Source organism: Candidatus Bathyarchaeota archaeon, assembly GCA_026014465.1.
Classification (GTDB): domain Archaea; phylum Thermoproteota; class Bathyarchaeia; order Bathyarchaeales; family Bathycorpusculaceae; genus JADGNF01.
In genome coordinates, this window is record JAOZID010000010.1 from 273,959 (window position 1) to 331,629 (window position 57,671).

At 47.7% G+C, this 57,671-nt stretch carries 58 protein-coding genes and 3 tRNA genes (2 of these 61 running past the window's edge); 26 read left to right on the plus strand and 35 right to left on the minus strand.

The window, feature by feature from the left end; all coding sequences use genetic code 11:
- The 3 genes from NWF04_03505 to NWF04_03515 all read left to right on the plus strand — a co-directional run.
- A protein-coding gene (locus NWF04_03505) for a phenylalanine--tRNA ligase subunit alpha (GenBank protein ID MCW4005650.1) crosses the window boundary here: on the plus strand, positions 1-405 show its 3' portion. 1,119 nt of this gene lie to the left of the window's left edge; only the last 405 of its 1,524 coding nucleotides appear in the window; its start codon lies off the left edge, out of view; it ends in the stop codon at positions 403-405.
- Positions 406-408: 3 nt separating this feature from the next.
- Positions 409-2,097, plus strand: a complete 1,689-nt coding sequence (gene pheT / locus NWF04_03510) for a phenylalanine--tRNA ligase subunit beta (GenBank protein ID MCW4005651.1) — start codon at positions 409-411, stop codon at positions 2,095-2,097.
- A gap of 279 nt (positions 2,098-2,376) precedes the next feature.
- Positions 2,377-2,676 carry a hypothetical protein gene (locus NWF04_03515; protein ID MCW4005652.1) on the plus strand — a complete coding sequence of 100 codons (300 nt, stop codon included), beginning with the start codon at positions 2,377-2,379 and terminating at the stop codon, positions 2,674-2,676.
- A 219-nt stretch (positions 2,677-2,895) separates the two neighbouring features.
- Here the strand turns inward: NWF04_03515 and NWF04_03520 are convergent, their stop codons facing one another.
- From NWF04_03520 to NWF04_03530, 3 genes are all read right to left on the minus strand, one after another.
- Positions 2,896-3,477, minus strand: a complete 582-nt coding sequence (locus NWF04_03520; GenBank protein MCW4005653.1) for a hypothetical protein — start codon at positions 3,475-3,477, stop codon at positions 2,896-2,898.
- Between the two features lie 225 nt (positions 3,478-3,702).
- A complete protein-coding gene (locus tag NWF04_03525) occupies positions 3,703-3,837 on the minus strand; it encodes a hypothetical protein (GenBank protein ID MCW4005654.1) in 135 nt (44 codons plus the stop codon).
- A gap of 115 nt (positions 3,838-3,952) precedes the next feature.
- On the minus strand, positions 3,953-4,162 hold the full coding sequence (locus NWF04_03530) for a hypothetical protein (protein ID MCW4005655.1): 210 nt from the start codon (positions 4,160-4,162) through the stop codon (positions 3,953-3,955).
- Between the two features lie 147 nt (positions 4,163-4,309).
- On the opposite strand from NWF04_03530, the gene NWF04_03535 reads away from it, so the two are divergent.
- Positions 4,310-5,551: a glycosyltransferase family 4 protein gene (locus tag NWF04_03535; protein MCW4005656.1), complete on the plus strand. Its 1,242-nt coding sequence runs from the start codon at positions 4,310-4,312 to the stop codon at positions 5,549-5,551.
- 33 nt (positions 5,552-5,584) lie between these two features.
- On the opposite strand, the gene NWF04_03540 is transcribed toward NWF04_03535, so the two are convergent.
- Entirely contained in the window at positions 5,585-6,547 is a 963-nt protein-coding gene (locus tag NWF04_03540) for a 6-phosphofructokinase (GenBank protein ID MCW4005657.1), read from the minus strand.
- A 111-nt stretch (positions 6,548-6,658) separates the two neighbouring features.
- On the opposite strand from NWF04_03540, the gene NWF04_03545 reads away from it, so the two are divergent.
- The 5 genes from NWF04_03545 to NWF04_03565 all read left to right on the plus strand — a co-directional run bounded on the left by NWF04_03545 (position 6,659) and on the right by NWF04_03565 (position 13,269).
- Positions 6,659-6,979, plus strand: a complete 321-nt coding sequence (locus NWF04_03545; protein MCW4005658.1) for a divalent-cation tolerance protein CutA — start codon at positions 6,659-6,661, stop codon at positions 6,977-6,979.
- Between the two features lie 195 nt (positions 6,980-7,174).
- The gene (locus NWF04_03550; GenBank protein ID MCW4005659.1) at positions 7,175-7,483 is read left to right on the plus strand and encodes a hypothetical protein; all 309 of its coding nucleotides are present in this window, start codon (positions 7,175-7,177) and stop codon (positions 7,481-7,483) included.
- A 187-nt stretch (positions 7,484-7,670) separates the two neighbouring features.
- Positions 7,671-12,029: an AAA domain-containing protein gene (locus NWF04_03555; GenBank protein MCW4005660.1), complete on the plus strand. Its 4,359-nt coding sequence runs from the start codon at positions 7,671-7,673 to the stop codon at positions 12,027-12,029.
- Between the two features lie 174 nt (positions 12,030-12,203).
- Positions 12,204-12,279: transfer RNA gene (locus NWF04_03560), tRNA-His, on the plus strand.
- Between the two features lie 468 nt (positions 12,280-12,747).
- Positions 12,748-13,269 carry a hypothetical protein gene (locus tag NWF04_03565; protein MCW4005661.1) on the plus strand — a complete coding sequence of 174 codons (522 nt, stop codon included), beginning with the start codon at positions 12,748-12,750 and terminating at the stop codon, positions 13,267-13,269.
- A 227-nt stretch (positions 13,270-13,496) separates the two neighbouring features.
- Here NWF04_03565 and NWF04_03570 read toward each other — a convergent pair whose 3' ends face one another.
- The 10 genes from NWF04_03570 to NWF04_03615 form a co-directional block, all read right to left on the minus strand.
- The gene (locus tag NWF04_03570; GenBank protein MCW4005662.1) at positions 13,497-14,177 is read right to left on the minus strand and encodes a PAC2 family protein; all 681 of its coding nucleotides are present in this window, start codon (positions 14,175-14,177) and stop codon (positions 13,497-13,499) included.
- 15 nt (positions 14,178-14,192) lie between these two features.
- Complete coding sequence (locus NWF04_03575; protein ID MCW4005663.1) at positions 14,193-14,969, minus strand: proteasome assembly chaperone family protein; 777 nt, start codon at positions 14,967-14,969, stop codon at positions 14,193-14,195.
- Between the two features lie 89 nt (positions 14,970-15,058).
- The gene (gene trpA, locus NWF04_03580; GenBank protein ID MCW4005664.1) at positions 15,059-15,871 is read right to left on the minus strand and encodes a tryptophan synthase subunit alpha; all 813 of its coding nucleotides are present in this window, start codon (positions 15,869-15,871) and stop codon (positions 15,059-15,061) included.
- Complete coding sequence (gene trpB / locus NWF04_03585; GenBank protein MCW4005665.1) at positions 15,868-17,043, minus strand: tryptophan synthase subunit beta; 1,176 nt, start codon at positions 17,041-17,043, stop codon at positions 15,868-15,870. Before trpB ends, trpA begins: the two co-directional genes overlap by 4 nt.
- A gap of 56 nt (positions 17,044-17,099) precedes the next feature.
- The gene (locus tag NWF04_03590; protein MCW4005666.1) at positions 17,100-17,891 is read right to left on the minus strand and encodes an indole-3-glycerol-phosphate synthase; all 792 of its coding nucleotides are present in this window, start codon (positions 17,889-17,891) and stop codon (positions 17,100-17,102) included.
- On the minus strand, positions 17,884-18,945 hold the full coding sequence (gene trpD / locus NWF04_03595) for an anthranilate phosphoribosyltransferase (protein ID MCW4005667.1): 1,062 nt from the start codon (positions 18,943-18,945) through the stop codon (positions 17,884-17,886). The genes NWF04_03590 and trpD overlap by 8 nt, the downstream gene beginning before the upstream one ends.
- The gene (locus tag NWF04_03600) at positions 18,942-19,532 is read right to left on the minus strand and encodes an aminodeoxychorismate/anthranilate synthase component II (GenBank protein ID MCW4005668.1); all 591 of its coding nucleotides are present in this window, start codon (positions 19,530-19,532) and stop codon (positions 18,942-18,944) included. Before NWF04_03600 ends, trpD begins: the two co-directional genes overlap by 4 nt.
- Positions 19,532-20,893 carry an anthranilate synthase component I gene (gene trpE, locus NWF04_03605; GenBank protein ID MCW4005669.1) on the minus strand — a complete coding sequence of 454 codons (1,362 nt, stop codon included), beginning with the start codon at positions 20,891-20,893 and terminating at the stop codon, positions 19,532-19,534. The genes NWF04_03600 and trpE overlap by 1 nt, the downstream gene beginning before the upstream one ends.
- A gap of 164 nt (positions 20,894-21,057) precedes the next feature.
- Positions 21,058-21,624, minus strand: coding sequence for a DUF488 domain-containing protein (locus NWF04_03610; protein MCW4005670.1), 567 nt, complete (start codon positions 21,622-21,624; stop codon positions 21,058-21,060).
- Between the two features lie 107 nt (positions 21,625-21,731).
- On the minus strand, positions 21,732-23,090 hold the full coding sequence (locus NWF04_03615) for a hypothetical protein (protein MCW4005671.1): 1,359 nt from the start codon (positions 23,088-23,090) through the stop codon (positions 21,732-21,734).
- 249 nt (positions 23,091-23,339) lie between these two features.
- Here NWF04_03615 and alaS point away from each other — a divergent pair, with 249 nt between their 5' ends.
- Positions 23,340-26,141 (plus strand): alanine--tRNA ligase, encoded by a 2,802-nt coding sequence (gene alaS, locus NWF04_03620; GenBank protein MCW4005672.1) that lies wholly within the window; start codon positions 23,340-23,342, stop codon positions 26,139-26,141.
- 17 nt (positions 26,142-26,158) lie between these two features.
- On the opposite strand, the gene NWF04_03625 is transcribed toward alaS, so the two are convergent.
- Both NWF04_03625 and NWF04_03630 read right to left on the minus strand, forming a co-directional pair.
- The gene (locus tag NWF04_03625) at positions 26,159-26,581 is read right to left on the minus strand and encodes a toprim domain-containing protein (GenBank protein MCW4005673.1); all 423 of its coding nucleotides are present in this window, start codon (positions 26,579-26,581) and stop codon (positions 26,159-26,161) included.
- An 8-nt stretch (positions 26,582-26,589) separates the two neighbouring features.
- Positions 26,590-27,678 carry a tyrosine--tRNA ligase gene (locus NWF04_03630; protein ID MCW4005674.1) on the minus strand — a complete coding sequence of 363 codons (1,089 nt, stop codon included), beginning with the start codon at positions 27,676-27,678 and terminating at the stop codon, positions 26,590-26,592.
- A gap of 251 nt (positions 27,679-27,929) precedes the next feature.
- On the opposite strand from NWF04_03630, the gene NWF04_03635 reads away from it, so the two are divergent.
- On the plus strand, positions 27,930-28,586 hold the full coding sequence (locus tag NWF04_03635; GenBank protein MCW4005675.1) for a Type 1 glutamine amidotransferase-like domain-containing protein: 657 nt from the start codon (positions 27,930-27,932) through the stop codon (positions 28,584-28,586).
- Between the two features lie 15 nt (positions 28,587-28,601).
- Here NWF04_03635 and NWF04_03640 read toward each other — a convergent pair whose 3' ends face one another.
- The 6 genes from NWF04_03640 to NWF04_03665 all read right to left on the minus strand — a co-directional run bounded on the left by NWF04_03640 (position 28,602) and on the right by NWF04_03665 (position 33,224).
- Positions 28,602-29,861 carry an MBL fold metallo-hydrolase gene (locus NWF04_03640; protein MCW4005676.1) on the minus strand — a complete coding sequence of 420 codons (1,260 nt, stop codon included), beginning with the start codon at positions 29,859-29,861 and terminating at the stop codon, positions 28,602-28,604.
- Between the two features lie 147 nt (positions 29,862-30,008).
- Positions 30,009-30,500 (minus strand): hypothetical protein, encoded by a 492-nt coding sequence (locus tag NWF04_03645; protein ID MCW4005677.1) that lies wholly within the window; start codon positions 30,498-30,500, stop codon positions 30,009-30,011.
- Positions 30,501-30,511: 11 nt separating this feature from the next.
- The gene (locus NWF04_03650; protein MCW4005678.1) at positions 30,512-31,270 is read right to left on the minus strand and encodes a DUF4332 domain-containing protein; all 759 of its coding nucleotides are present in this window, start codon (positions 31,268-31,270) and stop codon (positions 30,512-30,514) included.
- 5 nt (positions 31,271-31,275) lie between these two features.
- Positions 31,276-31,536, minus strand: a complete 261-nt coding sequence (locus NWF04_03655) for a hypothetical protein (GenBank protein MCW4005679.1) — start codon at positions 31,534-31,536, stop codon at positions 31,276-31,278.
- Between the two features lie 6 nt (positions 31,537-31,542).
- A complete protein-coding gene (locus NWF04_03660; protein MCW4005680.1) occupies positions 31,543-32,055 on the minus strand; it encodes a DUF2589 domain-containing protein in 513 nt (170 codons plus the stop codon).
- A 173-nt stretch (positions 32,056-32,228) separates the two neighbouring features.
- Positions 32,229-33,224 (minus strand): hypothetical protein, encoded by a 996-nt coding sequence (locus NWF04_03665; GenBank protein ID MCW4005681.1) that lies wholly within the window; start codon positions 33,222-33,224, stop codon positions 32,229-32,231.
- Between the two features lie 447 nt (positions 33,225-33,671).
- Here NWF04_03665 and NWF04_03670 point away from each other — a divergent pair, with 447 nt between their 5' ends.
- Complete coding sequence (locus NWF04_03670) at positions 33,672-34,796, plus strand: EVE domain-containing protein (GenBank protein ID MCW4005682.1); 1,125 nt, start codon at positions 33,672-33,674, stop codon at positions 34,794-34,796.
- Positions 34,797-34,826: 30 nt separating this feature from the next.
- On the opposite strand, the gene NWF04_03675 is transcribed toward NWF04_03670, so the two are convergent.
- A tRNA-Arg gene (locus NWF04_03675) sits at positions 34,827-34,905 on the minus strand.
- A gap of 93 nt (positions 34,906-34,998) precedes the next feature.
- On the opposite strand from NWF04_03675, the gene NWF04_03680 reads away from it, so the two are divergent.
- Together NWF04_03680 and NWF04_03685 are read left to right on the plus strand one after the other, a co-directional pair.
- Positions 34,999-35,076 (plus strand) — tRNA-Ile (locus tag NWF04_03680).
- A gap of 78 nt (positions 35,077-35,154) precedes the next feature.
- Positions 35,155-35,544 carry an MscL family protein gene (locus NWF04_03685; GenBank protein ID MCW4005683.1) on the plus strand — a complete coding sequence of 130 codons (390 nt, stop codon included), beginning with the start codon at positions 35,155-35,157 and terminating at the stop codon, positions 35,542-35,544.
- On the opposite strand, the gene NWF04_03690 is transcribed toward NWF04_03685, so the two are convergent.
- Positions 35,537-35,752 carry a hypothetical protein gene (locus NWF04_03690; protein ID MCW4005684.1) on the minus strand — a complete coding sequence of 72 codons (216 nt, stop codon included), beginning with the start codon at positions 35,750-35,752 and terminating at the stop codon, positions 35,537-35,539. The two genes, NWF04_03685 and NWF04_03690, sit on opposite strands and share 8 nt — an antisense overlap.
- 85 nt (positions 35,753-35,837) lie before the next feature.
- On the opposite strand from NWF04_03690, the gene NWF04_03695 reads away from it, so the two are divergent.
- The 5 genes from NWF04_03695 to NWF04_03715 all read left to right on the plus strand — a co-directional run bounded on the left by NWF04_03695 (position 35,838) and on the right by NWF04_03715 (position 38,768).
- Complete coding sequence (locus NWF04_03695; protein ID MCW4005685.1) at positions 35,838-36,266, plus strand: hypothetical protein; 429 nt, start codon at positions 35,838-35,840, stop codon at positions 36,264-36,266.
- A gap of 67 nt (positions 36,267-36,333) precedes the next feature.
- Positions 36,334-37,557, plus strand: a complete 1,224-nt coding sequence (locus NWF04_03700) for a redox-regulated ATPase YchF (GenBank protein MCW4005686.1) — start codon at positions 36,334-36,336, stop codon at positions 37,555-37,557.
- Positions 37,558-37,822: 265 nt separating this feature from the next.
- Complete coding sequence (locus NWF04_03705) at positions 37,823-38,359, plus strand: hypothetical protein (protein MCW4005687.1); 537 nt, start codon at positions 37,823-37,825, stop codon at positions 38,357-38,359.
- A gap of 37 nt (positions 38,360-38,396) precedes the next feature.
- Entirely contained in the window at positions 38,397-38,543 is a 147-nt protein-coding gene (locus tag NWF04_03710) for a hypothetical protein (GenBank protein MCW4005688.1), read from the plus strand.
- A 21-nt stretch (positions 38,544-38,564) separates the two neighbouring features.
- The gene (locus NWF04_03715; GenBank protein ID MCW4005689.1) at positions 38,565-38,768 is read left to right on the plus strand and encodes a hypothetical protein; all 204 of its coding nucleotides are present in this window, start codon (positions 38,565-38,567) and stop codon (positions 38,766-38,768) included.
- 924 nt (positions 38,769-39,692) lie between these two features.
- On the opposite strand, the gene NWF04_03720 is transcribed toward NWF04_03715, so the two are convergent.
- From NWF04_03720 to NWF04_03740, 5 genes are all read right to left on the minus strand, one after another.
- Entirely contained in the window at positions 39,693-39,914 is a 222-nt protein-coding gene (locus tag NWF04_03720; GenBank protein MCW4005690.1) for a CopG family transcriptional regulator, read from the minus strand.
- A gap of 422 nt (positions 39,915-40,336) precedes the next feature.
- Positions 40,337-41,122, minus strand: a complete 786-nt coding sequence (uppS, locus tag NWF04_03725; GenBank protein ID MCW4005691.1) for a polyprenyl diphosphate synthase — start codon at positions 41,120-41,122, stop codon at positions 40,337-40,339.
- 216 nt (positions 41,123-41,338) lie between these two features.
- On the minus strand, positions 41,339-42,532 hold the full coding sequence (locus NWF04_03730) for a DUF373 family protein (GenBank protein MCW4005692.1): 1,194 nt from the start codon (positions 42,530-42,532) through the stop codon (positions 41,339-41,341).
- 37 nt (positions 42,533-42,569) lie between these two features.
- Positions 42,570-43,466 (minus strand): hypothetical protein, encoded by an 897-nt coding sequence (locus NWF04_03735; protein ID MCW4005693.1) that lies wholly within the window; start codon positions 43,464-43,466, stop codon positions 42,570-42,572.
- Between the two features lie 267 nt (positions 43,467-43,733).
- Entirely contained in the window at positions 43,734-45,191 is a 1,458-nt protein-coding gene (locus NWF04_03740; protein ID MCW4005694.1) for a mechanosensitive ion channel family protein, read from the minus strand.
- A gap of 142 nt (positions 45,192-45,333) precedes the next feature.
- On the opposite strand from NWF04_03740, the gene NWF04_03745 reads away from it, so the two are divergent.
- The 3 genes from NWF04_03745 (at position 45,334) to NWF04_03755 (ending at position 47,495) form a co-directional block, all read left to right on the plus strand.
- Positions 45,334-45,744, plus strand: coding sequence for a translation initiation factor IF-2 subunit beta (locus tag NWF04_03745; GenBank protein MCW4005695.1), 411 nt, complete (start codon positions 45,334-45,336; stop codon positions 45,742-45,744).
- Positions 45,745-45,799: 55 nt separating this feature from the next.
- A complete protein-coding gene (locus tag NWF04_03750; protein ID MCW4005696.1) occupies positions 45,800-46,054 on the plus strand; it encodes a DUF424 family protein in 255 nt (84 codons plus the stop codon).
- 211 nt (positions 46,055-46,265) lie between these two features.
- Positions 46,266-47,495, plus strand: a complete 1,230-nt coding sequence (locus tag NWF04_03755) for a hypothetical protein (protein MCW4005697.1) — start codon at positions 46,266-46,268, stop codon at positions 47,493-47,495.
- Between the two features lie 25 nt (positions 47,496-47,520).
- Here NWF04_03755 and NWF04_03760 read toward each other — a convergent pair whose 3' ends face one another.
- The gene (locus NWF04_03760) at positions 47,521-48,462 is read right to left on the minus strand and encodes a TIGR00269 family protein (protein MCW4005698.1); all 942 of its coding nucleotides are present in this window, start codon (positions 48,460-48,462) and stop codon (positions 47,521-47,523) included.
- Positions 48,463-48,545: 83 nt separating this feature from the next.
- Here NWF04_03760 and NWF04_03765 point away from each other — a divergent pair, with 83 nt between their 5' ends.
- Positions 48,546-49,247 carry a nucleotidyltransferase domain-containing protein gene (locus tag NWF04_03765; GenBank protein ID MCW4005699.1) on the plus strand — a complete coding sequence of 234 codons (702 nt, stop codon included), beginning with the start codon at positions 48,546-48,548 and terminating at the stop codon, positions 49,245-49,247.
- A gap of 34 nt (positions 49,248-49,281) precedes the next feature.
- Here the strand turns inward: NWF04_03765 and NWF04_03770 are convergent, their stop codons facing one another.
- Both NWF04_03770 and NWF04_03775 read right to left on the minus strand, forming a co-directional pair.
- On the minus strand, positions 49,282-49,848 hold the full coding sequence (locus NWF04_03770) for a TATA-box-binding protein (GenBank protein MCW4005700.1): 567 nt from the start codon (positions 49,846-49,848) through the stop codon (positions 49,282-49,284).
- A gap of 104 nt (positions 49,849-49,952) precedes the next feature.
- Positions 49,953-51,041, minus strand: coding sequence for an mRNA surveillance protein pelota (locus NWF04_03775; protein MCW4005701.1), 1,089 nt, complete (start codon positions 51,039-51,041; stop codon positions 49,953-49,955).
- A gap of 119 nt (positions 51,042-51,160) precedes the next feature.
- Between NWF04_03775 and NWF04_03780 the strand changes: the two genes are divergently transcribed.
- The 3 genes from NWF04_03780 to NWF04_03790 all read left to right on the plus strand — a co-directional run bounded on the left by NWF04_03780 (position 51,161) and on the right by NWF04_03790 (position 53,155).
- Positions 51,161-51,958: a GNAT family N-acetyltransferase gene (locus NWF04_03780; GenBank protein MCW4005702.1), complete on the plus strand. Its 798-nt coding sequence runs from the start codon at positions 51,161-51,163 to the stop codon at positions 51,956-51,958.
- Between the two features lie 24 nt (positions 51,959-51,982).
- Positions 51,983-52,852 carry a DMT family transporter gene (locus NWF04_03785; GenBank protein MCW4005703.1) on the plus strand — a complete coding sequence of 290 codons (870 nt, stop codon included), beginning with the start codon at positions 51,983-51,985 and terminating at the stop codon, positions 52,850-52,852.
- 135 nt (positions 52,853-52,987) lie between these two features.
- Positions 52,988-53,155, plus strand: a complete 168-nt coding sequence (locus NWF04_03790) for a hypothetical protein (GenBank protein ID MCW4005704.1) — start codon at positions 52,988-52,990, stop codon at positions 53,153-53,155.
- A 13-nt stretch (positions 53,156-53,168) separates the two neighbouring features.
- Here NWF04_03790 and NWF04_03795 read toward each other — a convergent pair whose 3' ends face one another.
- The 3 genes in view from NWF04_03795 to NWF04_03805 are tightly spaced (at most 14 nt apart) and all read right to left on the minus strand, a layout consistent with a single transcriptional unit that may run on beyond the window.
- Complete coding sequence (locus NWF04_03795; GenBank protein MCW4005705.1) at positions 53,169-55,037, minus strand: ABC transporter ATP-binding protein; 1,869 nt, start codon at positions 55,035-55,037, stop codon at positions 53,169-53,171.
- Entirely contained in the window at positions 55,004-55,759 is a 756-nt protein-coding gene (locus tag NWF04_03800; GenBank protein ID MCW4005706.1) for an ABC transporter ATP-binding protein, read from the minus strand. The genes NWF04_03795 and NWF04_03800 overlap by 34 nt, the downstream gene beginning before the upstream one ends.
- A 14-nt stretch (positions 55,760-55,773) precedes the next feature.
- Positions 55,774-57,671 carry the 3' portion of an FtsX-like permease family protein gene (locus NWF04_03805; protein ID MCW4005707.1) on the minus strand. The gene runs 1,501 nt beyond the window's last position, so only the last 1,898 of its 3,399 coding nucleotides appear in the window; the start codon falls outside the window, past its right edge — the gene reads right to left on this strand; its stop codon occupies positions 55,774-55,776.

Sequence of the window (57,671 nt, forward strand, 5' to 3'; positions counted from 1 at the left end):
GTTTACCGCCCAGAAGTTGTCGACAAGACCCATCTAAGCGAATTCAACCAAGTCGAAGGCATAGTCATCGACGAAAACCTAACGCTTAAAGACCTGCTGGGCGTGCTGGGCAAATTCGCCAAGGAAATCGCGGGCGCAGACAAAATCCGCTTCAGACCCGACTATTTCCCGTTCACTGAACCCAGCGTGGAGCTAAGCGCCTACAAAAAAGGGTACGGCTGGATAGAATTTGGCGGCTCAGGCATCTTTCGCCCCGAAGTAACCCAACCGCTGGGCATCAAAACGCCCGTAATTGCATGGGGTCTAGGCGTGGACCGTTTGTTTATGATGCGTGCGGGTGTGGAGGATATTCGCAGTATATTTAGCCAAGATTTGGATTGGCTTAGGAAAAAACAGGTGGCTTAACGTATGCCGACAATTGATGTAGACTTGAACGAGTTTGAAAGGCTTCTTGGGAAAGCATACAATGGCGATTTGGAAGAAATCGATGAGTTGCTGTCTTTGGTGAAAAGCGAAATCAAAGGCTACAACAAACAAGACAACACCCTAAACATCGAAGTCAAAGACACCAACCGCCCCGACCTATGGAGCGTAGAAGGACTAACCCGAGCCCTACGCGGCTTCCTAGACCTCACAAAAGGCGCCAAAACATACAACCTTGCAAAAGCCCTTATCGACGTTAACGTTGACCCAAAACTTGAGGCAATTCGCCCCTTCATCGGATGCGCCATAATCAAAAACGTAGCACTTACAGACACGATTATCCGCGGGCTCATGCAGCTTCAAGACAAACTGCACAAAACCTACGGACGCAACAGGCAAAAAACCTCAATTGGACTCTACGATTTTGACCTGATTACGCCGCCTCTAAGCTACCAAGCAGTTAACCCCGACAAAATCAGTTTCGTGCCGTTGGGTTTCACCGAAAAACTCAGTTTAAACCAGATTCTCGATGAGCACCCAAAAGGGCAAGAATACGCCCACATAATCAACAAGCACAGCAGCTACCCCATATTGATGGACGCAAACAAAAACGTGCTCTCCTTCCCGCCTATCATCAACTCGAATGACATAGGCAAAGTCACCGAGCAAACCAAGAACCTGCTCGTAGAAGTCACGGGAACCCAACAGCAAATCGTGCTTAACACTTTGAACTTAGTAGTGCTCTCTGTTCTCGACGAAAACGGACAAGCCTACGCAGCCAACATACACTACCCCAACAAAGACAAACAGGTTACGCCCGACTTTGCAGGCAGACAAGTAGAGCTAAACGTGGAGTACACGAACAAGATTTTGGGGATGCAGTTTACGGGCAAACAAATTGCTCAGTTGCTGCAGACCGCGGGGTTTGACATTAAACAGGTGGATGACCGTGTCGTCATGGTTTTGGTGCCCTGTTATCGTGTTGATATTATGCATCAAATTGACTTGGTGGAGGATGTTGCAGTGGCTTATGGATATAACAACATCGAAGCTGTTTGGAAGGAGCTTGCGACAACGGGTTCTGCTGCGCCCCAACAACACCTGATAAACACCGCCCGCGACTTGATGGCGGGGTCAGGCTACCAAGAAGTCCTCAACTACACCCTAACCAACCCCGACAACCTATTCACCAAAATGAACCATCCAAAAACCGCCACCGTTGACCTGCTCAACCCAAAAATCGTAACCATGACTTGCCTGCGAAACTGGCTCCTGCCCAGCCTCATGGAGTTCTTAAGCAACAACCAATCCGTCGAGTTCCCCCACAAAATCTTTGAACTAGGAAAAATCACCCTACCTGACCCAACCGCCGAAACCAAAACCCACGACAAAAACAGTCTTGCCGCCGCAACCTGCCACCCCACCGCAGGATTTAGCGAAATCAAAGCTTGCTTAGATGCTTTCTTTTTGAATCTGGGCGTGACCTGGCAAATCAAACCCGCCAAGCACCCAAGCTTCATCGAAGGACGCGTGGGAACGGTTCTGGTAGACGGAAAAGAAGTCGGCGTAGTAGGTGAAATCCATCCGCAGGTGTTAACCGCGTGGAAGCTGGAGAATCCTGTTGCCGCTTTTGAAGTGGACATGGAGCAGATTGAGAGGTTGAAGACGGCTTAGTCGGATGCTGAGTTGGATTTTGTTATGCAGCTTTGCAGTGTTTAGTAACACTTCTACCGTAAAAATGGACGACATGTTTGAGTTGGTGTGTACAGAATACACATTATTCTTGTAAAACTTTTTGTGTGTTTGTACGAAAGTGTACATTTTAACGTAATAACTACTCTTTCCAGACGCACAGCAAACGTCAAGCGCATTTGTTTCGCATATACCCACATGTTATGAACCCTTAAAATCCACCATTGATAGGGATATTTTGATGGGGTAGGACGCGAGAACATGGTACAAGTAAAGTATAGTGAAGAGAAGTTACGGGAATTGCATAAACGGGTTGTTGAAGACCCAAACAAGACTGTTCTCGAGAAGAGCCGCATTGTTTGTCCAGTTTGTGGCAAGAAAATTTTGATGATTCCGACTTTGCGCGTTATGAATGTTGCAATTGAAAACCACGTGGGTTTTCATAAAAAACAGTTAACTACTGACCCCATAAAAGTTCGCCAAACCGCCATCTTTGTCAGGCTTTGCCTAATGGAACAAGTCCTACAGCAAACCAACAAAACACACTTTTTCTACTCATAAATTTTTTCTGCTTGGTTAGTGTATGTGAGAGGGTGAGTCATTGTTTGTTGGCTACCACGGGCCAATCCGTCATCGAGGAGAAAGGAGAAGGCTTCGAGAACGGAAAAATATTGCATTGGCTCTGGTTTGCCCTCAACCTCAACACCCTCCATATCACATCACAAGACTTAAGATAACAATATATAAAAGGATTGCGCATTTTTAATAATGATGCGCCGTTTAGGAGCGGGTTAGTTGTCCTTCTATGATTTTTTGTTCGGAGATTTCGAGTTGTTTGCTTATCCAGGCTTTTAGGAGTGTTGCGGTTTTTGGTGTGTCGCCGTTGAAGGTGATTAGTTGGCTGTTTTTTATGGCTTCTGCTTGGAATGTTTGTTCGGTTTTGTCGTATGTGAAAGAGACGGTTTGAGCTTGGGCTGCTATGCCTTGGAAGTCTTCCCATTGTTTGCATCTTACGAGCAACGGCATGTTAGCGGGCAAGCTGGGACAGCTTGTTTGAGCTGAAACTGGCGCCACGTTTGACTGGGCGCTAGCAAAAACTGGATTTGAAGACGAAACCTGCTGCAGAGGAGGTCTTGCTGCAAAATGCGTAATGATATTGCTCATGTCACCTTGAAGCCCCGTTATTTTTGCTTCAATTTTCTCGACTTTATCATTTAGTTCTCCGGCTTCACCGATCTGGTTTGCAACTGAGCCCAATTCACCAACAAGTTTGTCTAGGTCTTTTTCGTGCTCTTTAAGAACATTAATGATGAAGTCAATGGCCTCCAAGGCTTCATCTTTTGGTGGTGTTTTCTCCGTCATTATTGTTCAGTCCTCACAACGCCTACTATAAAGCCAAGTCTAAATAAAGCTAACGAATCCAAACAATATATCAACACACAGTTGCCTATGTCAGTATTTAGAATCTGGCTTGTCCCTTCATAAACAACAGCATCTGCACTACCAAAACAAAGCTTCCCGTCCCACATAAAGGCTTGTCTGTACAACACAAATACACACAAAAAACACCGTCAAAAAACTTGGCGTTTAGAAACTGGCTACGCCTTTTTTCTCGCTAAAATCATACCATGACCATGCTGCATCAATTATGCTCTCTGCATAACCACACTTCGAAAGAAGCTCCTTGAATTCTTTCTTAGCCTCCGTATACAGCACATCCACTACGCAAAACTCAAAAATCAAACTTAAACGTTACGAACCCAAAATACATAGAAAATATATGTTGTCTTTTGACGCTTAAAACGTCAAAAACGGTTTTTAATCTGGCGGTTCTGCTTTACGATTGGGGGTTGGGTTTGTTTTGGTTTGAGGCGAGGTCGCGCAGGTTTTGCACGGGTGAATCTGCTGTGTAGCCTTGTTGGGCTTGGGTTTTTTCGCGGTATTTTGTTTCAGAGATTTTGGCTTTGCATTCTTTGGGGCTAAATTCTACGCTGGCTTCTAGTTTGCGTATGGCTCTGCCGATTCTGCGTTGACCTTTCGTAACCATAATTGAGCACTTAGTAACTGTATACGCTTGCTTGCCTTATACGTTTAGCCCAAAACTTCCCGCAAAACCTTTTTTGGCTAAAAAGTGGGCTGGAGCGAATCTATAAAAGCATTAAGCAACACCTGAATACGTGGAGACGTTTGCGTTTTGAGGATTGCTTTTTTTGTCTGGGAGTACCCACCTGCGTTGGTAGGCGGTTTAGGAACTTATGCAGAATACATAACACAAGAGTACGTTGAAATCGGGCATGACGTATCAGTTTTCACCTTAAACCCAGGGGGTTTGAAAACCCGCGAAATCCTGCGGGGCGTGGAAGTTCACCGTCCCGTGATTGCTGATGCAAGCAGCGTTTTCCCGTTTTTTGTTGTAGACGACCTTAAGAAATGGGGAACCAACATCAAACTTTTCAACGACATATTCATCTACAACGTCCTGAGCGCAACCAAATTCCTCAATAACCTGATAAAAAAAGAGAGATACCATTTTGATGTAGTCTGCGTACATGACTGGCTAAGCAGCATCGCAGGTCTTGTCATCAAGAATGACTCCAAAATCCCCGTGGTTTTCCACACTCACAGCACCGAATGGGGAAGAAGCGGCGGACACGGCTCCGAAGTAGTAAGCCACTTCGAAAACGCCATGGCGCAAAAAGCCAACCGCGTAATAACCGTTAGCCACGCAATGCAACAAGACCTCATACAGCATGGCTGGCCGTCCTCAAAAATCAGTGTAGTCTGGAACGGCGTTGACACTAACCGTTATGACCCAAACAAAGTCAGCAAAAACGCCGTGGCAGCTCTGCGTGAAAGCTACGGCATACCAGAAGACTGGAACATGATACTTTTCGTTGGCAGACTCACATGGGTAAAGGGAGTACGAAATATCCTGCAAGCCATGCCCGCCGTACTCAAAGAGCACCCCAAAACCAAACTTGTCATACTAGGAAAAGGCGAAGAACAAAGTGACATAACAGAAACCGCCGAACGCCTAAACATCAAAGACAACGTAGTCTACCGCTTCGACTTCGTCCTCGAGCAGCAACGCATCTTGCACTACGCCGCCTGCGACCTATGCGTCTTCCCCAGCTTGTATGAACCCTTTGGCATAGTTAGCCTAGAAGCTATGGCTATGGAAAAACCCGTAGTCGTAGGAGCAAGAGGCGTCGTGGGTTTCAAAGAGCAAGTCGTAAATTCAGGCGAAGACCAAAACGGCGTCCACGTCAACGGCGAAGACCCAGTCGACATTGCATGGGGCATTGGAGAGGTTCTGCGTGACCCCGATCAAGCCAAAGAATGGGGCAAAAACGGACGCAAACGAGTCTTGGAAATCTTTACGTGGAGAAAAGTAGCCGACGAAACCCTGAAAATCTACGAATCCCTGCTCCGCTAAACCCTCAACCAAAAAAAGAAGCAAGGTGTTGGGTTATGTGGATAGCATTTCTGCGAGTTTTATCAAATCAGGGTTGAGTTGCTTGGAGTTGCCAGCGGATTCCTCTAAGGGGATGTTTGAGACTTTGCCGTTTTGCATGCCCACCACTTTGTTTGCTTTTCCCTGCAACAGCAAATCAACTGCTTTTTCTGCAAACAAACTGGCTAAGAGCCTGCTTCGTGCAGTTGGGCTGCCGCCTCTTTGGACGTAACCCAGTATGGTCAGTCTCACTTCGGAGCCTGTTTGTTTTTCGATATCATGAGCGACTTTGTTGACTTTGCCGCATCCCTCTGCAGCCACCACTATGCCCGCTCTTTTTCCTTTAAGCGCGTTGGCTTTTAGGGTGCTAACCACAGCTTCGATGTTGCAGCGGTGCTCAGGAACCAGTATAACTTCAGCGCCTACGCTTATCCCCACCGTCAACGCCAAGAATCCACGTTGACGACCCATGACTTCTACTATGAATATGCGTTCGTGAGAGATCGCGGTGTCGCGGATTTTGTCAATTTCTGCCACGCCAGTGTTGACTGCGGTGTCAAATCCTATGGTTTCGTCTGTGCCGTAGACGTCGTTGTCTATGGTTGCTGGAAGCGCGACCATTTGTGTGCTACAGTACTTGGTTAAGTCTAATGCACCACGAATTGAGCCGTCTCCGCCAATCACGACTAAGCCTTCTACGCCGTTTTGCTCCAAAGTCTGGGCTGCCTTCTTGAGTCCCGCCTCGGTTTTGAATGGGGGACAACGCGCCGTATGCAAAATAGTGCCGCCCAACTGCACAATTCCTCCAACGTTGCGCGGATTCAACTGCCTGAAATTGTTTTCGAGGAGTCCTCCCCAGCCGCGTTCAAAACCTAAAACCTGCAAGTCCTTTGAGTGCGCAATACGGGTAACTGCACGAATAGCAGCATTCATACCTGGCGCATCCCCACCAGTCGTAACAATACCAATAGTCTTCAACAGCTCAACGCCTCCAATAGAAGTACACAACATACTATTAAAAAACAAACCGCACAAAAACCCGCCACAAATCTTTTCTTCTTTGCTAACTGTCAATAGTTGGTGGAAACAGTGCAAACAGCCTACATAGTTGTGCTTGTTACAACAAACAGTAAATCTGAAGCGAAAAACATAGCCCAAAAGCTGCTTGAGGAAAAGCTGATTGCCTGCGCTAATGTGGTTGGTCCTGTTTCGTCTTATTTCCGCTGGAACGGCAAAATTGACCATGAAGAGGAGTTCTTGGTTTTAATGAAGTCGCGCCAAGACTTGTTTGAATCCATATCGGCAAGGGTTAAAGCTTTGCATAGTTATAAGGTCCCTGAGGTTATTGCTTTGCCTGTTGTTGCGGGCGAAAAAGCATACCTTGCATGGCTGAATGAGTCGCTGGATTAGCGATTTAGGCGATTGCATTTTGTGGAAACGGTTTCTAGCTACTAAAATTACGTGGTTTTTTATGCGTAATAGTGAAAATTGACGTGTGTTTCTGGCTTGTTTGTTGCCTGTTGTGGCAGGTATGTGTTTACAAACCTTTTAAGATACATACCCCTCTAAATTAAGAATCACTACTTCAGAGGGAGGTGAAAAAGATTGGTTAATGTCACCAGCTATCACATTCTCATTTACGGAAGCGAAAAAGGTTACCAAACAAACCGTGCTCAGATACAGCTCAAAAGCGGCAGTAAAGTCGTAGCTTGGATACGATTCAACGACCCAGGCATGGCTTTTGAAGCAGACAGCAACACAAACGGCATAATCAGGATGCACCTACCTTCATCTATGTTCCACAGCATAGTTGACATCCTGCGCAACGAAAAACCCATAAACATCTACTTCGCCCAAGGACGCGGCTTCTTTGGAACTGGAACCTCCGAGCCAGTAGGCGAAGGAGAACAGTAAAAACCGCGCCCAAACAAGGGAACATGATACGTTCCTTTCCCCTTTTTACAAAAACCCCTTCAGATTGTAAGCGGTTTTCATGTGGGCGGCGGATTTGGTAATGTCTTTAAAGCTTGGTTGGAGTAAATAGGGGTAAATTGTTGTCTAACTTAATTGGTGCTGCTTTGTAAGATGGGGGAATCACAGTTTGAGGGATGAGGATTACTTGAAGGATTCAGTTACGCCTAAAACCATAGGCGAGTTGCCTACGTTGGCTGCTTCAGGCATAGCAGAGTACATCAGGTTTAATTGTTGCCCGCGTTTTTTCAAGTTAAAACTTGACAAGACCGACGAGCACAGCCGCAACTGGCAAAAAGCCTTCAAACCCGTAAGCCCCCTGCTGTTTAGCACAGGAAAAGCCCTTGAAGAACAAAAAATCGCCGAACTAAAAGACAAAGCCACCCAATACTACGATTTCAGCAAGAAATACGACCCGCGCCACATCGGCTGGAGAAGCGCATGGAAAAACTCGTTACGTGAGTTAACCGCGGTCATCGAAAACCAGCTCGCAAACGCTGACCCCAACGGCGCGCCTGTACTGCTGTATCAAGTTCCCATGATAGGACGCATAGGCGTTTGGGAGGTTCCAGGCATCGCCGATTTAATTGGCGTCTGGCCTTGCGGGGATGGAAAAGTTCGAGTTAGGATTTTTGAGTTAAAATCGTCTTGGAAGGAGCAAACTGCCCACCGCATCCAAGTTGCAATTTACGTGATGCTTCTTTCAGGAGAGCTTGCCGATTTAGCTTCCAAAATCGAGTTTGAGGGCGGCGTCATAAACAAGGAAACGGATTTGACGAATCTGTCTGCTTCGTGCCTGCCACGGTTTAAGCTGGACCCGTTGATTCAGGACGTGGAGAGGCTTTTGTGCGAAAACGGCGAGCTAAACCGCATTCACCAGACCCCGCTTTCAGAGGTGGAGTATCAGCTTTGCTGGAGATGCGACAACTGCGGTTTTAACGAGTTTTGCATAATTGACGCCGTAGAAGCCGAAAGCATCGCATTGCTAAACCTAAGCAGGGGCGAACAAAACACGCTCAAAAACTACGGGATAAAGCAGCTAGAAGATTTGGCGCGGTTAAAAGCTGTGCCCAACGCCAGTGCCCTGCGCCCGTACGATTTCAAAGGAACCCGCGCTGTAGACAAAGAAAAAGTCAGCTTGCTAACTACTGACCCTGTGGTGGGCTCCAAAATCGACGGCATAATCGAACGCTCACAGTTTATGCTGGGAGGAATCCGCCCCAACAGCCCCTTTGCCCTCAAAAGCCGCTGTATGCCCTGGATTCCAGGAACAGGCTACGGAAGCTTGCCTGAAGATAGCCCCGCCACGGCGGATTGGCAGCTCTCGTTTATGCCTGATGGCATGATTAGAGTGTACTTGTTTGTTGAATGGGACTACATGCTTGATGTTATCTCGTTAATCAGTGCACGGGTAAGCTGCACCAAGTACCGTGGCGAAACCGTGAGCGTCTCCAAAATCATCAAACGCCTGCCCGACGAGCACAAAGAAGGCTTAGACGAAGAAAAAAATCTGCTCGAAGCATTCTTCAAAGACCTAACCGACGCCATAACCAAAATAGCCGTCGACATCGAAAGCCCCGAAGAAGCACCAATTCACCTGTACTTTTTTAGCCGCTATGAACGCGATATTTTGATGGAGGCAGTTCGCAGGCAACCTTCGCTGATAAGCGCAAAAGCCGTTAGGGACTTGCTGGGGCTTAGGCAAGCTATAGACCAGCCGATGTTTTCTATAATCCAAGACGAAGTGCAGCACCGAAAAGCTCTCAAATACCACAGCTCAGGACTCCTACCCATACTCGAGCAAACCCCTTATTTTGACAGACAAAAATGGAGAGCCAAACGCAAAGACGACTCATCCGCTGACCTCAACTTGATCTTCCACGACGGCTTCTTCAACTACATCCGCCCCTACAGCCGCAACCCAAACGGAACAATTCATTTCATCGAAGGCATCGACAGATTAAACCAAAAAGAAGGGTTTTATCCTGCGCGGGCACGTTTTGGAAACCAGATTCCAATCGAGTACGTTTGGGGCGCCAAGGGGCGACTGGATACTTATGATGAGGGGGGCAAACATGCGAATGCTTTGCTTGAGAGACGCAAATGGTGTGACTATGCCAAGACGCGGCGCATAACCGACGAAGAGCTCACGTTAATGGGTGAGAAGCTCTGTCTTGTTTTGGAGCATATTGAACGGTTCTTGTCCATACGTAACAGGCGTCTAGGAAAAAAACCCATAAACATCCCCAAAATCGCCGAGTTCTCATTAGGACCTGCAACGTTGGAGCGCAGCTGCAGGGAATTTTTGGACCTGGAGTACTTTGCTAAACGCCAAGACCTCTACCAGCATTACGCCCTGATGCCTAACCAACGCGTAGCCTCAGGCAGATCAGTTATTTTCGAATGCACCAACGTCTTTGAATCCGAACGTGACTTCACGGTGCAAGGCAAACTGCTCTACGAGGGCATCGGGTTGCCCAAAGCAGACTGCGTAGCCAACGCCTGCCGAGTTAAAGGCTCTGACGGTTCAAGCTCAGGCGACTGGATGGTCATCACCGAACTGCGCCGCAACGAACACGGACTCTTCGAAGAAGCCCACGAACGCGCTCCCTCAAAAGTCGCAAACTCCGCACGTGTAATCATAAACAAAGTCGACTTGAAAAAGTCCAAAATCACCGTCAAAGTCGTCACATGGCCCAGCGGCAGAGGCAGCAAATATCTTCCATGGCATAACCTGCCAACAACTGACCCGCAGAAAGCCCAAACCAAACGAGGCATGCAACTCTTTGAGGCGGGACGATTCTACATTGTGGATGAGTTAGCTGATGATATTTTGTCTGAACGTGCAGCTAGGTGTTTGGATTACGCTAAAACAAATGCGTTGTACTGTTTGCTTGAAGAGTTTTTGACTGGAAAACCCTGTACCGGCACGCACAAACCATTGCCCAAGCAGGCTGCTGAATGCTTCCTAAGCTGGATTGATACAGGAGAGTTCCCGCCAAATCCCGAGCAGCGACGCTTCATCGACAAAGTTTTTGACGAAGAACCCATCGTTATGCTGCAAGGACCCCCAGGAACAGGCAAAACCCAAACATTGCAGCTAACGCTCTTAGCGCATGTTGCGGCACACAGGGCAGTTTCCAACTGCAGAGTCCTAATGGTCGCGCCCACACACAAAGCAATCCAAGAATTCGTCAGCAAACTCTCCCTGTCATGGAGGCAATACCACAACGCAGGCGGACACGACCTTGACGACCTCAAAATCTACCGCGTCCTAAGCAACGACGTCTCCATGGTCAACGCCCTCGAAGGCGTAACGTATGTCAACTACAACGAAGACGAAAAAGCCGTAGAAGAACTAACCCGCTGCCTCATGAACCAAACAACGCTGTCGTCAGAAGCAGCCGATAACCCACGGTTCCCATTAGTGCTATGCGTGACGCCGCCGGGTTTGTATGGGTTGATGAAGAAAATTGGCGGTTTGGAGCCTCCTTGGAGTGAGGGCTTTTTCGATTTGCTCATAGTTGATGAAGCCAGCATGATGCGCGTACCCGAACTCATTCTCTCGGGTTCTTTCCTAAGCAAAAGCAGCCAAATTCTCGTAGCAGGCGACCACCGACAACTCCCACCCATCCAAACACATAACTGGGAAAAAGAAGACCGCCGAACCCTCGAAGAAATGGCTTCGTTCTTATCCGCTATGGATTTTCTGCGGCTGCTACGAAATGAGGATTTGGGAAACGACCGCATAACACGTCCACCTAACGCCAACATACCCGCTGAGCGCCTATGCGAGAGCCACCGTTGCCACAGAGTAGTTGCCGAGTTCTTACGTGAGTGGGTTTACGAGAAAGACAAAATCGAGTTTCATTCGTGGCAGGAGCAGACCTTGGAGGCGTTGGAGCCGCAGACAGAAGGGTTGCAGGCGGTTTTGGAGCCAGAGAACGTTTTTGTTTTGATTGTGCATGATGAAGCGCAGAGTTTTCAGTCCAACTTGGTGGAAGCGTTAATCGCCGACTCGTTGGTTCGCCACGTAAACCCCGACTCGGTTGGGGTAATTACGCCGCATAACGCCCAAAAAGGACTGCTAAAAAACATGCTCGCAGACGGCTACGCAGACGTCCGAGTTGACACCGTTGAACGCTACCAAGGCGGCGAAGCAGACTTTATCATCATATCCACCACCGTCAGCGACCCCGACTACATCCGAACCGAAAGCGACTTCCTACTCAACCTAAACCGCATAAACGTCGCCATCTCACGCATGAAAAAGAAAATCGTCATCATAGCCAGCCGCAGCATCTTCGAATTCATGCCTGGAGACGCCAAAGACTACGACAAAGCCATCCTATGGCGCGGCATCGCCCAAACCGTCGGCTTCACAGCCAAATCAGCCCCCACATGGAAAGGCACCCTACAAGATTTCCTTGGACATGAAACTAATTCCGACCCAAACATTGAAGTCTACACCAAAAACAGCAACCCCTAACCCCAACCCTGCGGCAACTTATATTAAGCAACAAAAGCAGAATTCAAAAGCATCCACCGCCATTGCAGAGGACAACTTTATAATCTGCGCCGTTAACACGGATAGAAGAAGCAACCAACTTTCAGTCACGCTTTAACCCTCTAAACGGTAAAAGCTCATGTGACCTAACGCGTGGCCGGGGTGATGTAGCTTGGCAGCATAGAGGCCTGTGGAGCCTTTTGCCTGGGTTCAAATCCCAGCCCCGGCCCCATCTTTGTTGCAGTTTTGTTGTGTGTTTGGTTTGTTATGGCATGAGCTTTAAATCGGTCTGTTTGCTTTGTTTTGTTGTCGACCGTAGAGCAAGCACGTAAGACGGAACCAACAGAGGAGTAAGTTTGGCTTGCACCTGTGACGCTTGGTTTTTACCAAATCGTGTAACAGGCTCGACATCCCGTGCCAGAGAGAGCTTAACTTAGAGAGGCGTGCCGCCTCACAGTGAAGTTGAGTGTTAGGTTACACGGGATACAAACAAACAATCAAACAAACAATCCGCCACCTCTTTTGGCCAGTTCAAAAAAGCTTCACTTTTGGTAGACCCCCTCCCCCTATCGTTTCTGCATACAATTAAAAATAGCAACCAAATAGATGGCAAATAGGCTGTGTTGGGGTTGGTTGGTGGGTTTTGTGATGTTAATGTTTTTAAATTGTAGTTTTGCTATGTATGCGAGGAAGAACAGCTGTGCAGAAGACGTATAGGTTGTTTATTGTTGCGTTGTTTGGGTCTGTTATGGCTGTTACTAGGTTTTTTGTGCCTCCGCCTATTGATAAGATTTTGATTGCGGTGGATGCGATTTTGCTTGCGTTGAGTGCGTTGTTTGTTAAGAGGGCGGGTGCGACGTATGTGGGTTTGGTTGGGGGAACGCTTACGAGCCTGTTTCGCCCCAGCTTCATTCCGTTTACCATAATTTACACGTGCTTGTATGGTGTTATGGTGGATGTGTTTACGGTGGTTTTCAAAGTTGACGCGACAAATAAGGGTGTTAACCGCAACCGTTTGATGGCAGCTATGGCATGCAGCACGTTGATTATCGGGTTTGTAAGCTACTACGCCAGCACCGTTTTTCCTCAAATCATTACCGCCTCGCCGTTTTTGGACCTGATGGTTGCGTTCATGGGACCTGCTACAGGAGCCACTGCAGGCTACGCGGCTGCGTATCTTTGGAACAAATACCTCAAGGGCATCCCCCTAAACAGCCAATGATACACGCGTTGGCATATTGTGTCTTTGGAAATACGACTTTTAAATTTAGACGCCTAAGGTGAATTGAGGAGAAAGGAGAAAGGTGTCGTCACCAGCCCTTCACAAGCAAAGACAAGCAATCTTCGAGCAAGCTGCCAAAATAGAAAACAAAAGCCGCTACGTCTCTATGTTTGTGAAGGGTTGGTCTTACGTTTTCCGCTATAACGTTAGGCAGACCCGTTGTGGTTTTACTGTATCATCTGGTTTAGTTTGTCTATGATGATTTTTGCTGCGTCGTTGTCTGGGGCTTCTAGGTCGGTTTCTGTGGGTTGAGTGCTGGCGAAAAGGCACAGCGCTTGGATTCCGCGTAGTTTTGATAAACCAAAAACAAGCCCTGAAAAACCCATAAACGGTCCCTTGTAGCCGATGTCCACGCCGTATTTGGTTTTTAATTCCTCAAGAACACTGGCGTCCGTACCGGCGCAGCACAGCTTCTTCTCTGGCTCTTGTTTTGCGCCATAACCCGCCACTACAATTACCCTTTTAACCTGCAATTCGAAAAGAAAATCTGCAACCTTCGACGCTACATCATACTGGCCCTCAAAATTGGCGTGATAACCCCTGACAAAAACTGTTTTGGGTGCTTCGTTTGCGTAGAATTGGACTTTGGGCAAATCGGGTGTGCCCTGTTCGATGATGACGCCTCCAAGACCTGGCATGGCGGGGTGGGCTGCGTATGCGGGTTTGGTTTCGTAGATAGAGGGCATGTGTGTTGAGTATAAGTCGGCGAGGGGCTCCGCGTTTTTTTGTTTGACCAGCTCGTCAACGACTAATTTGCCTATGGAACGCAAACCTGGGGCGCCAACTATAGCGGTGGCGTCTTTGAGGTCGGCTTTTTTGTGCTGTTTTATCCAAATGCCCTTTTCCATGTGGGTGTCCTTCTTTTAGGTGACGTAGCTGGGTCGTTTGCTGGATTGCGTCATTTCTTCGCGTACGCGGCGTTCTATCTCGGTCATTTTAGCTACGACTTCATCCATCTGCTTGGCTTGTTTGTCCATAGGGTCCATGTCCAGTTTGAGCTGCAAAACTGCTTCGACAACGTGCAGTGCGGCTTTGGCTGCTTTTGCGTCCGTGACGTACTCGCCCGTGGATAGCTGGTACCCGTGGGTTTCTGCCAGCAAACAGGCACCTTCTAGTCCTTTCTTTCGGGCAAGACCCAAAATCAAGCCGTTTTCTCCACCGATAACGCCGCTGTCCAAGGGTTTAACATCGTGTTTTTTGAGTTCTTCAAGAAGTTCGGGGCTGGTTGCGGTGCAGTAAACCTGCGGGGTCTCAAACGGTTTGTCGGTAACTAAAGCTGCCACCGAGAAAACCCGTTTCACGCCGTTTTGGCTTGCCCAATCCAAGATTTTATCCGCAATTTCGTATTGTCCTTCAGGAGAAAACGCCTGTGCATTGCCTGTGAAGAACACAAAATCCTGTCCTTTTTCGTCCTTGTAGTGGTACAGCTCATTTTTCAACAGCTCCACCAACCCGTCCTCTTTAATCACAACGTAAGGCGGGAAATACCGCGAGTAAACCTCTCCAATCAACTCAGCTTTAAGCTGCTTCACCAAATAGTCAACAGATAACTTGCCAATATACGCAATACCCGGAAGCCCAACAACAAGCACTAAATCCTTGGGCATTTGCTCCTTCACAATTTTGATGTCAACATCCAAAGTTAAGACCTCTAACAAGTGTATAAAGCTGTACATCTACCAAAATGAACCTTTTGGAAAACCTTTAAGGCACCCAAAAAACGGGAGGGTTAAGGGTTTAGGGTTGCGGTTTTTAGTTCGCGTGCGGTTGCTTCAAGTTCTTTTTGCATGGCATCGTGGTCGTTGAGGTTTTTGCTGATTATGTTGATGAATGCGCTACCGACTATGACGCCGTCTGCCCCTGCCGCAAGTATACGACGTACATGCTCAGGTTTGGAGACTCCAAAACCCACCGCCAACGCAATATGCTCACGCGTAAAAGGCAAAACCCGCTGCACCAACTCTATTGTTGACTCCGAAACATCCGCTTTGGCACCCGTGACGCCAAAATGTGAAACCAAGTATAGGAAACCTGAAGAGCAAGCCACGATGTTGCGTAGGCGTTCGTTGCCTGTGGATGGGGCAGCTAGGAAAATTGTGTCTACGCCTTTGCATCTTGCGGCTTGTTTGCAGTCTTTGGCTTCCTCAGCGGGCAAGTCGGGAACGATTATGCCGTCGACAAGGCAGTTTTTGGCTTGGCAAAAAAAGTTGTCTAAGCCCATTTTGAAGACGGGGTTGTAGTAGGTCATGATGACTAAGGGGACGCTGCTTTGTTGGCGTATCTGCTTTGCCACATCCAGCACTTTGGCGGGGGTGGTTCCTGCGTTCAGGGCGCGTATGCTTGCGGCTTGTATGGTTGGTCCGTCCGCGATGGGATCAGAAAAAGGCAGTCCCAACTCGAGTATGTCGACGCCTCCGCGGATTAGGGATTGCGCTATTTGCAGGGTCTGAGTTGGGTTGGGGTCGCCGCATGTAATGTACCCGATAAGGGCGCCTTCGTTTTTGGCTTTGAGCTGCTCGAACACGCTGCTTATTTTGCTCACATTTTTACCCCCAAATACGCCGCTATGGTTTCCACGTCTTTGTCACCACGACCCGACAACGTAACCACTACGGATTCGTCAGGCTTCATCTGCTCAGCTAGTTTCATGGCAAACGCCACTGCATGCGAGGACTCCAAAGCAGGCACGATGCCCTCAAGCTTGGATAAGGCAAGAAACGCATCTACCGTCTCTCTATCGGTTGCTGAAACGTACTGTGCTCTTTGTAGCGACTTCAAAAATGAATGCTCAGGACCTACGCCGGGGTAGTCTAAGCCTGCGGAGATGCTGTGGGTGTTTTGGATTTGTCCGTCTTCGTCTTGCAGGATGTAGGTGTGCATGCCATGGAAGATGCCTTCGGAGCCTGCGCCTAGCGATGCGGCGTGTTTGCCTGTTTCTATGCCTTCGCCTGCGGCTTCTACGCCGTAAAGCTTGACTTCAGGGTTATCTTCAAATGGGTAAAACGTGCCCAAAGCGTTGCTTCCTCCGCCTACACACGCGACTAAAGCTTGGGGAAGGGTTCCTTCTTTGTCGAGGAATTCGACTTTGAGTTCGTTGCCTATGACGCTTTGGAAATCACGCACAATCATGGGGTATGGGTGAGGACCAACAACTGAGCCAATTAGGTAATACGTGTTTTTGAGGTTGACGACCCAGTCGCGGAACGCCTCGTTTATGGCGTCTTTGAGGGTTTTGCTGCCTGCTTCCACGGGGTGTACCTTTGCGCCCAGCAGTTTCATGCGGAAAACGTTCAGTTTTTGGCGTACGGTGTCTTCTGAGCCCATGTAGACTTCGGATTTGAGCCCCAACGCTGCGCAAGCCATCGCAGTCGCCACGCCATGCTGACCCGCCCCTGTCTCTGCGATAACGCGCGGTTTGCCCATACGCCGTGCCAAAAGCGCCTGTCCAATGGTGTTATTGATTTTGTGGGCGCCCCCGTGCGCGAGGTCTTCGCGTTTAAGGTAAATTTTGGCTCCGCCTACCTGCCTTGTGAGGTTCTCTGCAAAGTAAAGCGTTGTGGGTCTACCGACGTATTCGCTTAAGTAATATGAGAGTTCGTGAGTGAATTTTTCGTCGATTTTAGCTAGATTGTAGGCTTCTTCAAGTTCGGTTATGGCTTCCATTAAGACTTCTGGAACAAAGCGTCCGCCGTACTTGCCGTATTTCCCGTCCACAGGGTAACTGCTTAACTCTTTGTTTATGTTTTCATCGCCTTCACGAGTCGTATGCATCAACATCCCTCAATAGCACATACAAGTTCATTGACCTTATCTGTTATATTAGTAGATAACATTATTGCAGAACCAACAAGAAAGCCTTTCGCACCACACCCAAACAAAAACGCCACATCCGACGCCGCATGCACGCCGCTTTCACTCACAACCACCTTACCCGCAACGTCGTTTTCCGCCAAAATCCTGCGCGTAGTCTCCAAATCCACCCCCAACGTGGCAAGGTTACGGTTATTAATGCCCACCAAATCAGCTTCGCTGTCTACGGCGTATCGGAACTCGTCGGCGGTGTGGGCTTCAAGCAAAACCTCCAAACCCCGCCTATGAGCCTGCTCAATCATCTCGTCACGGCTGCAGCTGCAGTAGCCGCGGTCAAAAAGCGCCTGAATCAACAAAACTACATTCGCGCCCACCTGCACGGCGGCATCCAACTGTACGCTGTCAACCACGAAATCCTTCATCAACAAAGGCAACCCCACAGCGCCCCGAACCTCCACCAAATACTGCAACGAACCATTGAAATGCTTGGGCTCAGTAAGAACAGAAATTCCCGCGGCGCCGCCTTTTTGCATGGCTTTTGCGATTTGCGCTGGGGCGAAGTCTTTGCGAATGGTTCCCGCAGAGGGCGATGCGCCTTTGACTTCGGTTATGACGGCGGCGGCTTTGCTTTGCAAAACAGCAGTTTTTAGGCTTGCCGATACTTTTGTGGGGCTATTGGGTGCTTGCTGGTAGTATCCTGACTGCACGGTTTGCTGTGCGTCCTTAGCCAAGGTATCCAAGAAGTCAGGCATAGCGCTGTTCCAACTCCTCAAGCCTTGACAAATCGCCGCCCGACGCCTCAACAAGCATCTTAAGCTTACGGTACGCCGCGCCGCTGCCAATGGATTCTCTAGCAACATCCATGCCCGACGAAAAATCTTCCGCGCCGCCCCCGACCATAATAGCCGCCGCACTGTTAACCAGCACAATGTCACGTTTCGCGTCGTCCTCTAAGCATTGCCCGTTTAGGATATCAAACAGTATCTGCGCGTTCTCTTCTGGGTCTGCGCCTTGCAGATCTTCGATACGAGCTGGATTTACTCCAAAACTTTCAGGCGAAACCTCCATGGTCATAACGGTGCCTTCGCGTAGCAGCGAAATTTTGGATTTGCCTAAAGTGGAGATTTCGTCAAGCCCATCCAAACCATGCACAACTAACGCTTCCTCACAGCCTAACCCCCGTAGCGTCTTAGCCAAGGGCTCAGTTAGTTTACCGTCGTAAACGCCTAGAAGCTGCGCGTTTGCACATGCAGGATTAGTCAACGGTCCTAGCACGTTAAAGACGGTGCGTATTGCGATTTCGCGCCGCGGTGTTATGGCGTATTTCATGGCTGGGTGAAAGGCGGGTGCGAACATGAATCCGATGCCGACTTGTTCGATGGTTTGTTGTACGGTTTGGGGTTCCATGGCTAGGTTGACGCCGAGTTTTTCGAGAACGTCTGCGCTGCCGCTTTTGCTGGTGACGGAGCGGTTGCCGTGTTTGGCTATGGTTATGCCCGCGCCTGCTGCTACGAACGCTGAGGCAGTGCTGATGTTAAAGGTCTTGAGTTTGTCTCCGCCTGTTCCGCAAGTATCAACCAAACGACCCTGCACCTTTGGTCGGATTTTACAGCAGTTCCCACGCATAACCCCCGCAAACGAGGTCAACTCCTCCACCGTTTCACCCTTTATTCGCAATGCTGTCAAGAAAGCGGCGGTTTGGGAGTTAGTTGCTTGCCCCGACATAATCTCTGTCATGGCTTGCTGGGCATCGCTGCTGGAGAGGTCAATACCTTCAACCAGACGAGCTATAACTTCTTTTATCATGGTTGTCTTGTCCCTTCCAAAAAGTTCTTGATTATAATTTTCCCGTCTTCACACAATATGGATTCAGGATGGAATTGTATGCCCTCTATAGGGTACTGTTTGTGGCGTACGCCCATGACTTCGCCGTCGTCCATGGCTTGGGCGGTGATTTCTAGGCAGTCGGGGATTGTGTCTTTTTCGCCTGCAAGTGAGTGGTAGCGGGTTGCGGTGAAGGGGTTTTGTACGTCTGCGAAGAGGTTGCGGTTGTCGTGTTTGATTTTGCTGGTTTTGCCGTGCATCAACCGTTTTGCTGAGACGACTTTGCCGCCGTACGTGCTGATTATGCCCTGATGCCCCAAGCAAACGCCTAGGGTGGGGACTGTGGGGCTTACCTGCTGCAGAATTGCCTTGCAGACTCCAAAGTATTTCTCGTCGGCTGGGTGCCCCGGACCAGGTGAAAGCACAATGCGGTCAGGTTTAAGCTCCTGCACCTGCTGCAAGGTAATTTGGTCATTACGGTAAACCACAACTTCAGGTCCAAATTCTCCGATATACTGCACAAGATTGTAAACAAACGAATCATAATTGTCTATAACCAAAACCTTCACTACATACTGCCTCCAGTTGATTCTTTGAGTGCTTTCATAAGCGCCCCAGCTTTATGCTCAGTTTCAAACCATTCCCGCTCAGGAACCGAATCCGCCACAATACCCGCACCCACCTGAACATGCGCTTTATTGCCTTTTGCAAACAGGGTGCGTATGGTTATGGCGAAATCTGCGTTACCGTTGTAGCTAAAGTAGCCCACGGCACCTGCGTAGGGTCCACGGCTGTTGGGTTCGAGTTCGTCGATGATTTCCATGGCACGGACTTTGGGGGCTCCTGAAACTGTTCCTGCGGGAAAAACGGCGCGCAAGGCGTCATAGCCGTCGCAGTCGTCTGTTAAGTCGCCTACGACCCTTGAGACGATGTGCTGGACGTGGCTGTAGCTGTGTACCTGCATGAATTCGGGGACTCGGACGCTTCCGAACTTGGAGACTCTGCCCGTGTCGTTTCGAGCTAAATCCACCAGCATCACATGCTCCGCGCATTCCTTAGGGTCAGCTAAGAGTTCCTTGGCTAAGCGGCGGTTTTCGGCGGCGTTTTCGGTGCGCGGTCGAGTGCCTGCTATGGGGAAGGTCTCTAAGGTGCGGTTTTCTACTCGGGCGAGCATTTCGGGGCTGGAACCAACGATTTGGTGTTTGCCTGATTTGAAGAAGTACATGTACGGGGAGGGGTTTATGGTGCGTAGGGCGTCGTAGAACTGGGTTAGGTCGCCTTGGAATTTGAAGTCGTAACGTTTGCTCAGTACCACTTGGAATATATCACCCGCTGTTACGTACCGCTTAGCTGTTTCAACCGCACGTTCATACTGCTCCTTGGACACATTCACCGACGGCTCACTAACCCGCAACGGCTCAAACTCAGCAGGCTGCCCAAGCAACTCGTTAACCTCAGGCAAACGATTCTCACGATAATAATAGTAATACGCACGCTTTTGACGATGATCAAAAACTATCCCATCATCAAACACGCCCATCTCTACATCAGGAAACGATAGGTCATCCACGGCGGTTTGGGGCAGTTTCTCCCAGTAACGCACCGCATCATACGAAATATAGCCGACCGCGCCGCCTGCGAATCGAAATTCCTTATTTGCTGTAGCTCTGCCCTCAAGAACCCGTTTAATCACATCGAGCGGGTCACCTGTTTGCTCCACCGTTTTCTTGCCTGAACGTTCGTTGCGGATTTGTGCGGTGCCGTTTTTTATTTGGATGGTGAGTTCAGGGTTAAAACCCAGAAAAGAGAACTGTGCAAGTTTTCGTGGGCCTTCGATGGATTCAAGCAGATACGCTGTTTGGCAGTGCTTGTAGAGTTTAGAGAACGTTTCGATGGGTGATTTCTCAAAGGGGATTTTCTTAAAATTCAAAGGCGTAGCTAACTTGTCGGATTTAGGCGTTGATTGTGCGTTGCCAAAGACGATACCCCATTTTCATGTGCTCCTATAGTTCGCAAACATACCCAAATGGTATATTTAAGGCTTTTCAGTACAAAAATGTACATACAATCGTGGGGAAAAACCGCAAGGCAGAATCAGTAATCCAGAAGGGTTCTCTGGTTGTCCTCTTCGCTGTAGAGCGGGTACGTAATTTTTGTTCCATCTACGTGGGCGGTTTCGGTTAGCTTGTGGCGCAGGTGGCTGTCTGCGGTTAAGATGTGCTCGACAGTGACGCCGCGTACGTTTAGGGCATCGGAGAGAAGCGAGCGGTGACAGCGCCACGGCAGGGCTTCAGCACACATAACGGCGGTTTGGGCTGTGTGGGCAAGCGAAATCAAATGCGCCAGGTTCTCCGTGAACTCTCGGGTCTGCATATAATCCGCGTAGCCCCTCAAGCCTTTGGGCAAAGCCAAATTCACCGAATCAGAATGCGACCTGCGAAACCCCCCAAGCTCAGGCACATGACTATACCTTATTCCCTCCGCTTTTAGTAACTCCTGCAAATTCTCCTTGCTAAACTGAGGCGTATGCCGAGAATGAGGCGCAGCCCGAACATCCACCACCAAACCCACACCATACACATGTAAAATCGAAACAAACTCCTCCACAGTCCTCGTAGAATGCCCAATAGTAAAAACCACAAACCCCAACTCAGAATCCACAGCCAAGAACCCCAACTAACCAAAACGTCCAAACTATATAAAACAAACCAGACAGGTTAACGCGAAAAAAGAAAACAAAGGACGGGATTTCCCCGTTAGATGAAGATTTATGCTGTCGTTTTTGTGTGTTTTTGTTTTCGAACTGTTGCGGTAACTGCTAAAGCTGCAAAACAAGCAACTAGCGCACCCACAACTCCAAGGTTATATTCAGGCACTACAAACGGGCTTTCGGGAGCAATCTTCACTGCCCAGTAGTCGTAGTTGCCTGCACCAAAAGAGTACGTGTAACCTGCTAGCGCGTATCCTCCGTCGCTGGTTTGGATGACGCAGCGGGCATATTCGATGCTAGAACCACCGTAGGTCTGGTTCCACTGCATGACACCGTTTGCATCAGTTTTTACCAGCCAGTAGTCGTAGTTGCCTGCACCAAACGAGAATGTGCGACCTACTAAGGCATAGCCGTTGTCGCTGGTTTGGATGACGCAGCGGGCATATTCGATGCTAGAACCACCGTAGGTCTGGTTCCACTGCATGACACCGTTTGCATCAGTTTTTACCAGCCAGTAGTCGTAGTTGCCTGCACCAAACGAAGCCGTGTAGCCTGCTAGTGCGTATCCGCCATCACTGGTCTGAATGATAGAATCTGCGTATTCAATGTTGGTTCCGCCGTAAGTTTGGTTCCACTGCATGACACCGTTTGCATCAGTTTTAACTACCCAGTAATCAGTGCTGCCTGCACCAAACGAGCCCGTGTAGCCTGCTATTGCGTATCCGCCATCGTTAGTATGAACTACACAAAACGCGTAATCGGCACTTGCTCCTCCGTATGTCTGGTTCCACTGCATTGCGCCGTTGGAGTCGGTTTTCACCAGCCAGTAATCAATGCTGCCTGCACCAAATGACTTTGTTTGTCCGCCTAGGGCGTATCCGCCGTCACTGGTTTCAACTACACAAAACGCACAATCATCGTACAGTCCGCCGTAGGTTTGGTTCCATTGCATCTCACCATCTGCATCGGTTTTAACTAGCCAGTAATCATAGTAGCCTGCACCAGAAGAGGCAGTACGACCTACTATTGCGTATCCTCCGTCGCTGGTTTGGATAACACAGTATGCTTGGTCCATTTTGGTTCCGCCGTACGTCTTGCCCCATTGCATGATGCCATCGGCGTTAGTTTTAACTAGCCAGTAATCATCGTAGCCTTCGCCAAACGAGCCTGTGTAGCCTGCTAGTGCGTATCCGCCATCACTGGTCTGGATAATGTCATATGCTTGATCACTGCGTGACCCGCCGTAGGCTTGAGTCCATTCTGTTGGCGGCGCTGTTGTCTGTGCTGTGGCAAATCCTGTAGCCGCTACGGTTAAGAGTAACGTGGAAACAAGTATCCCCACAAGAACAGCCGCCTTCAAGGGTTTCTTTGCAAAACCCGCGTTGTTCATTTTAAATTGATTTTTATTGCCTTTCACTTATTTTTCTCCCTTCTCTATCTAATACCGTTAACTTACCGCGTAAATCATTATAAAACGTTTTGAAACACAAAACCACTCCCTTTTCAAAAATGAAACTAAGATCTAACATTGAAAACCAGCCAACAAACACCCGCAAGCACCACCCCATCTTCAAGAACAAAAGCAAACGGTTCCCCAAACGGTAGGCAATGTTTTAAATCCGCGGCATCCATAAACTTCTAATCACGTTTACCTATAGTGGTCTGTATGCCTAAACGATTCTCAGCTGAAGATTACGCTTTGCCTTTCTTTAAAGAGGAAGGGTTCATACGTAAACTCTGCCCTAAATGCGGCGAGTATTTCTGGACGCAAGACGCGAGTATGGAGACCTGCGGCGAGGCAGGAAGCGACGAATGTGGCTGTTACTCTTTTATTAATGACCCTGCGACGAGCCGCCCCTTTAGCCTTGGAGAGATGCGTGAAGCATTTTTGTCTTTTTTCGAGCAGCAAGGTCACACCCGAGTTAAACCCTACCCCGTCGTAGCACGCTGGAGAAGCGACATCTACCTTACCCACGCAAGCATCATCGATTTTCAGCCTTACGTCACCGAAGGCATCGCCCCGCCCCCCGCAAATCCACTGGTAATTTCGCAGCCCAGCATTCGATTAACCGACATCGCAAACACAGGACCTACCTTTGGCCGGCACTCCACCATTTTCGAAATGGGCGGAGCACACGCGTTCAATTACCCCGACAACGAAGTCTACTGGAAAGACCAAACCGTACGCCTGCACCACCAATTCGCCACCGACGCCTTAGGCATAAAAAGCGAAGAAGTCATCTACAAAGAAGACGTATGGTCTGGCGGAGGCAACGCAGGTCCCGCTGTAGAATCTGTCGTGCGTGGCTTAGAAGTTAGCACACTGGTGTTTATGGAGTACAAAGTGGTTGGGGATGAGTTTGTTAGGTTGCCGATTCGTACGGTGGATACGGGTTATGGCTTGGACAGGTTTGCTTGGATAAGCCAAGGTGTGCCCAGTGCGTTTAGGGCAATTTACGGTGGCTTGCTCGATAAAGTTCTGGATATGGCGGGCATTACAGGCGTGGATGAGGGTTTGCTTGCGCGTGTGGCAAAGTATTCGGGTCTGGTTAACGTAGATAAGATGGCGAATCGCAGGTTGACACGCCAGCGTGTATCCGAGTTTTCAGGCGTGGATATGCAGACCATGGAAAAAGTGCTAATCCCCTTGGAGAACGCATGGGCAGTTGCTGACCACACCAAAACATTGAGTTTCATGCTTGCCGAGGGCGTTGTTCCCAGCAACATCCAAGAAGGCTACCTTGCACGGCTGCTGTACCGCCGCGTCTACCGCCTCATGCGCTCGCTAGGCATGAATCCTGATTGCATCTACAAAATCATCGAACTCCAAGCACGGCACTGGGGCAAGGATTTCCCGCAGATTCCAAAGATGCAAAACGAAATCGTCGAAATGCTCAAAAACGAGCAGGAAAAATTCGAAGACACCCTCAAACGCGGCGAAGGCATAGTCAAACGCTTAGCCACAGAGCTTAAAACCCAAAACACCAGCCAAATCTCAAACCAAACCCTCTCCGAACTCTACGACTCCCACGGACTACCCCCAGAAATCGTCAAACAAGCAGCCGAAACCCAAGGCATAACCGTGGAAATCCCCGACGACTTCTACGCGTTAGTTGCGAATCGGCACATGCAAGCCTCCAAACCCACCGAAAAAGAAACCCCCACAAAAGACCACCGCCTAGACGAAGCCACCGCAGACCTGCCGCCAACCGAGCAACTCTACTATCCCGAACCGTACCTGCGCGAATTCGACGGCAAAATCCTCAAAATCATCAACAAAGAGTACGTGGCGTTGGATAGGACGGTGTTTTATCCTGAAGGCGGCGGGCAACCTGCAGACCACGGCTACTTCGCGTATGAAGGCGGCGTTAGAGCCGAAGTTACAGCAGTGAAGAAGGTCGGCAGGGTCATACTGCACAAAATCAAAGCCGACAAGATGCCACTGGAGGGCGCGGTGGTTCATGGGATTTTAGATTGGGAGAAACGTTACTCTTTGATGAAGGCGCATACTGCAACTCATTTGGTTAACGGGGCTGCACGGCGTGTACTGGGCGATCATGTCTGGCAAAGCGGCACCCAAAAAGGAACAGTAAGCACCCGCTTGGACATTTCACATTATAAACGCCTCTCACCTGAAGAAATCCACCTAATCGAGCGGCTGGCAAACGAAGCCGTATTAGCAGATATGCCCGTAGAAACCACTTGGCTGCCCCGAAACGAAGCCGAAACCCTCTACGGATTTAGACTCTACCAAGGAGGTGCCGTCCCCGGCAAAGACATCCGCGTAGTCAAAACAGGCAACTGGGACATAGAAGCTTGCGCAGGAACGCACCTGAAAAGCACAGGCGAAATCGGCTACCTAAAAATCCTTAGCACCGAGCGCGTGCAAGACGGCGTAGAACGATTAGTGTATGCAGTGGGAATGGCAGCAGTCAAAGCTGTCCAAAAACAAGAACTGCTCGTCTGGAAAGTTGCTGAAACCCTAAACGCGCCCATAGAAAAACTCGACAAGACCGCGCAGAAAATGGCTTTGGAACTCAAAGAAGCAAACGCCGAAAAACGCAAACTAATCAAGGAATTAGCAGCCAAAGAAAGCGGCGCATTAGAGTCCTCGGCGCAGACCCAAGAAATCAACGGCATCCAACTCGTCACCCGCGACTTCGAACAAGAAACTGACGTCAACCGCATGGTACAAACCGCCACAGAACTCATCAAACGCAACGACAACACCATCGCAGTATTCTACGGTGCAGACACAAAAACCGCCAAACTCATGATAATGGCGGGAAACGCAGCCACCGCAAAAGGCGTACACGCAGGAGAAATCGTCAAACAAGCAGCCCCCATTTTCGGAGGAGGTGGAGGCGGACGACCCAACTTTGCCCAAGGCGGCGGAACCCAACCCGAAAAGCTCCCCGAAGCAGTCAAAGTAGCCCAAGACGCCATCAAAAAACAACTGCAAAAGTAGCCCTGCTGCCTGCGCAGTTACTCGTGGTGGTGGCTGGTTTTGCTTGCCAGAGTCTGCAGGTACGAAGGTATGCCCTCAATGCACTGAACGTCACGCAGCATTATTACGCGCAGGGCACGCCAGTACCTGATGTTAGGCACAATTTTTCTGGGTTCCAAGTTCTGTTTTAGGAGTTTGGTGGCTTCGATGCCGCGTCGGTCAAAATCCAGCATCAAAATCACTTTGGAGGCGCCTGTCGCTTCGATTTCTTGCAGCGCTTGGTCAAAAGATTTGCCGCCTGTCTTCACTGCAAATATGGGACCTTTCATGCCAAGGTCACGCAGGGCAACGATGTCGTTGTGTCCCTCAACGATAAGGTAGGTGCCGCGGGCGGATTCTTCGGCTACTGCGTCTAGGATGCGGCGGATTTTTTCCTCTTTTTCTTTTAGACGCGCAGACAACGCCGTGGTTACCTTGTGATTTTTGCTTGCCGTATGGTTTCGAGGCATTCTTTGGCGTCTTTGTTTGCTTCGAAGTATCGTCGGACTGGCGCTAGAATCGTGCCAAGTTGCTGGGCTACGCCGTTTTTGAGATCTTGCGGGTGCAGGTTGCCCTGAGTATACACGTTCGCAAGCTCATCAAAGCTTTCAAAGGCGATGTTGCCGCCGAATTTTGCGGGGCGTTCAATGGTGAAGACTGGGGTTTCTCGGAAGATGATGTATTTGCAGATGTCAAGTATTGGGTTGAATTTGACGGTCTTTTCGGGGCAAAACGCGCGGGAGAGTTTCTTTTTGATTTCGGCTGGTGTGTCGTAGATGAAGACGCAGGTGTCGGGTTTGCTTTTGCTCATTTTGGCGCTGGCTACGGCTTCGCGTTCTTGACCTTCAGGAATTGGCCAAACCTTGGGTTTCTCCAAACCCTGCAACAGGTGATGATGCACACAAACAGGCTTCCAGTAACCGATTTTTTCGCCTACTTCGCGGGCAACAACGTTAGCTTTACGCTGGTCCATGCCCAACTGGCAGATTTTCACGTCCAAATGGAAAATATCGGCGACCTGCATGGGCGTGTAGAGGTAGTCGCTGACGTATCGGGCTTCGGTTTCTTTTCGCCCTGCGATTTCAAGGGTGCGTGTTGTTCGAGCTAGGGTGAGGTTTTTGGCGATTTTTACGGTTTTGGACCAAAACTCGATGTCTTTGTAGAGCTCATCGGAGTAGATGAATTCTACTTTGTCGGCTGGGACACCTAGGGCTATCCAGCTGTGGCGGAACAGGTCTGCGGCTTTGCGAATTAACGTGAGGTCGCCGCCGAGTTTGTTGTTTAGCCACGCGTGCCATGTGGAGAGGTAAGCTTTGAAGTGTATGCCTGCTTCCACGAAATCCTTCATCTTGTACGCGCAGATAACACCCGTTCCCAAATGCACAAGCCCTGAAGGTTCAAACCCGTTATACGCAACAATATGCTCTTGATTTTCCAGCAGTTGCCGCAAATCCTCCGCAGTCAAAACCTCCTCCGCAGGAGCCCTACAAATCAACTCAATACGTTTCTCAACATCCAACACTATCAGCCTGCATTCGCCAAACTAAAAACAACCAACACCTTAAGAACATAACGGCAAACCCCCACCACAAACCACCCCAACACCAACCTATTTACCATCTATTAGGCTGCTGATATTAATTGTATGCAGAAAAGGGGGAGGGGGTCTGGTTTGTGTAATAGTTTTTAGGCTTGAGCTGAATCAGAAACCGCCTCTATCAGCGTTTGTATCCAAGCTACATATTAACGAGTCGTGGTTTTTGTGTTGTTATGGCGAAGTTGTATCTTCTGGGTGGAGAGCGTGTAGTTAGGCGTGATGCGTGGGAGATTAACGCGGCAGCATTTGGGGATGCTGGGAGTGCACCGCGGGTTTTGGTTTTTTCTTGGGCGAAGGCTTCTTTTGATAGGGCATTTAGGCGTAAGCAGTTATTGTTTAGGTACTTGCAGAGTTTGGGTGCGCGTGAGGTTGGATTTGCGGAGTTCTCGGAGCCTTTGGAGGATTTAGCGGGCAAGGTTGCGGGGGCGGATTTGGTTTATTTGGCTGGGGGACAGTTGAGCATTTTGTTTTCTCGGCTGCAGCAGACAGGTGTTGATGAGTTGCTGCGCGGTTACGGCGGGGTCATTGTGGGTAGGAGTGCAGGGGCGTTAGTTCTTGGAAGATATGGCGTAGTCACGACAAGATATAGTGGCGCAGCAAAAATTGTTCCAGGTTTAGGGCTGGCAGATTTTACCGTTAAAGTTCATTACAAACCCTTTAAAGACGAAATCCTCAAACGCTTCTCCATGCAAGAAAGAATCTATGCCATACCTGAAAAAGCCGCGCTTGTCTGCGAAAACGGAGCCCTTAGCGTTTTGGGGAAAGTGGTTTTGTTTGAAAACGGCGAAAAACAGGTCCTCTGTAGCAGTGGCGAAAAAGAGAAAGGGTGAGGGCAGCTTTGGTTGTTATATTGTTAGGGTTTCGCCTTTTTGTGGTATAGTGACGTCGGTTAGGTGGCTGATTTCTTCGCTAAGAGCTTGTGCTTGTTCTAAATCGCCGTGAACCAGAAGGGTCTGCTTGGGTTTGAGGGTTCGAACCATCTCTATGAGTTCTAACTGGTCTGCGTGCCCCGAAAGCTCAACTTGCTCCACTGTCGCATTCACGGTGATGGTTTCATTGTTATGCATGAAGTGACCTTCTTCTTTAGCCTGTGTAAGCGGACTGTCAGGAGGCAAATACCCCGACGTCAAAACAACCGAGTTAGCTTCGTTCCCTGCCCAGTCAGCAAGCAACTGAAGACTTGCCCCAGCGTGACCAAAACCCGACGTACAAATCACAATCGCGGGTTCCTTGATTTGGCTGGTGCGGTACAGGTGCTTCACGTGACGGTACTTGAAGGGCTGGTTTTGGTTTTGGATATCTTGCGTAAAAATCTGTTTATTCTGGTTAAAGTAGCCGTTGATTTTGTTGGCTAAATTCGATATGGTGTAGACGTTGTATTTGGGCAAAGCGCCTGTTTCCATGGCGTGGTCGATTCGTTTTGCCATTTCTTGGCTGCGGTGAAACGCGAATGTGGGCATCAAGATGTTGCCTTTGCGTTTTATCGTGTTGCGCACGTGCGTGAAGAGTTGTTCGATTAGTTCGTTTCTTGGAGCCCTGACTCTGCCACCGTACGTGGACTCGGAAATCAGAACGTCGGGTCGTTTGGGCAGCTCTTTGAGGTTGCAGCCGTCCAAGATTTCGGTGTCGTGTATGCAAAAATCGCCTGTGTACAGGACTTTTTTGTCTTCCGCGTGAACGCTGGTCATTTTGGCTCCTGCCACGTGACCTGCATGATGCAAATGCAAAGTCATATCAGGCAAGCCAATGGAGTTGCGTGTCCACCAAGCTTTGCGGATTTTCTCGGCGTCTCGTTCGTCGTAGGGGAAATCTTTGTTTCCGTTATGATTTTGAATCTTGACCATGTCATATAGCAAGTCTACTGCGACATCGCGGGTCATAGGTGAACCAACGATTACGGGGGTCTTTTTAGACAAACCCAGAAGATTGCCTGAATGGTCCAGATGAGCATGGCTTACAATTACGGCGTCAAAATCTTTTGGAAACACTGGGGGGTCTTCGTCAAGTTTTGTTCCATAATCCAACGCGACTTTGCAGAATTCTGTTCCAACTGAAACACATGAGCCGCCTACTTCACGAGCTCCACCAAGCACTTCAATCTTCAATAATATCACCTTTAAAATTTTCAAATGCTAATTCCTTGAAAAGAAACATGAAATCTTCCAATTTTATATCGTACCTAGAAAGTGTCAATCAACACGTTTTAATGCCAACATACCAGCAACACAGATATTAAGGTATTGATGGGCAAATCATAATTTTGCCGCGGTACCTTTAATTTCTGCGTTTTTGATGCTGTTAGCTAAATTTTGTGAGGGCGGCACAGGAACAACTGTGAGCCTGATGATGCTTGATGTCTCGGTCTTGTATGAGTAGGCATTTTGATATTTAGCATCCACCGTTTGAGCTTTGAACAAGTAAGGTGCTCTTCGCTTAGATTTAGTTGTCGAACCTGAAGACTTGTCTGCATCCAAACTTAACGCGGTTCTAAGCTCTATAACGCCACTTTGAATATGAAGCAAAACAGGCGATACCCCAAAAGCCAATGCTGACCCCGTGATTTGGCGCGGCTCCTTTTTGCCCGCGCCCACGTTTTTTTGGTAGCTTATCGATATGTTGGTGCTTGCTAGGTCATCAATGCTTTCAAGGAAGGCTTTGTTGGCGTCTGCCTGCGCGGAAACCATTGACAGCAAAAGGTCTCGAATCATATCGTTAAGCGCTACTTCGCCCTGACCCGTTGACATGTGGCTTACCCTTATTTTTCAGCATTTTTTTCAAGCTGAGTTTTTGCAGAAGAAACCCATCGGGCAACATCGTCAGGAGCCAGCTTGAAACCTGTAGGCAACTGAACTTTTTTGGTTTTTGCGGCGGCGGTTAGGTTCTTGTATAGTTCTTCGGGGTTGGCTTGGGCAAGTTTTTCTTTTGAATCTATCTTTCCACCGACTACAAGCAACTCTGCAGCTGGCTCGTCAACGCCGTCTATGCCTGCCATGTTGCTTTTTGTCATGAGTTTTGCCATGCCAATGAACTCTGAGGCTTGTTTGCTGGGAACGCCTACTTTGGTTATGTCCTTAGGCGATGCCAAAGCTAAGTCCGCAATGGTGTGGATGCCAATTTCGCGCAGTTTATTTGCTGTTAGTAACCCTATGCCTTCGATTGCTTCAATGGGTCGAGTGTTAGTTGAAGGCTTCACGTTGGTAGGTATGGGTTTAAGAGAAATATTCACCAGGCTCATGGAGTTGGGGTCTAACTCGTCGGGTTTTGTGGGGAGTATAATCATGGTTTTTTCGGATTCTTGAGAAACCACTGCTTTAAGCTGTATGTTAAAATCTGAAAGCACGTATGTAGTGGGGCGCTCTTGGCTCATGGCAAAATCATTAACGCGGATAAGGTCCTTTTGTATGGACATGACCAGAGTTCCAGGGTCAATTTTTCTGGTAAACTCTAGCTGGGGTTTCACGACGGCGGCATTAACTTTTTTTAAATCAACTTTTTTTATTCTGTCTGTAGACATATCAATCACTTGGGTTGTAATTTAAACTTCAGCGACAATAAACTATCGCCAGTTACTCCATAATAATTTGACGCTAAACCATTTGAAGGAGCGATTTTTAAGGTGCCATTTTGGGTAACAAAACAGCGGATTTTAACTTCGATTTGAGGGGCAACAAAAACTGGGTCTTCGCCAGAAGATGCTTCAAGAGCTTGATACAAACCATCGTTAGCTTGCTGAATTAGACCTGAAATCAAGGAAAAAAGGGTGATGGGTTGGTGTATCATGCTTGCTTACTCTGACGGCTCGGCTGGCTCTGCAGTAGTGTCTTGCACTATCTTGTCAATTACTCTCATCAGGGGTTCAGGGGGTGGCGCTGGCGCAACTTTGATTTCTATGAAGCTTGAGGCTGTAACTGAATAGGAGTACTTGCTAGAGTATTTGGCATCCACCGACGCGGAGAAGAATGCCCAACCGCCCTTAGCCTTTACATGAACAGACGCTTCAGTGGTCTTTTGCATCGTAATGACCATCTTGATCTGAATCGTACCGTTTTGTATCTGCAACAGAGTGGGCAAAATTCCAAAGGCTAAAGCATTGCCGCTAATGGTCTGCTCCTGATTAGAGTTGTCGCTGGTCTTGTTGTATTTTATAGAAACTTCTGCTTCGGCTAAGTCCTGCACTCCCGCAATGAATGACGAGTTAGCTTCGTTTTGCGCTGAAACCATTGCTAAAAGCAGATTTCGTATCATCTGATCAAAAGGGACGCTTGCCAATTCAGTGCCTATGCTTAACGCTGATGACATTTTTTATCCTCAACGTAAGTTTCTTGTTCTTGATATATAAAACTTAAGACTAAATACTGCAGAAGATTCAGGGAATACCATTCAGGAAAACAGGAAACCCTACACGAAGCAAGCGCAAAACGAAATATGATGAGTTAAATACGCGCTATTTGAATAATTAGTAGCCCCTTGCGTCAGGTATCCCAGAAGAACTCTGATAGCTCCTGGTTGATGAACTGCAGGGGCTCAAGAAGTAACCGCGTAGCCATAGCCCGCAGATGAGACGGCATTGTCATGAACTTTGACACGTTTGCGCTTGGAACATTAAATGTAACCTCTAATTTTGAACCCGCCTGGGTTATCTGCTGTTCCTGTTTTTTCTTGAACCGCTCAAGCCCCCGTTTTAGCCTTGGGCTTTGCGGCAAAAGATTAAGATAAGCTAACCGCGCAGGATTATAATAGAACTCAACAACTTCACCAAAGAACTCTACAAGCCAATTATAATCATTCGCGGTGGGTTTCATGGCTGACAAAAGCAATTGGAGAACCTGCTGAAAACCAGCCGTGGTAAATTCCTGAAATACGCCCAAATAGTTTGGCAATGCTTCGCCGCGAGTTTTGGCTTCCAAGCTGTAAAATGCAAGCAAGACCTCCGAAACAGCTTTTGCATCGACAGATTCAATGGTGCCGCCTTTTTTGGCGTAGTCTACTAAGGTGCGGGGGATAACTTTGTTTTTGTCTTCGCAGTTTCCAATCAAAAGCAAAGCAAAGGCTAAGCAGTCATTTTTTCTCCTATGAGCTGTAAGGATACGTGTTATCTTGGGTAAGGCTTGAAAGTCGGGAAAAACCATCAAAGCAATAACGCCTTTGGTTGTAAGATAGTACTTGTGGGGTCTGCGGGTCTTGTTTATGTCCACCAAAGAAAGAGATACTAAAGTTTTGAGGCTGCGCGCTGAGGAATACCTAGACATACCAAGCGCCTGCGATAACTCTAAAGAAGAAACAGAACCTTTACAGCCGATTTCATAAATGCACGCAAGCTGCTTAAAAACAGCCGACCGCCTCGTCTGACTACAACCCTCCCAATGCCTAAACGCAGGAAACAGAGCCAAAACACCACAATCCGCCGCCTCACCAATACTCCAATAACCACCAGAACCCAACACATCTTTATCCTTAGAAGACTGCATACCAATTCGCTTGACAACTAACACAAGAAACTATAAAGCTCTAACGCGAAACCACCAAACAACACTTAGAAGCTAAACACAAAACGGAACAGGATGTTCGAGTGATAAAGAAGAAGAGTTGCTTTTGTCTTTATGGTTTAACGGTTCAGATATCTAAAGAGGTAACGGCGTTTGTTTGGTTCGACCTTTTGACCGCACTTTTGGTATGCGCGTTTGGTGTGACAGAAATGATGCTTTAGGCCATAGAAAAGACTTCCAGCAAGTAGTTGGCGACCAGTCCAAACTTTGAAAGACAGTAGATGCGAGCTACAACTGAACATAGATAATAAAATCTTTTATACACTATCTGCTAGAACAATTTCAAGGCAAGCGTAGGAGACAACTAAAATCCAAGAATTTTGGTTTGTAATACAAAGTCTTCAAGAGCATTATGAACATAACGATCATATTAAGGAGTATAAATCTCCTGAATCAAATAAAAATGGAAAAAAGAAGACGACGTTTAAAATTAAAAACGGCGACATCATAGTTTACTACGCTAAAAATGACGGTGTAGTTGTGGGTTTATTCAAAGTTATCTCTGATGCTGCGCCTTTACGAGCAGATAAAGATGGGAAAGAATACAGGGTCCATAAAATTGAACCATATGTAACGTTTGGAAAATGGACATACTTGGATTTTATAAAATTATTGCAGAGAAAAGAAGATTCTAATCTACGGAGTAAACTATTACCAGTATTATCAAGAAAATATTATTCCGAAGACCAGTGTCAAAAACTTGACGAAAAAGAGTATCTAGAAATCGCGAACGCGTTATCTGACCACACTCTTAGGGTTAAACATAATGGACCTACAGGTTGGAAAGCTAATCCAGACCTTTTATGTGGCATACTAGACTATTATAACAGCCGTGCTACATCCTTTGTTAGTCTTTTAATGGCTTCTGTATTCGGGTTAGTAACCCTTTCGGCAATTATCCAATCTTTACACAGCATTTTTGGAGCATCCTTAACTCTTTTTGAACAACTTATTTTGATCCTGGCAGTTTTGTTATACCTACTTTTTGCCCTTGCAGGGTATTATACATTAAACTCTTATGCACATTACACGGGGATAGCTGACAAAGTCAAACAATTTGGGATTGATAAACCATATTATGTGGATTTGAAGAGGATAGTGAATATAGAAAGCTCAAGAACAAAGGAAGAAAACCTTGCAATATCCGACTATATCTCAAAGCGGGATACACAACGTGGCAACGCTGTAATCAAAAAAATTATGAAACGTTCTGCGGTATTCCCTATTTCCTACATGGTAACAATTAGTCTTTTGGCAATCATAGCCTTCAACAGCTACATGCAGTATGCACTAACCGTTATTGTGTTAATCATAATTGGTGCAAGCATTGGCTTCTTATTGAACAAAGAAATAAAGAAAAAGACCCAGAGAATAGTCAACAGATTAAAGCATCGTCTTGAGAACCTGCGTTTGCGCAGTCAGTGTGAACGAAAGCATCGCCACGCAATTAGCCTTTGCAACATCAAAGGCAAACCAACCACCTTGCCGTCATAAAAAGTAGCGTGTGTTTTTGGTGTGGTGATGTGGCGGGTCCGCTGGGATTTGAACCCAGGGTCTCCGGCTCCGAAGGCCGACGCCTTAATCCGTGCTAGGCTACGAACCCATTCCAGAACATTATGCAACTGCAGTCAAAGATTAAAAGATTTATGATAAGTCTTATAAACCAAAGGGACATTATGGTGTTGGCACTTGATGTGGGCCGGTAGCTCAGCACGGCTGGAGCGTTCGACTGATAATCGAAAGGTCGCCAGTTCAAATCCGGCTCGGCCCACCACTTCCCCTTCACCTTGTATCGCGGTTTTGTTGCAAAGCTTATTAATGCGGACGGCATAGATTTTGTTTGGCGAGTTTGTTGTCAAAAACTGATAATGAAGCGTTAGAGGAACTGCGCAAAATCCGTGCGTTACTGGAGCCTAAGCCTGCGCCTCCTGCGCCTGAACCCAAGGGGCTATGGCAAGAGTTCAAAAGCTTCATTGAAAAATACAAGGTCATGGGGCTTGCAATTGCCTTCATCATCGGCATCTACCTGGGCGGTCTTGTACAGTCACTGGCAAAAGATTTGCTTCTCCCCGTCATCGGCCTTGCAATTCCAGGGATTAACGATTTGGCAACGTTAACATACGTGGTTGGAGAGCAAAGCTTTGGCGTGGGCAACTTTTTAGTTGCGCTAATTACCTTCCTAGTTGTGGCGGTTGTGGTGTTCTTGATGGTGAAGGTAACCAACCGTTGGGGTATCAAGTGATTTTGATGCTGTAATGGTTGGGGTCTTCTTGCTTTTCTGTTGGGATGGCTAAGGTGGGAGTTTGGGTGTTGGGTTTTTGTTTTTTGTAGGTTTTTAATCCGTTTTTTATTAGGTATTCGATGAAGGTGCTGCGTTTTTCTCTTCCGCGGATGGTTTCGATTTCGCGGTATAGTTTTTGGTCCATGGTTATGCTTATGTGATGTTTCATTGAATTTACCTCGTATAGTGTGTATACTGGGTATACTAAAAAGCTTTATTAGCTTTACTCAACAAAAAAACACTGAGGCAAAAACATGAAAACCCTACGCATAAGCGACGACGCACACCAAAGACTAACCGGCATGCTCGGAGAAATAACCGCTCAAACCATGAAAATGCAAACCTACACCGACGCCATCGAAAGCCTACTAAGCCAAAGCGTCACCCTACCCCCCGAACTACTCAACGAAACCCAAAACTTCATCGAAAACAACCGCCAACTCGGATACACCACCCGCGAAGAATTCATCCGCGACGCCATACGCTACCGCCTACAATACCTCAAAAACGACATAGAATACATAGAAATCCAAAAAGAAGAATACGACCGCCTAGAACAAGCCATACGCGACCTAAACACGCCCTTTGAAAGCGTAGAAGACTTCATAATCCAGCAAACCTGCACCCTGCTTGAAAAACACGCCGAATGGAAAAAACAAAAAGAAACCTACCAAAAACGCTAACCCACCACAAGCAAGAAGAGACGTAAACAATAAAGCCAACAAGCCGACAACCTTCTAAGGAACCGCCATGCCAGCTTCATATTCACGCGTACTAGGCGTCGTAGGCAAACCCAACACTGGAAAATCCACGTTCTTTAGCGCCGCCACCCTAGCCACAACTGACATCGCAAATTACCCGTTTACCACCATAAAACCCAACCGCGGCGTCGGATACGTCCGCACCCCCTGCGTGCACACCGAATTTAACGTGCAAGACCACCCAAACAACAGCCTTTGCCTAGACGGCATTAGGCTTGTCCCAGTTGAGCTCATCGACGTTGCAGGCATAGTTCCCGGAGCCTGGGAAGGACGCGGCCTAGGAAACCAGTTCATAGACGAAATCTTTCGCGCCGACGCCCTGGTCCATGTGGTGGATGCTTCAGGAGGAACCGACTGCGAAGGACGCACCTGCAAACTGGGCGAACACGACCCCGTCGAAGACATCGAATTCCTTGAACGCGAAATCACCATGTGGCTAGCCAACATAATCCGCAAAGACTGGCAAAAAATTGCGCGCACCGCCGAAGCCGACAAAAAAGGCATCTATGGTCCCCTCGAAGAACGCCTCAGCGGCTTAGGGATTAAGCGCCTTCACATTTTTGAAGCGGTTCGAACTACAGAGTTGAATGCTGACCGCGCCTCAAGCTGGAGCGACGAAGACTTCCTTAGGTTCGTGGATACGCTGCGCAGAATTGCCAAGCCCATGCTCATTGTGGCAAACAAAATCGATTTGCCCAGCGCCCAAGACAACATCACACGCCTCCAAAAACTTGATTACACGGTTATCCCCGCCAGCGCCGAAGCCGAACTCGCACTCAGGCGCGCCGCCGAAAAACAACTCATCAACTACAAACCCGGCGACGACACCTTCACAATTACTTCTCCCGAGAAACTCTCCGCAGGACAAACCCAAGCCCTCAAAATCATCGAAGAAAAAATCTTAAACACCAACGGCTCCACAGGCATCCAACAAGCCATAAACACCGCCTACTTCGACTTACTTGACATGATAACCGTTTACCCCGTCGAAGACGTCGAACACCTCTCAAACCACAACGGCAAAGTCCTCCCCGACACCTACCTCATACCCAAAGGAACCACCGCCAAACAATTCGCCTACATCATACACACCGAACTAGGAGACAGCTTCATCTACGCCATAGACGCCCGAAACAAAAAACGCATCGGAGAAGACACCCCCCTCAAAGATAAAGACATCATCAGCATCATAAGCGCCAAAAAACGCGCCTAAACACCATATGTCCACAACAAACGCAGAATCAGCGAAGACGTCATCCTAAAAGACCGGGACGTAATCAGAGCATAGTCAGCACAAAACGCGGATAACTCCCCAAAATTACGAATTCTTTTTTGCGCTACCGCTTGTACTTGCATGGTTTTGAAGTGTTTGAGTTAAACAATATCGTGAAAGCAATCACAGAATAATGTAAAAAGTTAGCGAAAGAGCAAAAAATATTAGAATGTTACAACGTTTTAGGCTTTGTTTGGGATAGCCTTTGGCTGATACATTAACACTACTCATAGGTGCTCTAATAGGCATAGTATCAGGAATTGTATCGTACATCGTCAATCACCTTTTAAGTATAAGAGAAAAAAAGGTAATCAGAGATTTTGAGGTTAGGGAAAAAGGAAGAGAATTTTTCCATCTAACGTATGGAGCAATAGCAACACTAAGCGATATGGTAAAGCCTTTTTGCGATAATAAAAAAGCAACAGAAGGAACGATTTTGACGGAAAATGGTTACGTCAGTTTGCCAAAAGCAGAGATTATTAAACGCTATAAAACTGCCTACGCTAAATATTCACTGTTATGGTATAATTCAAGGGAGAAAGGACTTGAAATTTTTTGGACAAACAAATTTATCGAAATTTTAAGCTTCTTTTGGGGTTATGCAAGCTACTTCAATGAGAAAGAGGAAAATTGGGCTAACTACGACGCTATGATTAAGTTTAGGGAATATTCGGCTCAGTATGTTGTTGCAATGGATAAGTTGATGGGTTTGCATGATGATCGAAAAGTACCGAAATGTTAAACCCTAAACAGTGGAGTAAAATATTGAGGGGAAAACATTGAGTCAAAATAAAAAAGAATGTACCTCCAAGAAATTTGGAGGCCCTATTCCAGCATCATCAGTTGGCGATATACAGAAAGGTATTGTTAGCGGTTCAAACGTTCAGCAAGCCAAAAGACAAATCCCCACACCTAAGGATCAATAATTTATTTTAAGGGATTAGGAAATGTCAGAATCAAAGAAAGTCAGGGCAGAGAAATCTCATAGCGCTGTCAATAAGACCGTGAAGTTCGAAGGTGGAGTTGTTTCATCCACCGATATTGGCAATGTTCGCAGAGACCTTACGGGCATAGGCGTTGATGCCATAGTAAGCGGAACAAATGTTAAACAGACAAAAAACCAGATACCCAAACCCAAAGGTTCGCAATAAGCAACCTTTCTGTTTTTTGTATTGCAATCAAAAATAAGCTATTGCAAATTATAAAGCATGTTTGTTTGAATAGTTTAAAAGCTAACCACCTAAAATAATACTGCTTAATTGGGTTGAGAGGAACTCATTTGGATTTGCCAGCAGTCATGCAGTGGGAAATAGTCTATAAGGTTCTTCAATTTCTTAGGTTAATCCCCTAACTTTCTTACGTATACCTTTGATTTGGGCATTATGATTATTGGACTATGTAGGTTAGGGGTTAGACACTGATTATAGATGTTGGAATTACAATTGGTATAAAACTTGTCTTCCTAACTCCCAGTTAGACTTCTTGCAGAAATACAGATATTTTTTAGACCCCCAATTAAAATTGGGGCGCTTTTTTACTCGTCGGGTGTCAAAACGCGTAGGGAGCAGTTGATCTTGCTTTTGCAAATACGGTTCGGTCATAGCAAATGAAATAGAGCTCTAATTCGCATGACAAAAAAAAGACAACTTGAGCGCAAACTGGTTAGTTTGGTTTTAGGGTTTTTACTGTTGTTATTGTTTGGGCTGTTGTGGCTAGTTTTTTGTCGGCTGTGTAGAGTGTGCCGTTGAGTTTTTGTGTGGCTGCTATGTAGGTGGCGTCGTATATGCTGATGTTTTTGGTGGTGGCTATGTTGATTGTTTCTTTTGCTAGGGTTCTGGTGGGGATTATTGTTAGGTCGTCGTAGATTGTTAGTAGGTCTTGGACTGCGAGATTGTAGTCTTCTATGTCGTGGAGAAGGTTAGTGTGTTTCCATATGACGTTGAGACATTCGGTTAGGGCTAAATCGACTGTGACGAGTACGTAACCTTTCTTTAAGGCATTTTGGATTTCGGCTTTGATTTGTTTTAGGTCGCCTTCGTTTATTACGAGTTTGACGATTATGTTGGAGTCGAGGATTAGTCTTGGCGTTCGCGGTCCTCCCGGATAAGGGTGACGGAGTCGATTTTGGTTTTTCTTTTTTCAGCTCGGGTTTCTATCTCGTTTAAGGCGTTTAGGAGTTCTTTCTGTTTTACTCGCTCGGTGAGGAAGTTTCGGACTTCTTGGCTCCAGTCGTCGGGGTTTGCTTCAATTTTTTCCTTGAGTTCTTTGGGGATGCGGACGCTGAAAGTCTCAGACATGTTTACATCACGTAAACAATATGTCTACGAAGACTAAAAACATTGTGTTAACAAAACCGCCAGCTAACCTGAGCTGTTGCGTTTTTTGTTGTAGAGCTTGTTTTTAGGCAGGTTTGTTGTGGTGCTGGGTCATTGATAAGTTGTTTTTTACCTGTTTTTTCTGATGTAATTTTTGTTTGTGAAGATTCTTTATAGGCTATCAGCGGGTTTGGGGGTGTGACGGGCGAAAGAAACTGAATGGGTCATGCTAGTACCCGATTGCATTGTGCTGTTCACTGCTGGTCATTGCTTTCTTTTGCAGACAACGAACCTGTTTGCTGTCTATGTGGTTGCTGGTTTTAATTGTATGCAGAAAGGGGGGAGGGGGGTCTATTTTGTGTTGGTTGAGAAGTATGCAGGAGTTTGTTTTGGGGTTGGGGTTGTTAGTTGCCGTAGCGTCGTTTGCGGTGTTGGAAGGTTCGTATGGCGCGTAGGAGGTCGATGAAGCGGAAGTCGGGCCAGTAGACGTCGAGGAATAGGAGTTCGCTGTAGGCGGATTGCCATAGGAGGAAGCCGCTGAGGCGTTCTTCGCCTGAGGTGCGTATTATCATGTCGGGGTCTTGTTTGGGCATGTGGGAGGTGTAGAGGTGTTGTTCAAAAGTTTCTTCGGTTATGTCGTCGAGTTCGAGTTCGCCGTTTTTGACTTTGGCGGCTATGGTTTTTGCGGCGTCGAGGATTTCTGCTCTGCCTCCGTATGCGAAGGCGAAGTTTAGGAATTGGTTGTCGTAGTTGGCGGTTGCTTTTTCGACGTCTGTTATGAGGTTTTGCAGTTCTTCGGGTAGGAGGTTTACTCTGCCGATGACTTTGACGTGGACTTTGTTGCGGTGGATGCGTTCGTCGGTTAGGAGTTTGCGGAATTTTTCTTGGGCGATGCGCATGATTTCTTCGACTTCGCCTGCGGGGCGTCGAAAGTTTTCCATGCTAAAAGAGTAGAGGGTTACGAATTTGACGCCGAGCATTTCGCACCAGTCGAGGAGGCGTTCTACGGTTTCGGCTCCTTTTTTGTGTCCTAGCCAGGGGTTGAGTTCTTGTTCGTTAGCCCAGCGTCGGTTGCCGTCTAAAATAATTGCGATGTGTTCGGGGCGTTCGCCGTTTTTGACTTGCCAATATAGCCATTTTTCGTAAGCTTTGTAAGCGCCTATAGCGGAGAGAACTTGCGTGAGACCCACTACTTTAACCTCGTATCTTTAAAGGCATGATAGCATAAACCGCCACCATGCGTTACAGGTAAAGCCCATACAGCTTCAGTTAAAGCTTGCCCCAAAACCTTAGTTGCTTGCTTGTTTGAGTTAGCAAAACCAAAAAACCGCCTATTACACAGGTCAACAGATGGTTTGGGTGTGGAATCGTGTTGCTCTTTGGTGTTGTAGTTTGTGGCGTGTGGGTTAGGTTTTTGCGCCAAACTCATCGACCTCCGTTTTTGTTTGCTCAAAATAGTCTTTGGAGGATCGGTGGATGATGAGGACCACCAGAACTGAGGCTATGGCTATGAGGATGCCTACGATTATGAAGTAGATTAGGTTGGTGTAGCCTGTTGAGGGGCTGATGAGTACGTCGGCGGCGCCGTTAAAGATCATGCGGGACCAGACGATGGAGACGATTAGGACGGCGTTTCGTAGTACGCGTGTGTCGTGGTCAAAGTACATGCGTACGCCTCTGCCGATGAGTATGGTGCTTAACCCAACTACGATAAGATCCATTGAGCCTTTGAGGAAGTATCCTGTGACTACGGGTAATTCGGCAAGCCAACCGCTTAGGTCTACGGGAAGGGGAGAGACTTTGTCAAGTACATGCGCGTAGCCAGAATAGGCACTTATTGCAAGACACAAAACCCCCGCGATAGTAGCGTAGTTTGCTATCTGAACCTGGATTGCAGGCGGGGAGTACTCTTTTGTCCATCGGTAGAAGTCTTTGGCTGTTTTGTCAAAACCAAAACCTTTGACTAGCAAGATTCCGCCTAAAACCAGTATCATCGCTATGGCGTAAAAGCTGACTAAGTTAAAGTATGTCAGTATGCCCCAGACGAAAAGCAGCAACCCAGGTATGCCTAAGGCTAAGCGGGAGTATTTTGGATTTTCCACGACGAGCTTCATGTACCTTGTGAATAGGGCTGCGGTTTCTTCTATGGATTCGCTGTGTTTGATGACAATGCGCCGCACAGAGGAGACGGGCACTCTGGATTCTACAAGAGGCAAAACCGCTTCGTCTGTAAAACCGTCTGAAACCAATATGACCTCATCAGCAGCGAAAGCTTCCAAGATAATGCCAAGCTCGGCAACAAGTTTTCGGTCTGCACCCACGCCGCCCAACTCGGTTCCGCAAATGGTGGCCACTTCAAAGATTTCTTCAGGTTTCTTCTCTGCTACAAGGCGGTCATAAAGCCTTACTGCTTCGAACATGGCGTTGGCGTCAGGTTCTTCAGGGTCGCTTAACGCAAAAGAAACTGCAGCGTCAAGATTGGCTGTTCTTCCGATAAGGGGTGTTTTTATGCCTGCTTTTATCCCCAAATCGCCATCTCGGTCTACACATAGAATTAGAATTCGCTTCTGCAGCTCGGCTACAGTGTCTTTTGCCGTCATCCGTCTCTAACTCGTACTATAAAGGGGAAGATAAGTTTTAATCTTCCGTTTCAGTGCTGTCGTCGGTGTCGAGTAACTGGAATTCTTGCCAGTTGAGTTTTTCGCCGCGTTGCAGTTTTTCTCGTACTTGGGAGCCAAGTTTTTCTTTTAGCTCGTTTTCTTTTGCCTTCTTGACTTTGGCGTTTTCTTCTTTGACAAGTTCGTAGTTCTTGCGTTTTTGCTCGAACAGTTTTTGTCTTTGCCCCATTAATTTGCCGATTTCTTCGTGGATGGGCTTGATTTGCTCGCGGCTTTGGAGGAACAGCACATGCAGGTTAGTGGCTTCTTCACGGATTTTCTTCATCTCTTCAAATTTAGCGAGCATTTTAGAGTGAAGTTCTTGGCTGTTCTTGGCGCTTTCTGTGAGTTCCTTGTGGAAACTGTCGGCTTTCTCTTGGAAAACTCGAAGCTCCGCTTTTAATGCACTTATTTTTTTGCGGTGCTGGTCAATCTTTTTATGGACACTAAGCTTTGTCTCGATTTCTTTAACCTGTTCAATTAACCGCTTTTCTTCTTTAAGGTCAAGGGTTGTTGTTGCAATCTTGAATTCAAGAGCATCAAAAGCTTTCTGCAGTCCATGACGGTTTCCGCCAGATATCTTCTCTTTTAACTCAGTAATCTTTTGGCTGTGCGCTTTGATTTCTTCAATAAAAGGCGCCATTTTTGCGCGGATTTCGTCACGTTGCTGCTTTAAGGTTTTGACGTTTTTGTTTAGCTGGTCGCGTTCTTTTTTGTAGATGTTGATTTCTTGGCGGAGATTCTTAGCTTGCTCGTTTAGTTGATCGCGTTTCTCGATATGCTTGCTTATGTCGTCATGGGTCTTGCTTAACTGCTCTCTTAACGCGGTAATCTGCTGGTTGTAAGTTTCGAGTCCGCTTGTTTTTTGTTCGGTCAAAGGGTTTCCTCTTTGCGTCCATTTAAAGGGTGGTGAGGCTCTTGATTTAATATTGTTTTGAGGCGAGGCTTTTATGTTTGATGGAAGAAAGTTACTTAGGTTTCCATCCTGACACATACCCGCTGGGTACTCTACAAGAGTTTTGAACATGTAAAAGGTGACATTTAAGGACTTTGCTTTTGCGGCACGAAAAGAATAACGAAATATTGGTCATTTTTGGGTTTTATTGTTTGGCGAGTAAAAATTGTGGGTGCTAAAGAAGCAGTTTTAGTCTTGGGATGGTTTGGCGTTTGGGGTTTTTTCGCCTGGGAAGGATATGTTTAGTTTTGAATCAGGTGTTATGTAGGTTGAGGGGCATGAGAGTTTGATGTTTGCGGTGTCGAAGCGTTTTTTGATGGCGTATCGCAGGTCGCATGCGGTGGTAAATGCGGTGGATTGGTCTTTTGCGCTAAACAGTAGCCGAATGGTTATGGCGCCTTGGGTGAAGTCTAGAACGTGGAAGATGGGCTTTAACGTTTTGAGAACATCAGGGTGTGCTTGGGCTTCTTTTATCATGAGTTCTTTGGCTTGGTCCAAGTTGGTGTCGTAAGGAACATAAAAGACTACTGAGAAGAGTTTTTCAGGGTCATTTAAGGTATAATTAATGAAGACCTCATTATCTAAGGTGCTGTTAGGCACGACTTGGCGGCGGTTATCCCAGATTCGTATGATGGTAAATCTGGGGGTTACTGCTTCTACAGTGCCAAATTCGCCTCTGAACAGAAGTTGGTCGCCGATTCGCACGGGATAGTTAGTGTAGACGTCGGTGCCTGCTTTTTGCCTGATTTCTTTGACGACTTCGATGGCTCTGTTTATGAGTGCTGCTTTTCCTTGTTCTTCCACTGACCCGCGTATCCATGCTTCAATAGAAACGTTGTAGGTGTCTCCTGAAATCAGCATGGGATTGATTTCTATGGGTAAATCGGTGTTGATAATTTCTTCTTGTTCAAGAGCTTCTTTTAGGGCTTTCTTGAAGTCTTCCACGGGGACATCACGGTGCAAATCCAGCCGAACCTTCACCCGTCGCCCTTTAACCAAGCTGTGATTAAGAATCATCGACTGCAACAGAACGCTGTTTGGGTAGGACACGGGCACGTTGTTGTCGCCTACAAGGCTTGTGTGGGTTAAGCCGATATAGATCACGGAGCCGGTGTATCCAGGGATAAGATCATCATGCATGTAGGTCTGGGGAACATAGCCGTATTGTCCAATGTTGATGGTTAAGCGGTCGCCTACGCGGAACTGTTTCGAACCTAAAAGCGCTACGCCCGCAAAGATGTTACCCAGCACCGTTTGGGCAGCCAAACCCAACACGATACCTAAAAAGCCCGCGCCAACCAACACCGACGTCACATCTATACCCAAAGTGAACAAAACCGCAATCGACAAAGCAAGAACCGCGGAAATCTGAAACAGGTTTTTCATCGCAAACGCATGAGTAGTCTGCAACTCCGCTTCGCCATAACGCATTATCAATTTGGACATGAGCCGAATTATCAGGTACCCGCCAAAGGTTAGAATGGCTATGTTGACGTAGGTTGTTAAGGACAAGGGAACAAAGTCGGTGGTTAAGGCTAAGTAGTATATTACTCCTGCTACGGTGCCGATAATGGCCATTACAGTGATTACTTGTATCAGGTACCATTTGTACGGATACCGACGCCTGCCTTTAATTGGAGCCGCCAAAACCTTCGCCTACACGGAAAATATAGCAGATTGTAGCTTAATATGCATAATGCTGTTGGCGCGGCGTGGCTGCTTGGGGTTTTTGGGGTTGTGAAGAAAGTGTTTAATAGGCTGTTTTGTGTTGATGTGGCTGGGAAGCAGTTTGGATTACAATTATAACGAACTTTTAAAGCGTGCACAAGATGAAATTCCCGAGGTTACAGTAAAACAGGAGCGTTTAGCTCTGCCGCGGCTATTTGTCTCCATGGTTGGCATGCGAACCACCATTGCCAACTTCAAAGAAGTCTCAGACATGCTAGACCGTGACCCCCAACACATACTAAAGTTTCTAACCCGCGAAATGGCAACCGCCGCCACTTATCACGATGGCAGAGCAATTTTCCAGGGAAAATTCCGCAGAGACACTTTTGAACATCTACTACAACGGTACATGGAAGCCTTCGTCATCTGCCCCGTCTGCAAACGCCCCGACACCACCATCCACAAAGAAAAACGCCTCTCATTCCTTGAATGCAACGCCTGCGGAGCAAAATCAAGCATCAAACAACTCTAAACGGTGAAGCAAACTGGAGGTATACGTTAACCTCAAAAAAGTAGGCAAAAACGTAATGCTAGCCATCTGCGACACCGAAATGCTTGGCAAAACCCTACGCGAAGGCAAAATAGTCTTCCACGTCAAAGACGAATTCTACAACGGCGGAAAAGTCACCCTCGAAGAAGCCATAGCCATGATAGAAAACTCCACCATCGTAAACATGGTAGGCAAAAGCTGCGTAGAAAAAGCCATAGAAAAAGGCTACGTCCACCCCGAAGCCGTCCTCAACATCCAAGGCACACCCCACGCCCAAATCGTCAAAATCTAACCCGCAAAAACGCAAACTGCACACCAGGCATTTCCCAAACAAAATACAGACCCCCTCCCCCTATCGTTTCTGCATACAAATAAAAACAGCAACCAAATAGGTTGGAGTACGTTTGTGTTGAGCTGGGTTGAGAAAACGGTGGGGTTTTTAGGTATTGGTTTTGGTATTGTTTTTATTCGTTGTGATGGTAATTTAATTTAGGGTGACAGCTATGGTTGGGGAAGTTAGTCTTGAGAGTGCTTATTGGCTAATTAGAGATGCTTTTCCCGATGTTCTCATTGATTCTTTGGATGTTGTTAAGACGGTAGAAGCATACAGGCAGTTTTGGAAACCAAAAGAAGTAAAAGTTGTACTTTTAGCAGAGTCACATGTCTACACAGACGAGGCGGATTTTGAAAAGGAATGTTCCATACCTGCTTTGCCTGACTTGTTGATAGATTACCCGAAACGTTTTGTTAGATTTGTTTATTGTTTAGGTTATGGTGAAAACAGACTCTTGACCGATGCATCATTTTCTCGTAAAAATACAGGAACGCCTCAATTTTGGAAAATTTTTAGTTCCTGTATTTCTGAAAACATTTTTGATTTAGGATTTAATCGCGTTTTAAAAACTGGCACACCTGACTTACGTTATAGACTCCATAATAAGATTGCCCTTTTGCGTCAGATGCAAGAAAAGGGAATATGGTTGGTTGATGCCAGCATCGTGGGGCTTTATGGCAATAAGTTGAATGCCGACCCCAAGGTTTACACGGGTATCCTAAAGACATCGTGGGATAATTATGTAAGAGGCGTCATCGAAAGGGCTCAACCTCAGTTTGTTGTAGTTATAGGAAAATCTGTTGAACGATCTGTTGGTTCTAAACTAACTTTCCCTTATGAAGGGATAGCATTACCGCAAGCGCGTCTGTCGAGTGCGGAACAGCAAAAAAACTATCGAAGATACTGTGAAATTTGCCAACATATAATTCAAAGAAAAAGACAAACAGCACCACCAAAAATTCACCCTTCCCCTACTAAACAAATCTCTGTATCAACAATTACGACCTCTACCAAAAGTCTTTGCAAAGAACACTCTAAAGATGTTGTTGAAACATCTCTTGCTGAAAAAGGGTATAGAAAAACTGGGAAGGCAAAATGGCTCAAAAATAACCTCAGTGTACATATTGTTACAGCATCCAAATTCGATAATACAATAAGAGTTACTTGGAAAGAAAAATGGGCAAATGACTATGCAGTAATTTTTGACTATTCAAAAGCAAAAGGACCAATCTGTATAGTACACATTGACGAATTGTTTAATACCTCTTTTGTAAAGAAAAAAAGAAAAAGCGCCGCATATGCAAACAGCGGGTATTGGTGGACACAAAACTTTCCCAAAAAACATGAACTTAGCCAGCTAATCTTATCCTTACAAAACCGCTGGGATTTATTACCATAAAACCTTCACAAAACTCAACAGGCTCTTATTGGATTTGTTTGAGTAGTTGGCATGCCATGCAGAGGTTTGCTGCGGCGGGGTGGTTGCATTGTTGGCAGTTTTGGAAGGGTGGTTTTTGGGTGGTTTGTTGTATGGCGGGGCGGAGTTTTTCGATGGATTTGTAGATGGTGTGTTTGGTTCCTGCGTGGCGTTCTTCCATGCGGTTTAGGAGTGTGCGGATGTCGTTGCGTAGGGCTTCGGAGGCGTAGGGGCAGGGGGTGCTTTGGAAGTTTATGTTTTTGAGGTAGGCGTATAGTGCGCTTTCTTTTTCTGGGATTTCGCAAAACGGCTTGACTTTTTGGATGAGTTTGGGGTGGATTTTGTCGGTTATGGGTTTTTCTGCTGCCATTTTGGGGATGTCGCCGTGGAAGATGTTGAGGAGGCTGGTTTGGACTTCGTCGTCGAGGGTGTGTCCTGTGGCGACTTTGTTGGCGTTTATGTTGAGGGCGGCGATGTTTAGGGCTTTGCGTCTTAGGACGCCGCAGTAGGCGCAGGGGGTTAGTTCGCAGCCGCGTGTTTTGGCGCGTTTTACGATTTCGTCTAGGGTGTAGCCGTAGAGGTCTTTGAAGCTGACGATGTGGTGGGGCATGTTCCAGCGTTTGCAGGCGTCCACCGCAATCTGTAGTGCTTCGTCGCGGTAGCCTTTGATGCCTTCGTCCACCGTCACTGCAACCAGCTTTGCCCGCGGAAACCTGCGCTCCAGCCGCGCTAGAACCTCTAACAGGCTGATGCTGTCTTTTCCGCCGCTCACGCCAATGGCGACCGTGTCGTTGTAGTTGAGCATCTTGTACTTGGCTATAGTCGCGCGCACCTTATTCTCGATAGATTCGCCAAAACATTTGCGGCACAACCGCTCACCGCTGTAAATTCGATGATAAAAAGGTTCTTTGCGTTTGCATGCGCTGCACTTATCAGCAGACGAACTCATAAGATGCCCCAGACAGGAAACTATGTTGAGAAACGAACAACTAATAAACCCTCACCTGAATTTTGTCAAAAGAGACGATACAAGTGGCAGAAAGAACCGAAAAACACGTTGATAACCTTGAAGTTACCTACAGCAACGACCATTGGATACAGCTGCGAAGGCACAGGCAAAAAACGCAGACCCTAATAGAAACGTTAGAGCAAAGACACCTAAGCGCAGTTGTCCACGGCAGCACCGCACGCGGCGACACCCACAACGACAGCGACATAGACATATTCTTACCTGACCCTGCCTCGTCCTTCCAAGTCGAAACCGCGCTTGAGCAAGCAGGCATCCAAATCAGCAACCGCTACCTCATCCAAGCCACACCCACATACGCCATGAAAGCCTACATCGAACTCGACCCGACAACCACCATATCCTTCCCGCTCATGGCACTACGCAAAGTCGAACGCGAATTCTACAAGTTCAGCGGCGAAATCAACCTGACCCAACTGCAGGCAGATGTGCGGGTTTGCGGCGTAAACAAACAGTTGGTGCTAATTGAACCCACCAAGGCTGGGCACCTGCAAAGCAGCATAATCGGACGCGAACAACAAGCCGCCAAAACTTTGGGTGTATCCGCTCAGACAGTTTTAGACCGTGTTAGGGCTTTGCGTCGGCGTGACCAAGTGGGCAGAACAGGTGTTTTCCTCAAAAAAGAGTTGTCTGTGGAGGAGACGTTTGAGCAGGTGCTACATCGGCTTTCATGCGAGAATCCTGTGGTGCGTCGTCGGGTACGATAAAAAAGGTTTGTTCCGCAAAGAAGCGGAGGAGGGTTTACTCGGGGTAGAAGATGAGGTCTTTTTCTTCGAGTATTTGCTGGATTTTGTCTACTGCCTCATACACTTGTTCTTCTTTTTTGGCTCCAACACAGACGAGTTTGCCTGCGCTAAAGATCAGGAACACGACTTTGGGTTCGTCCATGCGGAAAACGGCGCCTGGGAACTGTTCGGGTTCATACATGACTCTGCTTAGCTTGTACACGAGGCTTTCCAAGTCAATTTCTCCGCCAAGTTCAGCCGAAGCCACAATGTTTTGGATTTTAACCACTGGTTTTTCAGTAATCTGGATACCTTGACCACGCAGTTCCTTGACCACTTTCTCTACTGCTGAACGCGACTCTTTCTCAGATTTCGCTCCAGTGCAAACCATCTTGCCAGTGCCGAAAATCAAAGTGGCAGTTTTAGGTTTTTTCAAGCGGAAAACTAGGCCAGGAAAAACGCTTGGGTTATACTCGGTCTGAGGAAACTTTTCAACAATCTTTTGCAAATCAATCTTTTGATTCAAAGATACTGAGGCGACTATGTTCTGAATGGAAATTAACGGTTTTCTTTTGCTGCTCATTTCAATTACCCGTATCCGTATTTCTTTATATACGCTTTATACTGCACAGGTATATAACATATCCCTTTATAAAGCCATATATAGAAAGGGGTTTAGACGCGGTTTTATGTTGAATCGCTGTTGTACAAGGGGAATCTAAGTAGCGCCGCGATGCCTGCTAATGCTAAAAGTTTTGCTCCTGCTTCGTGTTCGGTGCTTACAACTATGACGCTGCCTTTGCGGTATTCGACCTCGCGCATGGCTTTCTCCAGCCGTAGCCGCTGTTCCTCTTCAGCCTCCCGAAGCAGCGTATCAGCAACAATTAGCTTCTCCACCGCGCCACACTGAACCGCCGCTTCCACCGCATCCAAACCATACGTTATAGTTGCATCTTCCTTGCCTAACCGTTTTAGAACTTCTTCCATGGCTTGAGTTTCTTCTACAAGCCGCATCTGATGCGCCGCCTTCAAAAGCACGCCTGAACGTACGGCTTCATAAATGCCCGAAGTGCCACCGTTATTGACGCTTTTCACGTCTCCAATTGACTGCGCCGCGGCTTTGTTGTTGGCTTTCACGTAGGAGACGAAACCGTTTTTTATGAAGCCCACTCCGACGATCACTATGACGTTGTGGCTGGGTTCCCAGAGTTGCAGTAGACTGTTTAGGGCGCGTTTGAAGTATTCGTTGGTTGCGGTGGTGCGTTTTTCGGCTTCGTATTTCCCAGGCAGCTTGACGCGTTCGTCCACTTTGATTTCGACGCCGTACTGTTTGGTTTCGGCTATGGCGTAGCCTTCGTCGTCTATTGCGACTATGAGCAGGGGTTTTTCGGCTTCGCTGGCAAGCTGCAAACGGTCAAGCGCGTGTTTAGGCCATTCCTTCTTGACGATGGTTAGGGGCTTGTTGAGCGAGGCGCTTATGGTGTGGTGCGCACCGGTGGGGATAATGTCGGGGGCGTGGATGATGATGCCGTGAACCCGCAGTTTGCCAAGGAACTTGTCCCATGCTACGTTTTCTACGCGCACCCCCATAAATGCTGAGACGCGTTCGGCGCTTTTGGGTCGGTTAGCTTCGCCGTCAGATTTTATGGCTCGGCTAGTGAATGCGTAAACCTCATCGTCGGGGTATATGATGTTGTAGAGGTGCCAAAGGTCGTCTTGGCTGTTGGGAACAACTTTGATGAAGCCTTGCCTGAGGTTTTTTTCGGTTATCTGCACAATAGTCCCTTCGATAGTGTGATAGGGTTGCTGCTTGAAATATGCTATGGAACCTAAACCGTTTTTCCCCGTGTCGCAAGCTTTTTGTGCCTAAAAGCGCAGGAGAAGCTGTGAAGAAGATGCATGTTACGCCGTTGACAGCAGATTTGGAACCCAAGTTTTGGCGACACATCAACCAAGACCCCAGGGACTTTTACTTTTTCATACTTGACTGGACCATGCACAAAAACCAAACCAAAATCTACCTCGCACTCAACCCTGCCGACGAGATTTTGGGGGGTTTGCTTGTTTTCCAAGACCGCATAGCTCAACTTAGAGGAGCCTGCGAATCCACAGAGCAGTTGCTGGGTTTTTGCCCTGAAACAGTTACCGAGTTTGTTGCGCCGTTTGCCTGCAAGGATACTCTTTTGGAGCAGTTAAGGGAGCCTGAGTTGGTGGAGGTTATGGATTTGCTTTGTCTGCAGCGCGGCGAAGAGACCCTGCGAATTGGCGTTGAACCCTCTGAGTTGGATGATTCGGATGTGGGGGCGGTTGTAGAGTTGATGCAGCAGACGTATCCTGAGCAGTGGAGCGACATGTCCGCGAAGTCGTTGCGGTCGATGTTTAACGCGCCTGTTTGGGTGGGCATCAAAGAGGCGGGCAGGCTAGTTTCGTTGGGGGTTGCTTCGGTTACGCCTGCAGGGAGCCACATCTGCTACATAGCCACGCACAAGGCTTATCGGAATCGGGGGTACGCTACAAGCATCGTTTCGGTTTTAACCCAAAAACTGCTGGAAAAAGCGCCTATGGTCTCAATTAACGTTATGGAGGAAAACGTTGCCGCTGTAACTGCCTACCGAAACGTGGGGTTCAAATTTTACACGCGCTACGTGCATGTTAAACGCCGCCAAAACCGCCCGTGCGGGGTTAAAGCTTAAAGGGTGCTGTGTTAATGCCTTGTCATGGATGGTAAACGTGCGGGTGTCTTGTTTTCGGTCTGCGCCAGCTTAATGTTTGGACTCAGCCCTGTCCTTGTCACGTTAACCCTAAACTACACTAACATTGAAACCCAAAACGTCCTCTTCAACTTGTTCGCCAGCATATTTTTCGCTGCGTTCATTTGGGCGTTCAAGAAAAAACGTGCCCTCAAAGTGATACTTAAAAACTGGAGGGAAATAACCCTTGTAAGCGCCATAGTAGCTGCGGGGTCACTGTTGTTCACCTATGGCATCTTGGTTTCTGGACCCACCAACGCAACTTTTGTCATCCAATTCACGCTCATATTCACTATACTGCTGGGCGTAGTTTTCCTAAAAGAGCGGCTCTCCAAATTTGAAGTTCTGGGTATGCTCATTTCCTTGTCGGGGCTGTTTGTGCTCTCGTACGGCAACGTCGAATTCGAAATCCTAAGCACCGCAGTCTTGCTGGCAGCATCCGCACTTTTTGCGGCAGCAAATTTCCTCTCCAAAGTCTACGTCAAAAACATAGACCCCCTCTCGCTAACGGGCGGTCGAGCCATATTCGTGTTCGTGATTTTGCTGGTTTACGCTTTGGCCTTGGGGAAACTTGATTTTGCCCTGCCAGTTGAAGCACTGGGTTACTCAGCGTTGGGCGCAGTCACAGGCGTAGCACTAAGTTTCGTGTTCTTCTTCAAAGCCCTAGAAATCTTTGAAGTCTCCAAAACCATGATAATCCGAAGCATGGAACCCTTCCTAACCGCCCTGTTCTCCTTTGCCATACTTGCCTTAGCACCCACGGCAAACCAGCTTGCAGGCGGCGCCATCATCGTTGCAGGCGTCATCCTCCTGAGCCTAACCAAACAGCAGCAGTAGCCCAACTATAAACCCGCAACCCAAATACAATACTTCGCAAGCGTTTCTAATTATGCTATATAGTTTATGCGCAATATCCGTAATAACAGCGTTTGGTCTTTATAGTTTGGCAAGAGCCAAGGGAGAAAATGGTGTATGCTTTCGAAGGATTGTTATGCATGTCCACAGCTTAAAGCCTGTGAGGTACGTTACCAAAAAGTTCAGCAAGGCGGCAAAGTGTATTGCCCCAACGGAAAAGAACACTCAGTCGACACACCCAATATGCTCTTCAAAGCGGATTTATGCATGAGGCTGCCGCCTTAAGCCCGTTTCTTTTTTAAGGTGCCTGTTTTGTGCGGGTTTTTATGGTGCCGTCTTGCATGATGATTTGTCTTTGGGCGTAGTCGGCGATGTCTTGTTCGTGGGTTATGAGTATGATGGTGGTTGCGGTTTCTTCGTGGAATTTTTTGAGCAGGGTCATAACTTGTTTTCCTGTGGCGGAGTCAAGGTCGCCTGTTGGTTCGTCGGCGAATATGACTGCGGGGCGGTTGGTTAGGGCTCGGGCGATTGCGACGCGCTGCATCTGTCCCCCGCTTAGCTGTGCAGGAAACTGTTTTGCCTGCTGCGAAATCCCCACGCCAGCTAAAAGCTCCTCAAGACGGCTCTTCAAGTCCTTGCTTAGCCCAGCCAAATCCGCAGGCAAAGCAATGTTCTCGGCAGCGGTAAAATGAGGCAACAACGCATAGTTCTGGAATATGAAACCCATCTCCATCAGGCGGATACGCGACTTTTCTTTATCGCCTAGTTTGTGCAAGTTCTTTCCCCGAAAACTCACCATGCCATAATCAGGCGTATCCAACCCAGCGATGCAGTTTAGCAGCGTGGTTTTGCCCGCGCCCGAATTGCCCACGATTGCCAAGAACTCTCCTTTCTTAACATCCAAGTTAACGCCACACAGGGCATAAACAGTTGTCAGCCCCAAAGTGTAGTTTTTGACTAAGCCGCGTACTGAGATAAGGGCGTCTTGTGGGGCATCGGTTATGGTAGTTACTTCTGAATCGTAGAGCCGCGTGTTGAAGGTGAAGTAGGGGAGGTCGGCTCCGAAGAAGTCTGACCACATCTTGAGGAGTTCGGCTTGCACGAAAACGTCAATGCTCAGCTGGGCTATGGGCGCCACGGCGGCTTTGAATTCGTCAGCGGACGTTGCGGTTTGGATGTTGGGGCTGTTTTGGAAGTAGTCGCGTAGCTGAACTTGGTTTTGCGAGAGCTTTTTTCCTACTGTAGCGAGGAGGCGTTTTGTGGAGGTGATTTTTGTGGAGAGCTGGCGGATTTCAGTGTTCAAGTCGGCGGTGTCGGTTTTGAGGGGGTAGCCGCGCAGGTCTTGTTTGAGGTCTCCAAACAGGTTGAGGGTACGCAGGAGGGTTTTGTCTACGTCGTGCAGGGCGCTTAGTTTGGCGGATAAGATGCGTAGGCAGGCTTCGAATTTTTCTTGCAGCTTGGCGTTTTGGGCTTTGTGTTTTGCGGTTTGAACGTTTAAGTTTAACGCGTCAAGGGCATCACTTGCCTGCTGCAAGCGGTTTATGGTGGGCTCCAAGATTGCCTTGAACAAATTCAGCAAAACCAGCTTATCAACAACACTAACCAAATCCGCCTTTGACTCAAAACAGTCACACGCTAAAGCATCGTCAGCAAAAGCAGGAAGCAACAAACGGTACTTTGGGGTTTCTTCAAGGTCCCAAAGGGCAACGTAGCTTTTTGCTTGGATTTCACAGAACTCAACGGGCAAATCACTGCGGACTTTTTTAAGCTCAGCCTCAAAAGCCTTGGCGATTTTAGGGTCTACCTCAGCAAGGAAAGTCTTCACGATTTTGGAGGTCTCTTTTAGCTCCTGTTTTTTGTGCAGCTGCTTTTGCAGTTCAACCTTGTTTTTCAGGTAATACCGCGCAAATAAGCTGCGAAGACCGCTCTTTTCAACGCGTTCAACAATTTTTGGGGACAGGGCATCTGACAAAGGTTTTTCGGCGGATAGGAAAATGAACGTGTTGAGTTCTTTGGCGTTAACTTTTTTCGTGGAGATTTTTAGGGCTTTTTGCAGTTCTGTGGTTAATCGTTTTTGGAGTTTTTGGTTTTCTATGTGCAGCGATTTTTGGATTAAGGCTGCGGCGTAGACTTTCATGGTTTTTCCTCCGGGTTTTGGGTTTGGCATTGTTCGATGTTTAGGATTTTGCCGTCTTGGATGTGGACGATGTAGTCGCATTGTTGGGCTATCCAGCGGTTGTGGGTGACAAGCACGAAGGTTTGGTTGTTTAGTTTGTTGATTCGGCGGAACAGAGCCATGACGTCGGCGCTTGTGGTGGAGTCCAAGTCCCCTGTGGGTTCGTCGCCCAAGACGAGGGCGGGTTGGTTGATTAGGGATCTTGCTACGGCGACGCGTTGTTGTTGTCCGCCAGAGAGTTCCGAGGGCAAATGGTACAGCCTATCGCCCATGCCAAGTTCGCGCAGCAGCATTTTTGCTTGTTCACGAGCCAAGCCTGAATTCATGCCCTTGAGCAACAGAGGGGTTTCCACGTTCTCCACAGCACTTAGAAACGGGAACAGGTTAAACAGCTGGAAAATAAAGCCGATGTTGTCGCGTCGAAAAGCAGTCATCTGTCCGTCAGAGAGGCTGTTAGTGTTCACGCCGTCAATTATGATTTCGCCTTCCGAGCTGCGGTCTAAGTGCCCAATCATGTTTAGCAACGTGGTTTTGCCGCATCCAGACGCGCCCATAATCGCCATCAAATCACCCTTCTTAACGATTAAGTCGACGCCGCGAAGAGCGTGCACCTCATTGGATTTTCCTTCATTGTAGCGTTTATGGAGCCCAGTTATCTGAAGAATGGGCGTGTCTGCGTTTTTGGTTTGGGTTTGAGCTTGTGGTTTTGCCATGTTTGTGCCTCCTTTTATCCTACGTATCTTAGGGATTCGGCGGGGGGGATTCTTGAGGCGAGCCAGCCTGGAACTGCGCCTGCGCCTAGGGCGATTAGGATGATTATGGAGAGGTAGATGCCGATGTCTTGCCAGGGGATTACGAGGGTTACGTTTTGCATGTTGGCAAAGCCTAGGCTGATGATTAAGCCGTTGACTATGCCTATGACTAAACCGATTATGCCTAGCACCACCAACTCCAACAGCACAGAGGTCATGACCTGCGCCTTGGGGAAGCCTATTGCCCGCATCATGCCGATTTCACGTTTTCGTTCAGAAACGTTGCGCACTGAAATGATGCTCATACCCACCGCGCCAATGATAAGCCCAAAGGTCACGTAGATTTGCAGGAACGAAATCAGCCGCGTGACCATTTCCATGGAGGTTTGAATCTTGGAGTACAAGACCGTGGCGCTTGCAACTACAAAGTTGTCTTCAGCTAACTCGCGGTATCCTTGGTCGTTAGTGTTAGTGTATTCCTCGACGGCTTGGGCGATGGATTCGATTTGCGGGTCGTCCATGGCGTAGCTGGTTTTTATGAGGAAATGGTCAAATTGCTCGTCGGTTCGGGCGGAGACGCCGCTTGTAGGGAAGAAGGCGGTTTGGTTTGCCCAGTACTCTGGCAGGTATATGGCCCCTAAGGCGGCGGTGATGTCGACTTTGCTCCAGTCTATTTGTCCACCTGAGAGGGGGAAGCCTCCTGCGCGTTGGTAGTCAAGCTTGCCTGCGATGGTGAATGCTTGGTACATGGGGACGCCCGTGCTGGATACGCCTGTTGGAAGCCAGATTTGCATGCCCAACGGCAACAGGTACGAGTCGGTGAAAACTATGGGGTTTTCGATAACCGTGCCGTTTTCGGCGCGCAAAACCGCCACGTCTTCTAGGTCGTCGCCTGCAAAGCCGCCAAGGGCGCTTGTGACATCAACGTTGCCCATATCGCTCTCGCCAGAGTAAAACGATAGGATGTCAAGTGTGACGTTGTATGCGGGCATTTTGTAGTTGGGGTCAAAGAACAACTCCCAAGACTGCTTGGACAAATCTAAAAGCTCGTCGTTGGTCATGTCGGAGCCTGTTTGTTCTCGTACGCCATCGGGGAAACCGCTAAGGTAGAAGTCGTATCGCCAGTTTTCATCGTCTGGGGAGGTGGCGTTTCCAAGTATCTGCTCGGGGCGCAGTTCGACGGCTTTTAGCGGAAGCATATCCGAAGTGGGGTTATACTGGGGCGACGCAGGGTCTACTAGCACGGTGAATTTGGTGTAGTCTGTGGCGCTGTAGTAGGTTCGCAGTCCAATGACGTCGGTTAGGGAGGAGTCCAGCTTGTATAGCTCGCTTGCGTAAGAGGTGCCGCTGATTAATGCTTCAGGCTTGTTTAGAGACACAAAGAAGTCCACGCCGCGCGAGTCTTCCTCGCTTTGAGTTACCGTGCCCAAGTTAGTTGGAATTAGCGTAGCCACCAACACGTTCAATGTTAGAATCACCGCGAAAATCGCAAACGTCAATGTAGAGCGCGACTTGTGAGAGGAAATCAACGCAGGCGATATCTGACCCACGCCTTTTAGACCCCGCACTTTAATGAGAACCCTGCGCAAGCCTTTCATGACAACGGGCAAGTTCAGCGCAACAAACAGCACTGAGCCAACGATGATTTCCATCACGCCTATCATGAGGATTTCTATGGATATGTCGATGATGTCGGTTATCCAGGTACCCATGGCGACGACAAAGAGCAGGGTGGGCATTAGCCAGAGGGCGAGGGCGGTTATGTTGAATGCTTTGGTGGCGCTTATGAACCGTGAGAGCACCAGTCCAATGCCTGTAAACAGCAAGCCTGAGCCGATTAGGATGTTTCTCCATTCGCCCAAAGTGTCCCAGC

Excerpts from the sequence above, each read along its gene's own strand:
- NWF04_03695 (MCW4005685.1), top strand. The coding sequence starts at position 35,838 with ATGAAAACCCTACGCATAAGCGACGACGCACACCAAAGACTAACCGGC.
- NWF04_03650 (MCW4005678.1), bottom strand. The coding sequence starts at position 31,270 with ATGTCTACAGACAGAATAAAAAAAGTTGATTTAAAAAAAGTTAATGCC.
- NWF04_03635 (MCW4005675.1), top strand. The coding sequence starts at position 27,930 with ATGGCGAAGTTGTATCTTCTGGGTGGAGAGCGTGTAGTTAGGCGTGAT.
- NWF04_03730 (MCW4005692.1), bottom strand. The coding sequence starts at position 42,532 with ATGACGGCAAAAGACACTGTAGCCGAGCTGCAGAAGCGAATTCTAATT.
- NWF04_03795 (MCW4005705.1), bottom strand. The coding sequence starts at position 55,037 with ATGCCAAACCCAAAACCCGGAGGAAAAACCATGAAAGTCTACGCCGCA.
- NWF04_03655 (MCW4005679.1), bottom strand. The coding sequence starts at position 31,536 with ATGATACACCAACCCATCACCCTTTTTTCCTTGATTTCAGGTCTAATT.
- trpD (MCW4005667.1), bottom strand. The coding sequence starts at position 18,945 with ATGATAAAAGAAGTTATAGCTCGTCTGGTTGAAGGTATTGACCTCTCC.
- NWF04_03780 (MCW4005702.1), top strand. The coding sequence starts at position 51,161 with ATGCATGTTACGCCGTTGACAGCAGATTTGGAACCCAAGTTTTGGCGA.
- NWF04_03785 (MCW4005703.1), top strand. The coding sequence starts at position 51,983 with ATGGATGGTAAACGTGCGGGTGTCTTGTTTTCGGTCTGCGCCAGCTTA.
- NWF04_03800 (MCW4005706.1), bottom strand. The coding sequence starts at position 55,759 with ATGGCAAAACCACAAGCTCAAACCCAAACCAAAAACGCAGACACGCCC.
- NWF04_03690 (MCW4005684.1), bottom strand. The coding sequence starts at position 35,752 with ATGAAACATCACATAAGCATAACCATGGACCAAAAACTATACCGCGAA.
- NWF04_03770 (MCW4005700.1), bottom strand. The coding sequence starts at position 49,848 with ATGAGCAGCAAAAGAAAACCGTTAATTTCCATTCAGAACATAGTCGCC.
- NWF04_03515 (MCW4005652.1), top strand. The coding sequence starts at position 2,377 with ATGGTACAAGTAAAGTATAGTGAAGAGAAGTTACGGGAATTGCATAAA.
- NWF04_03750 (MCW4005696.1), top strand. The coding sequence starts at position 45,800 with ATGCTAGCCATCTGCGACACCGAAATGCTTGGCAAAACCCTACGCGAA.
- NWF04_03700 (MCW4005686.1), top strand. The coding sequence starts at position 36,334 with ATGCCAGCTTCATATTCACGCGTACTAGGCGTCGTAGGCAAACCCAAC.
- NWF04_03645 (MCW4005677.1), bottom strand. The coding sequence starts at position 30,500 with ATGTCAACGGGTCAGGGCGAAGTAGCGCTTAACGATATGATTCGAGAC.
- NWF04_03660 (MCW4005680.1), bottom strand. The coding sequence starts at position 32,055 with ATGTCATCAGCGTTAAGCATAGGCACTGAATTGGCAAGCGTCCCTTTT.
- alaS (MCW4005672.1), top strand. The coding sequence starts at position 23,340 with ATGCCTAAACGATTCTCAGCTGAAGATTACGCTTTGCCTTTCTTTAAA.
- NWF04_03715 (MCW4005689.1), top strand. The coding sequence starts at position 38,565 with ATGTCAGAATCAAAGAAAGTCAGGGCAGAGAAATCTCATAGCGCTGTC.
- pheT (MCW4005651.1), top strand. The coding sequence starts at position 409 with ATGCCGACAATTGATGTAGACTTGAACGAGTTTGAAAGGCTTCTTGGG.
- NWF04_03520 (MCW4005653.1), bottom strand. The coding sequence starts at position 3,477 with ATGACGGAGAAAACACCACCAAAAGATGAAGCCTTGGAGGCCATTGAC.
- NWF04_03755 (MCW4005697.1), top strand. The coding sequence starts at position 46,266 with ATGGTTGGGGAAGTTAGTCTTGAGAGTGCTTATTGGCTAATTAGAGAT.
- NWF04_03530 (MCW4005655.1), bottom strand. The coding sequence starts at position 4,162 with ATGGTTACGAAAGGTCAACGCAGAATCGGCAGAGCCATACGCAAACTA.
- NWF04_03665 (MCW4005681.1), bottom strand. The coding sequence starts at position 33,224 with ATGCAGTCTTCTAAGGATAAAGATGTGTTGGGTTCTGGTGGTTATTGG.
- NWF04_03590 (MCW4005666.1), bottom strand. The coding sequence starts at position 17,891 with ATGCCTGACTTCTTGGATACCTTGGCTAAGGACGCACAGCAAACCGTG.
- NWF04_03720 (MCW4005690.1), bottom strand. The coding sequence starts at position 39,914 with ATGTCTGAGACTTTCAGCGTCCGCATCCCCAAAGAACTCAAGGAAAAA.
- NWF04_03790 (MCW4005704.1), top strand. The coding sequence starts at position 52,988 with ATGCTTTCGAAGGATTGTTATGCATGTCCACAGCTTAAAGCCTGTGAG.
- NWF04_03570 (MCW4005662.1), bottom strand. The coding sequence starts at position 14,177 with ATGGAAAAGGGCATTTGGATAAAACAGCACAAAAAAGCCGACCTCAAA.
- NWF04_03760 (MCW4005698.1), bottom strand. The coding sequence starts at position 48,462 with ATGAGTTCGTCTGCTGATAAGTGCAGCGCATGCAAACGCAAAGAACCT.